The organism is Kitasatospora sp. NPDC090091 (genome assembly GCF_044747365.1).
In the GTDB taxonomy this organism is placed as follows: domain Bacteria; phylum Actinomycetota; class Actinomycetes; order Streptomycetales; family Streptomycetaceae; genus Kitasatospora.
The window spans coordinates 2,050-59,494 of the sequence record NZ_JBIVDY010000003.1; the positions used below are offsets into that span (position 1 = coordinate 2,050).

At 72.6% G+C, this 57,445-nt stretch carries 47 protein-coding genes, 2 tRNA genes and 2 rRNA genes (2 of these 51 running past the window's edge); 37 read left to right on the forward strand and 14 right to left on the reverse strand.

What is annotated here, in order from left to right:
* The 6 genes from ACIPSC_RS05715 to ACIPSC_RS05740 form a co-directional block, all read left to right on the forward strand.
* Positions 1-1,395: ribosomal RNA gene (locus ACIPSC_RS05715) — 23S ribosomal RNA — on the forward strand; it begins 1,686 nt to the left of the window's first position.
* Between the two features lie 79 nt (positions 1,396-1,474).
* Positions 1,475-1,591 (forward strand): 5S ribosomal RNA (rrf, locus tag ACIPSC_RS05720).
* A gap of 263 nt (positions 1,592-1,854) precedes the next feature.
* On the forward strand, positions 1,855-4,467 hold the full coding sequence (locus tag ACIPSC_RS05725; protein WP_400823371.1) for an ATP-binding protein: 2,613 nt from the start codon (positions 1,855-1,857) through the stop codon (positions 4,465-4,467).
* Positions 4,468-4,505: 38 nt separating this feature from the next.
* Entirely contained in the window at positions 4,506-5,186 is a 681-nt protein-coding gene (locus ACIPSC_RS05730) for a response regulator (RefSeq protein ID WP_387892709.1), read from the forward strand.
* A gap of 107 nt (positions 5,187-5,293) precedes the next feature.
* On the forward strand, positions 5,294-5,701 hold the full coding sequence (locus ACIPSC_RS05735) for an OB-fold nucleic acid binding domain-containing protein (RefSeq protein WP_400823374.1): 408 nt from the start codon (positions 5,294-5,296) through the stop codon (positions 5,699-5,701).
* Positions 5,698-6,462, forward strand: a complete 765-nt coding sequence (locus ACIPSC_RS05740) for a DUF3159 domain-containing protein (protein WP_400823376.1) — start codon at positions 5,698-5,700, stop codon at positions 6,460-6,462. The genes ACIPSC_RS05735 and ACIPSC_RS05740 overlap by 4 nt, the downstream gene beginning before the upstream one ends.
* Positions 6,463-6,575: 113 nt before the next feature.
* On the opposite strand, the gene ACIPSC_RS05745 is transcribed toward ACIPSC_RS05740, so the two are convergent.
* Complete coding sequence (locus tag ACIPSC_RS05745) at positions 6,576-7,247, reverse strand: potassium channel family protein (RefSeq protein ID WP_400823378.1); 672 nt, start codon at positions 7,245-7,247, stop codon at positions 6,576-6,578.
* A complete protein-coding gene (locus ACIPSC_RS05750; RefSeq protein WP_400823380.1) occupies positions 7,247-7,915 on the reverse strand; it encodes a potassium channel family protein in 669 nt (222 codons plus the stop codon). The genes ACIPSC_RS05745 and ACIPSC_RS05750 overlap by 1 nt, the downstream gene beginning before the upstream one ends.
* Before the next feature lie 235 nt (positions 7,916-8,150).
* Here ACIPSC_RS05750 and ACIPSC_RS05755 point away from each other — a divergent pair, with 235 nt between their 5' ends.
* From ACIPSC_RS05755 to rfbB, 3 genes are all read left to right on the forward strand, one after another.
* Positions 8,151-10,214, forward strand: coding sequence for an APC family permease (locus ACIPSC_RS05755; RefSeq protein WP_400823382.1), 2,064 nt, complete (start codon positions 8,151-8,153; stop codon positions 10,212-10,214).
* 452 nt (positions 10,215-10,666) lie between these two features.
* On the forward strand, positions 10,667-11,959 hold the full coding sequence (locus tag ACIPSC_RS05760) for a class I SAM-dependent RNA methyltransferase (RefSeq protein ID WP_400824089.1): 1,293 nt from the start codon (positions 10,667-10,669) through the stop codon (positions 11,957-11,959).
* Positions 11,960-12,161: 202 nt separating this feature from the next.
* A complete protein-coding gene (gene rfbB, locus ACIPSC_RS05765) occupies positions 12,162-13,148 on the forward strand; it encodes a dTDP-glucose 4,6-dehydratase (protein WP_400823384.1) in 987 nt (328 codons plus the stop codon).
* A 104-nt stretch (positions 13,149-13,252) separates the two neighbouring features.
* Here the strand turns inward: rfbB and ACIPSC_RS05770 are convergent, their stop codons facing one another.
* A complete protein-coding gene (locus ACIPSC_RS05770) occupies positions 13,253-13,450 on the reverse strand; it encodes a hypothetical protein (RefSeq protein WP_313763791.1) in 198 nt (65 codons plus the stop codon).
* 172 nt (positions 13,451-13,622) lie between these two features.
* On the opposite strand from ACIPSC_RS05770, the gene ACIPSC_RS05775 reads away from it, so the two are divergent.
* Together ACIPSC_RS05775 and ACIPSC_RS05780 are read left to right on the forward strand one after the other, a co-directional pair.
* Entirely contained in the window at positions 13,623-13,865 is a 243-nt protein-coding gene (locus tag ACIPSC_RS05775) for a toxin-antitoxin system HicB family antitoxin (RefSeq protein WP_400823387.1), read from the forward strand.
* Complete coding sequence (locus ACIPSC_RS05780) at positions 13,862-14,284, forward strand: fic family toxin-antitoxin system, toxin component (protein ID WP_400823389.1); 423 nt, start codon at positions 13,862-13,864, stop codon at positions 14,282-14,284. Before ACIPSC_RS05775 ends, ACIPSC_RS05780 begins: the two co-directional genes overlap by 4 nt.
* An 83-nt stretch (positions 14,285-14,367) precedes the next feature.
* Here ACIPSC_RS05780 and ACIPSC_RS05785 read toward each other — a convergent pair whose 3' ends face one another.
* Positions 14,368-15,306 (reverse strand): GNAT family N-acetyltransferase, encoded by a 939-nt coding sequence (locus ACIPSC_RS05785; protein ID WP_400823391.1) that lies wholly within the window; start codon positions 15,304-15,306, stop codon positions 14,368-14,370.
* Positions 15,307-15,674: 368 nt separating this feature from the next.
* On the opposite strand from ACIPSC_RS05785, the gene ACIPSC_RS05790 reads away from it, so the two are divergent.
* From ACIPSC_RS05790 to ACIPSC_RS05815, 6 genes are all read left to right on the forward strand, one after another.
* Entirely contained in the window at positions 15,675-16,736 is a 1,062-nt protein-coding gene (locus tag ACIPSC_RS05790) for a RimK family alpha-L-glutamate ligase (RefSeq protein WP_400823393.1), read from the forward strand.
* On the forward strand, positions 16,733-17,650 hold the full coding sequence (locus tag ACIPSC_RS05795; RefSeq protein WP_400823395.1) for a RimK family alpha-L-glutamate ligase: 918 nt from the start codon (positions 16,733-16,735) through the stop codon (positions 17,648-17,650). The genes ACIPSC_RS05790 and ACIPSC_RS05795 overlap by 4 nt, the downstream gene beginning before the upstream one ends.
* Before the next feature lie 52 nt (positions 17,651-17,702).
* The gene (locus tag ACIPSC_RS05800) at positions 17,703-18,533 is read left to right on the forward strand and encodes a putative RNA methyltransferase (protein WP_400823397.1); all 831 of its coding nucleotides are present in this window, start codon (positions 17,703-17,705) and stop codon (positions 18,531-18,533) included.
* Positions 18,534-18,662: 129 nt separating this feature from the next.
* Entirely contained in the window at positions 18,663-20,123 is a 1,461-nt protein-coding gene (locus tag ACIPSC_RS05805) for an AAA family ATPase (protein ID WP_400823399.1), read from the forward strand.
* Positions 20,120-20,521 carry a nucleotide pyrophosphohydrolase gene (locus ACIPSC_RS05810; RefSeq protein ID WP_400823402.1) on the forward strand — a complete coding sequence of 134 codons (402 nt, stop codon included), beginning with the start codon at positions 20,120-20,122 and terminating at the stop codon, positions 20,519-20,521. The genes ACIPSC_RS05805 and ACIPSC_RS05810 overlap by 4 nt, the downstream gene beginning before the upstream one ends.
* A 158-nt stretch (positions 20,522-20,679) precedes the next feature.
* Positions 20,680-21,477, forward strand: a complete 798-nt coding sequence (locus ACIPSC_RS05815) for a DUF6099 family protein (protein WP_400823404.1) — start codon at positions 20,680-20,682, stop codon at positions 21,475-21,477.
* Positions 21,478-22,070: 593 nt separating this feature from the next.
* Here the strand turns inward: ACIPSC_RS05815 and dapD are convergent.
* A complete protein-coding gene (gene dapD / locus ACIPSC_RS05820; RefSeq protein WP_400823406.1) occupies positions 22,071-23,060 on the reverse strand; it encodes a 2,3,4,5-tetrahydropyridine-2,6-dicarboxylate N-succinyltransferase in 990 nt (329 codons plus the stop codon).
* Positions 23,061-23,200: 140 nt separating this feature from the next.
* On the opposite strand from dapD, the gene ACIPSC_RS05825 reads away from it, so the two are divergent.
* From ACIPSC_RS05825 to argF, 3 genes are all read left to right on the forward strand, one after another.
* Entirely contained in the window at positions 23,201-24,880 is a 1,680-nt protein-coding gene (locus ACIPSC_RS05825) for a 3' terminal RNA ribose 2'-O-methyltransferase Hen1 (protein ID WP_400823408.1), read from the forward strand.
* Positions 24,877-27,594, forward strand: coding sequence for a polynucleotide kinase-phosphatase (locus ACIPSC_RS05830; RefSeq protein ID WP_400823410.1), 2,718 nt, complete (start codon positions 24,877-24,879; stop codon positions 27,592-27,594). The genes ACIPSC_RS05825 and ACIPSC_RS05830 overlap by 4 nt, the downstream gene beginning before the upstream one ends.
* 256 nt (positions 27,595-27,850) lie before the next feature.
* Positions 27,851-28,852, forward strand: a complete 1,002-nt coding sequence (gene argF, locus ACIPSC_RS05835; protein ID WP_400823412.1) for an ornithine carbamoyltransferase — start codon at positions 27,851-27,853, stop codon at positions 28,850-28,852.
* A gap of 105 nt (positions 28,853-28,957) precedes the next feature.
* Here the strand turns inward: argF and ACIPSC_RS05840 are convergent, their stop codons facing one another.
* From ACIPSC_RS05840 to ACIPSC_RS05850, 3 genes are all read right to left on the reverse strand, one after another.
* The gene (locus ACIPSC_RS05840; RefSeq protein ID WP_400823414.1) at positions 28,958-29,539 is read right to left on the reverse strand and encodes a superoxide dismutase family protein; all 582 of its coding nucleotides are present in this window, start codon (positions 29,537-29,539) and stop codon (positions 28,958-28,960) included.
* 180 nt (positions 29,540-29,719) lie between these two features.
* Complete coding sequence (locus ACIPSC_RS05845) at positions 29,720-30,127, reverse strand: type II toxin-antitoxin system VapC family toxin (protein WP_400823416.1); 408 nt, start codon at positions 30,125-30,127, stop codon at positions 29,720-29,722.
* Between the two features lie 112 nt (positions 30,128-30,239).
* Positions 30,240-30,605 carry a hypothetical protein gene (locus ACIPSC_RS05850; RefSeq protein ID WP_400823419.1) on the reverse strand — a complete coding sequence of 122 codons (366 nt, stop codon included), beginning with the start codon at positions 30,603-30,605 and terminating at the stop codon, positions 30,240-30,242.
* A gap of 30 nt (positions 30,606-30,635) precedes the next feature.
* Here ACIPSC_RS05850 and ACIPSC_RS05855 point away from each other — a divergent pair, with 30 nt between their 5' ends.
* The 4 genes from ACIPSC_RS05855 to ACIPSC_RS05870 all read left to right on the forward strand — a co-directional run bounded on the left by ACIPSC_RS05855 (position 30,636) and on the right by ACIPSC_RS05870 (position 36,434).
* The gene (locus ACIPSC_RS05855) at positions 30,636-31,877 is read left to right on the forward strand and encodes a hypothetical protein (RefSeq protein ID WP_400823421.1); all 1,242 of its coding nucleotides are present in this window, start codon (positions 30,636-30,638) and stop codon (positions 31,875-31,877) included.
* Complete coding sequence (locus ACIPSC_RS05860) at positions 31,874-32,059, forward strand: hypothetical protein (RefSeq protein ID WP_400823423.1); 186 nt, start codon at positions 31,874-31,876, stop codon at positions 32,057-32,059. Before ACIPSC_RS05855 ends, ACIPSC_RS05860 begins: the two co-directional genes overlap by 4 nt.
* A gap of 287 nt (positions 32,060-32,346) precedes the next feature.
* Positions 32,347-34,992, forward strand: a complete 2,646-nt coding sequence (acnA, locus tag ACIPSC_RS05865) for an aconitate hydratase AcnA (RefSeq protein WP_400823425.1) — start codon at positions 32,347-32,349, stop codon at positions 34,990-34,992.
* Positions 34,993-35,123: 131 nt separating this feature from the next.
* Positions 35,124-36,434, forward strand: a complete 1,311-nt coding sequence (locus ACIPSC_RS05870) for a glycoside hydrolase family 18 protein (RefSeq protein ID WP_400823426.1) — start codon at positions 35,124-35,126, stop codon at positions 36,432-36,434.
* Positions 36,435-36,552: 118 nt separating this feature from the next.
* Here the strand turns inward: ACIPSC_RS05870 and pepN are convergent, their stop codons facing one another.
* On the reverse strand, positions 36,553-39,126 hold the full coding sequence (gene pepN / locus ACIPSC_RS05875; RefSeq protein ID WP_400823428.1) for an aminopeptidase N: 2,574 nt from the start codon (positions 39,124-39,126) through the stop codon (positions 36,553-36,555).
* A gap of 244 nt (positions 39,127-39,370) precedes the next feature.
* Here pepN and ACIPSC_RS05880 point away from each other — a divergent pair, with 244 nt between their 5' ends.
* On the forward strand, positions 39,371-40,021 hold the full coding sequence (locus ACIPSC_RS05880) for a DsbA family protein (protein ID WP_400823431.1): 651 nt from the start codon (positions 39,371-39,373) through the stop codon (positions 40,019-40,021).
* Between the two features lie 68 nt (positions 40,022-40,089).
* Here ACIPSC_RS05880 and ACIPSC_RS05885 read toward each other — a convergent pair whose 3' ends face one another.
* Positions 40,090-41,520 carry an amino acid permease gene (locus ACIPSC_RS05885; RefSeq protein ID WP_400823433.1) on the reverse strand — a complete coding sequence of 477 codons (1,431 nt, stop codon included), beginning with the start codon at positions 41,518-41,520 and terminating at the stop codon, positions 40,090-40,092.
* Between the two features lie 269 nt (positions 41,521-41,789).
* Here ACIPSC_RS05885 and ACIPSC_RS05890 point away from each other — a divergent pair, with 269 nt between their 5' ends.
* From ACIPSC_RS05890 to ACIPSC_RS05905, 4 genes are all read left to right on the forward strand, one after another.
* Positions 41,790-42,389, forward strand: a complete 600-nt coding sequence (locus ACIPSC_RS05890; RefSeq protein WP_400823434.1) for a biotin transporter BioY — start codon at positions 41,790-41,792, stop codon at positions 42,387-42,389.
* 89 nt (positions 42,390-42,478) lie between these two features.
* Positions 42,479-42,967, forward strand: coding sequence for a ribose-5-phosphate isomerase (locus ACIPSC_RS05895; RefSeq protein ID WP_395296200.1), 489 nt, complete (start codon positions 42,479-42,481; stop codon positions 42,965-42,967).
* A 308-nt stretch (positions 42,968-43,275) separates the two neighbouring features.
* Positions 43,276-44,505 (forward strand): PP2C family protein-serine/threonine phosphatase, encoded by a 1,230-nt coding sequence (locus ACIPSC_RS05900; RefSeq protein ID WP_400823437.1) that lies wholly within the window; start codon positions 43,276-43,278, stop codon positions 44,503-44,505.
* Positions 44,506-45,027: 522 nt separating this feature from the next.
* On the forward strand, positions 45,028-45,222 hold the full coding sequence (locus tag ACIPSC_RS05905; protein ID WP_400823438.1) for a hypothetical protein: 195 nt from the start codon (positions 45,028-45,030) through the stop codon (positions 45,220-45,222).
* Positions 45,223-45,273: 51 nt separating this feature from the next.
* On the opposite strand, the gene ACIPSC_RS05910 is transcribed toward ACIPSC_RS05905, so the two are convergent.
* A complete protein-coding gene (locus ACIPSC_RS05910; RefSeq protein ID WP_400823440.1) occupies positions 45,274-46,062 on the reverse strand; it encodes a DUF6348 family protein in 789 nt (262 codons plus the stop codon).
* Between the two features lie 303 nt (positions 46,063-46,365).
* Here ACIPSC_RS05910 and ACIPSC_RS05915 point away from each other — a divergent pair, with 303 nt between their 5' ends.
* Positions 46,366-46,905 carry a hypothetical protein gene (locus ACIPSC_RS05915; RefSeq protein ID WP_400823442.1) on the forward strand — a complete coding sequence of 180 codons (540 nt, stop codon included), beginning with the start codon at positions 46,366-46,368 and terminating at the stop codon, positions 46,903-46,905.
* Positions 46,906-47,077: 172 nt separating this feature from the next.
* Here ACIPSC_RS05915 and ACIPSC_RS05920 read toward each other — a convergent pair.
* Positions 47,078-47,148, reverse strand: a tRNA-Gly gene (locus tag ACIPSC_RS05920).
* A 144-nt stretch (positions 47,149-47,292) separates the two neighbouring features.
* Here ACIPSC_RS05920 and ACIPSC_RS05925 point away from each other — a divergent pair.
* The 5 genes from ACIPSC_RS05925 (at position 47,293) to clpX (ending at position 52,275) form a co-directional block, all read left to right on the forward strand.
* Positions 47,293-47,366 (forward strand) — tRNA-Pro (locus tag ACIPSC_RS05925).
* Between the two features lie 323 nt (positions 47,367-47,689).
* On the forward strand, positions 47,690-49,081 hold the full coding sequence (gene tig / locus ACIPSC_RS05930; protein ID WP_400823444.1) for a trigger factor: 1,392 nt from the start codon (positions 47,690-47,692) through the stop codon (positions 49,079-49,081).
* Between the two features lie 287 nt (positions 49,082-49,368).
* The gene (locus ACIPSC_RS05935; protein ID WP_305067940.1) at positions 49,369-49,986 is read left to right on the forward strand and encodes an ATP-dependent Clp protease proteolytic subunit; all 618 of its coding nucleotides are present in this window, start codon (positions 49,369-49,371) and stop codon (positions 49,984-49,986) included.
* Between the two features lie 54 nt (positions 49,987-50,040).
* Positions 50,041-50,703 carry an ATP-dependent Clp protease proteolytic subunit gene (locus ACIPSC_RS05940; protein ID WP_148645159.1) on the forward strand — a complete coding sequence of 221 codons (663 nt, stop codon included), beginning with the start codon at positions 50,041-50,043 and terminating at the stop codon, positions 50,701-50,703.
* Between the two features lie 282 nt (positions 50,704-50,985).
* On the forward strand, positions 50,986-52,275 hold the full coding sequence (gene clpX, locus ACIPSC_RS05945) for an ATP-dependent Clp protease ATP-binding subunit ClpX (RefSeq protein ID WP_238741210.1): 1,290 nt from the start codon (positions 50,986-50,988) through the stop codon (positions 52,273-52,275).
* Between the two features lie 111 nt (positions 52,276-52,386).
* Here clpX and ACIPSC_RS05950 read toward each other — a convergent pair whose 3' ends face one another.
* Together ACIPSC_RS05950 and ACIPSC_RS05955 are read right to left on the reverse strand one after the other, a co-directional pair.
* Positions 52,387-53,151 (reverse strand): hypothetical protein, encoded by a 765-nt coding sequence (locus ACIPSC_RS05950; protein WP_400823447.1) that lies wholly within the window; start codon positions 53,149-53,151, stop codon positions 52,387-52,389.
* Positions 53,152-53,227: 76 nt separating this feature from the next.
* A complete protein-coding gene (locus ACIPSC_RS05955; protein ID WP_400823448.1) occupies positions 53,228-54,091 on the reverse strand; it encodes a hypothetical protein in 864 nt (287 codons plus the stop codon).
* Positions 54,092-54,282: 191 nt separating this feature from the next.
* Between ACIPSC_RS05955 and ACIPSC_RS05960 the strand changes: the two genes are divergently transcribed.
* Positions 54,283-56,922, forward strand: coding sequence for a valine--tRNA ligase (locus ACIPSC_RS05960; RefSeq protein ID WP_400823450.1), 2,640 nt, complete (start codon positions 54,283-54,285; stop codon positions 56,920-56,922).
* A gap of 233 nt (positions 56,923-57,155) precedes the next feature.
* On the forward strand, positions 57,156-57,445 hold the 5' portion of the coding sequence (locus ACIPSC_RS05965) for a hypothetical protein (protein WP_400823452.1). It continues 283 nt past the right edge of the window; 290 of the gene's 573 nt are visible here — the first part of the coding sequence; it begins with the start codon at positions 57,156-57,158; its stop codon lies off the right edge, out of view.

Sequence of the window (57,445 nt, forward strand, 5' to 3'; positions counted from 1 at the left end):
AGTCTGAGACCTGATGCCGAGCCGATTGTGGTGAAGTGGATGATCCTATGCTGTCGAGAAAAGCCTCTAGCGAGTTTCATGGCGGCCCGTACCCCAAACCGACTCAGGTGGTCAGGTAGAGAATACCGAGGCGTTCGGGTGAACTATGGTTAAGGAACTCGGCAAAATGCCCCCGTAACTTCGGGAGAAGGGGGGCCATTCCTGGTGACGAGTCTTGCACTCCGAGCTGGGGGTGGCCGCAGAGACCAGCGAGAAGCGACTGTTTACTAAAAACACAGGTCCGTGCGAAGCCGTAAGGCGATGTATACGGACTGACGCCTGCCCGGTGCTGGAACGTTAAGGGGACCGGTTAGCTCCATTTCGGTGGGGCGAAGCTGAGAACTTAAGCGCCAGTAAACGGCGGTGGTAACTATAACCATCCTAAGGTAGCGAAATTCCTTGTCGGGTAAGTTCCGACCTGCACGAATGGCGTAACGACTTCTCGACTGTCTCAACCATAGGCCCGGTGAAATTGCATTACGAGTAAAGATGCTCGTTTCGCGCAGCAGGACGGAAAGACCCCGGGACCTTTACTATAGCTTGATATTGGTGTTCGGTTCGGCTTGTGTAGGATAGGTGGGAGACTTTGAAGCAGCAACGCCAGTTGTTGTGGAGTCGTCGTTGAAATACCACTCTGGTCGTGCTGGATGTCTAACCTGGGTCCGTGATCCGGATCAGGGACAGTGTCTGGTGGGTAGTTTAACTGGGGCGGTTGCCTCCTAAAGGGTAACGGAGGCGCCCAAAGGTTCCCTCAGCCTGGTTGGCAATCAGGTGTTGAGTGTAAGTGCACAAGGGAGCTTGACTGTGAGACTGACGGGTCGAGCAGGTACGAAAGTAGGGACTAGTGATCCGGCGGTGGCTTGTGGAAGCGCCGTCGCTCAACGGATAAAAGGTACCCCGGGGATAACAGGCTGATCTTCCCCAAGAGTCCATATCGACGGGATGGTTTGGCACCTCGATGTCGGCTCGTCGCATCCTGGGGCTGGAGTAGGTCCCAAGGGTTGGGCTGTTCGCCCATTAAAGCGGTACGCGAGCTGGGTTTAGAACGTCGTGAGACAGTTCGGTCCCTATCCGCTGTGCGCGTAGGAGTGTTGAGAAGGGCTGTCCCTAGTACGAGAGGACCGGGACGGACGAACCTCTGGTGTGCCAGTTGTCCTGCCAAGGGCATGGCTGGTTGGCTACGTTCGGGAGGGATAACCGCTGAAAGCATCTAAGCGGGAAGCCTGCTTCGAGATGAGCACTCCCACCTCCTTGAGAGGGTAAGGCTCCCAGTAGACGACTGGGTTGATAGGCCGGATATGGAAGCCCTGTGAGGGGTGGAGTTGACCGGTACTAATAGGCCGAGGGCTTGTCCTCAGTTGCTCGCGTCCACTGTGTTGTTCTGAAACAACGACCCCCACCGTTATCGGGTGGGCGGTGCACAGTTTCATAGTGTTTCGGTGGTCATAGCGTGAGGGAAACGCCCGGTTACATTCCGAACCCGGAAGCTAAGCCTCACAGCGCCGATGGTACTGCAGGGGGGACCCTGTGGGAGAGTAGGACGCCGCCGAACAATCATTCCGAAGAACCCCCGATCCATTCCGGATCGGGGGTTCTTTGCATTTCCCGGCACATACCCCGCCATCCCGATGGCCCGCCTCCGAGCGGCCGTTGCCCGAGGTCCCCGACAGGCCCCTCCGCCGTCAATATGGCGCTAAAACTGCCTGATCAGCGCCCGGATCGCTGGAGAATCACCCGTTACGCCGTAGTCTCCAAGGTGAGGGGAACAGGTGTCCGGGGTGGTACCCCGGACGGGTCCGATCAAGAATGGTGCTCATGGGACGCGGCAGGCTGCGGATCTACCTCGGGGCGGCTCCCGGGGTCGGCAAGACGTACGCCATGCTCGCCGAGGCCCACCGTCGGCTGCAGCGCGGCACGGACGTCGTGGTGGCATTCGTGGAGGACCACGGGCGCCGGCACACCGCGGAGCTGGTGGCGGGTCTGGAAGTCGTGCCGCGCCGCGAGCTGACGCACCGGGGCGCCGCGTTCACCGAGATGGACCTGGACGCCGTGCTGGCCCGCCGGCCGCAGGTGGCGCTGGTGGACGAGCTCGCCCACACCAACGTGCCCGGCAGCCGCAGCGCCAAGCGCTGGCAGGACGTCGAGGAGCTGCTGGCGGCCGGGATCGACGTCATCTCGACCGTGAACATCCAGCACCTGGAGTCGCTCGGTGACGTGGTCGAGGGCATCACCGGGGTCCGGCAGCGGGAGACCGTGCCGGACGAGGTGGTTCGCCGGGCCGACCAGATCGAGCTGGTCGACATGTCCCCGCAGGCGCTGCGGCGGCGGCTCGCCCACGGCAACGTGTACGCGCCGGAGAAGATCGACGCCGCCCTCGCCAACTACTTCCGCCCGGGCAACCTCACCGCGCTGCGTGAGCTGGCGCTGCTCTGGACGGCCGACCGGGTCGACGAGTACCTGCAGAAGTACCGGGCCGAGCAGGGCATCAAGGGCACCTGGCAGGCCCGGGAGCGGATCGTGGTCGGCCTGACCGGCGGGCCCGAGGGCGCGACCCTGATCCGCCGGGCGGCCCGGATCGCGGCCCGCGGCTCCGGCGGCGAGCTGCTGGCCGTCCACATCTCCCGCTCGGACGGCCTGGCCGGCTCCGGCTCGGGCTCCTCCCGGGCGCTGATCGAGCAGCGCGCCCTGGTGGAAAACCTGGGCGGCAGCTTCCACGCCGTCCTCGGCGACGACCCCGCCGCCGGGCTGCTGGACTTCGCGCGGGGCGTCAACGCCACCCAGATCGTGCTCGGGACCAGCCGCCGGCCGGCCTGGCAGTACATCTACGGCCCGGGCGTGGGCACCACGGTGACCCGTGCCTCCGGCGACATCGACGTGCACATCGTCACCCACGAGCAGGCCGCCAAGGGCCTGGGCCGGCTGCCGATCCGCCGGGTGACCGACCTCGGCCGGACGCGGACGGTGGCCGGCTGGGCGATCGGCCTCGCCGGCCCGCCGCTGCTGGCCCTGCTGCTCACGCACGTCGAGGGCCTGGGCCTGACCACCGACATGCTGCTGTTCCTGTCGCTGACGGTCTGCGCGGCGCTGGTCGGCGGGCTCTTCCCGGCGATCGCCTCCGCGCTGGTCGGCTCCTCGGCGCTGAACTACTACTTCGCACCGCCGATCCACACCTTCACCATCGACGAGCCGCAGAACATCATGGCGGTGGCGATATTCACCGCCGTCGGCATCGCGGTCGCCTCGGTGGTGGACCTGGCGGCCCGGCGCACCCACGAGGCGGCCCGCAGCCAGACCGAGGCGCAGACCCTCAGCGCGCTGGCCGGGACCGTGCTGCGCGGCGCGCAGAGCGGGGACGGGGTGCTGACCGCCCTGCTGGAGCAGGTCCGGGAGACCTTCCAGCAGGATTCCGCGGCGCTGCTGGAGCGGCCGGACCCGCTGGGCCCGTGGCAGCGGGTGGCCGCGGCCGGCCCGCACCCGCCGGTGCGGCCCGAGGCCGCCGACGTGGACGTGCCGGTCGGCGACTCCCTCGCGCTGGCGCTGCGGGGGCGGGTGCTGCCGGCCGAGGACCGTCGCCTGCTGGGCGCCTTCGCCAGCCAGGCGGCCGTCCTGCTGGAGCACCGCCGCCTGGCCGAGGAGGCCGCCGCCGCACGCCGCGCGGCCGAGGGCAACCGGATCCGCACCGCGCTGCTTGCCGCCGTCTCGCACGACCTGCGCACGCCGCTGGCCGGGATCAAGGCCTCGGTCAGCTCGCTGCGCTCGGACGACGTCGAGTGGGACGAGGCCGACGAGGCCGAGCTGCTGGCCGGGATCGAGGCCGGCGCCGACCGGCTCGACCACCTGATCAACAACCTGCTGGACATGAGCCGCCTGCAGACCGGCACCGTCACCCCGCTGATCCAGGAGACCGATCTGGACGAGGTGGTGCCGCCGGCCCTCGGCGGCGTCCCGCCGGAGGCCGTCCGCACCGACGTCCCGGAGACGCTGCCGATGGTCCGGGTCGACGCCGGGCTGCTGGAGCGCTCGCTGGCCAACCTGGTCGAGAACGCCGTCAAGTACAGCCCGCCCGGCGTGAAGGTGCTGGTCAAGGCCGATGCGCTGGCGCCGGCGGGCGGCCCAGCCCGGGTCGAGCTGCGGATCGTCGACCGGGGCCCGGGCGTGCCCGAGGAGGCCAAGGAGCGGATCTTCGCGCCGTTCCAGCGCTACGGGGACGCGCCGCGGGGCGCCGGGGTGGGGCTGGGCCTCGCCGTGGCACGCGGCTTCGTCGAGGCGATGGACGGCACCGTGAGCGCCGAGGACACCCCGGGTGGCGGCCTCACCATGGTCGTCACCCTGCCCGCCGTCGACCGCCCGCCCGAGCGGGCGGCCCGCGCCGCGCCGGGCCCGCCCGCCGAACGGGCCGAGCCGGCCGGACGGCCGTTCCCCGCATGACCACCGATCTTCCGACTGCTGTGAAAGGCGGAGCCCGCATGACCCGGGTCCTCGTCGTGGACGACGAACCGCAGATCGTCCGCGCGCTGGTGATCAACCTCAAGGCCCGCAAGTACGAGGTGGACGCGGCCCACGACGGCGCGAGCGCGCTGGAGCTGGCCGCCGCCCGCCACCCGGACGTGGTCGTCCTCGACCTCGGTCTGCCCGACATGGACGGCGTCGAGGTGATCAAGGGGCTGCGCGGCTGGACGAGGGTCCCGATCATCGTGCTCTCCGCCCGGCACGCCTCCGACGAGAAGGTGGAGGCGCTCGACGCGGGCGCCGACGACTACGTGACCAAGCCGTTCGGCATGGACGAGCTGCTCGCCCGGATGCGCGCGGCCGTGCGCCGCGCCGAGCCGGTCGCCGGGGAGGACGACTCGCTGGTCGTCACCGACAGCTTCACCGTCGACCTCGCGGCGAAGAAGGTCAACCGGGACGGCACCGACGTCCGCCTCACCCCGACCGAGTGGCACCTGCTGGAAGTGCTGGTCCGCAACGCCGGCCGGCTGGTCAGCCAGACCCAGCTGCTCCAGGAGGTCTGGGGCCCCGCCTACCGCACCGAGACCAACTACCTGCGGGTCTACCTGGCCCAACTGCGCCGCAAGCTGGAGCGCGACCCCTCGCACCCGCGCCACTTCATCACCGAACCGGGCATGGGCTACCGCTTCGAGAGCTGAGCGGGACGGCCGGGCGGGCACCCGTTCGCCGCTCCTCCGCCCCCGTCCGGCCCCCGTCCGACCTCGCGACCTGCCGTCGGGAGCCCCGAAACCGGTACCCTTCCCGCATGAGTGGTGACAACAGCAGCGGCCAGCCGCAGGGGCGTTTCCGCCGCCTGCTCAGTCGGCTGACCTCCTCCGCGGAAGAGCTGGAGGCGGAGGAACTGCGCCAGGAGAGCGCGGCGGAGACGGGCTGCACTCCGATCGCCAGCTGCGGGGACCGGCAACTGGTCACCGTCGCCGGCACCCTGCGCACCGTGACCCTCCGACCGCGGGCCGGGGTGCCCGCACTGGAGGCGGAACTCTTCGACGGCACCGAGGCGCTGGACGTGGTCTGGCTCGGCCGCCGCTCCATCGCGGGTATAGAGCCGGGCCGCCGGCTGGTCGCCAGCGGCCGGATCAGTCATGCACGCGGGCGCCGCGTGCTGTTCAACCCCCGCTACGAGCTGCGTCCGGTCGGACACGGGAGCGAATGAGCGTGAGCAATCAGCCCGGCGGCGAGCCCGCCACCCAGCTCGGCGCGGTCCGGGTCGGCCCGGAGGACGACGCCGCGGCCGAGGCGGCGCGGCAGGCGGCGGCCTCCAAGGAGGCGGCCGACACCGTGATGCAGGCCTTCGGCGGCGTCCGCGGCATGGTCGACATGACCCTGCCCGGCCTGGTCTTCATCGTGACGTACAACATCACCCACCAGGTGTCCGCGGCGGCCTGGGCGGCGCTCGGGCTGAGCGGCCTGTTCGTGGTCGCGCGCCTGGCCAAGCGGGAGACCGTCCAGCACGCCTTCAGCGGCGTCTTCGGGGTGGCCATCGGCGCCTGGATCGCGATGAAGACCGGCAAGGCGGAGGACTTCTACCTGCCCGGCCTGCTCTGGAACGTCGGCTACTGCATCGCCTTCGCCGTCTCGGCGCTGGTCCGCTGGCCGCTGATCGGGGTGATGCTCGGCCCGGTCACCGGCGAGATGTTCACCTGGCGCCGGCAGAACCCGGGCCGGCTGGCCGCCTACGTCAAGGCCACCTGGGCCTGGGTGGTGATCATGGGCATCAAGCCGGTGATCCTGTTCCCGCTGTACTTCACCCACAACGTCAACCTGCTCGGCTGGCTCAAGGTCGCGCTCGGCATCCCGCCGATGCTGCTGGCGATGTACGTCACCTGGCAGATCCTGCTGAAGGCCCCGCCGCCGATCAAGGCGCAGCTGGACGAGGAGCCCGAGGAGCAGCCCGCCGGCGCCGACCGGCCCTGAGCCATCGGCGCGGACCGATCCTGAGCCGCCGGCCAGGGCCACGGGAGCAACGGGGGAGGGCCCGCACTCGTCGAGTGCGGGCCCTCCCCCGTCGTTCCGGCGGTGCGCGGCGGCTACTGGGCGCCCTCGGAGGCGGAGAGCAGGTTCTCCAGCTCCTCCTCGCGCTCCTGCGCGGCCACGAAGAGCAGCTCGTCGCCGCCCTCCAGGGTGTCGTCCTTGCCCGGGGTGAGCACCCGGCCCTCGCGGATGATGGTCACCAGCGCGGTGTCCACCGGCCACGGCACGTCGCCGACCCGGGTGCCGACCAGCTCGGTGTCGGCTGCCAGGGTGAGCTCGACCAGGTTGGCGTTGCCCTGGCTGAAGCGCATCAGCCGGACCAGGTCGCCGACGCTGACCGCCTCCTCGACCAGGGCGGACATCAGGCGCGGGGTGGAGACGGCGACGTCCACGCCCCAGGACTCGTTGAAGAGCCACTCGTTCTTCGGGTTGTTGACCCGGGCGACCACCCGCGGCACGCCGTACTCGGTCTTGGCGAGCAGCGAGACGACCAGGTTGACCTTGTCGTCGCCGGTGGCGGCGATCACCACGTGGCAGCGCTGCAGGGCGGCCTCGTCCAGCGAGGTGATCTCGCAGGCGTCCGCCAGCAGCCACTCCGCCATGGGCACCCGCTCCACCGAGATGGAGTTCGGGTTCTTGTCTATCAGCAGGACCTCGTGGCCGTTCTCCAGCAGCTCGCCCGCGATCGAGCGGCCGACGGCACCGGCCCCGGCAATGGCGACGCGCATCAGTGGCCCTCCCTCTCCGGCGCCTGCGCGAACGCGGCCTCGACGGCCGCCAGGTCGGCGCGGCGCAGCATCACGTGGATGAGGTCGCCCTCCTGGACCACCATGGCCGGAGCGGGCAGCACGCCCTCGCCCAGCCGAGTGACGAACGACACTCGGGCGCCGGAGGCCTCCTCCAGCTCGCTCAGCCGGCGGCCGACCCAGAGCGGGTCGTAGGCGACCTCGGCGAGCTGGACGGCGCCGCTCGGGTCCTGCCAGAGCGGCTCGGCGCCGCTCGGCAGCAGCCGGCGCAGCATCTGGTCGGCCGTCCAGCGGACGGTGGCGACCGTCGGGATGCCCAGGCGCTGGTAGACCTCGGCGCGCCGCGGGTCGTAGATGCGGGCCGCGACGTTCTCCACGCCGAAGTTCTCCCGGGCGACCCGGGCCGCGATGATGTTGGAGTTGTCACCGCTGGAGACGGCCGCGAACGCGCCGGCCTCCTCGATGCCCGCCTCCTTCAGGGTGTCCTGGTCGAAACCGACACCGGTCACCCGGCGGCCGTTGAATCCGGCACCCAGCCGACGGAACGACGTCGGGTCCTGGTCGACCACTGCCACCGAGTGGCCCTGTTTCTCCAGCGCTCTCGCGAGGGCGGAGCCCACGCGGCCGCAGCCCATGATGACGATGTGCACCGGCGCTACCTCACCCGTCCCGTTGGGTTCTTGACCTGCGCAAACACCGTTCATCATCCTTTCCCGCCCCGCTGTTCGGGGCGAGCGTCCTGGAGGGGGGCCGACGCGACAACTGGAGTGTTGCCCGCCTGCTCGTATCCGACACGCTAGCCGGTCCACCGAACACAGTCGCGACGAAGGGGGGCCGCAAGTCGGACCCCGGGGCAAACAGCCCCTACGATTCCTTACCGTGCCTATGCCGACTGACCTTCCGAAACGCATCCTGATCGGGCGCGCGCTGCGCAGCGACAAGCTCGGGGAGACGCTGCTCCCCAAGCGCATCGCGCTGCCCGTCTTCGCCTCGGACGCACTCTCCTCGGTCGCGTACGCGCCCGAGGAGATCCTGCTGACCCTCTCCGTGGCGGGTGCCTCGGCGATCCACTTCTCGTGGCAGATCGGCGTCGTCGTCGCCATCGTGATGCTCGCGGTGGTGGCCTCGTACCGGCAGAACGTGCACGCGTACCCGAGCGGCGGTGGCGACTACGAGGTCGCCACCGTGAACCACGGCCCCAATTCCGGGCTGGTGGTCGCGAGCGCGCTGATGGTGGACTACATCCTCACCGTGGCGGTCTCCACCACCTCCGGCGTCGCCAACGTGGTCTCCGCGGTGCCCTCGCTGCGCGGCCACGAGCTGACCCTCTCGGTGGTCGTGGTCATCGTGCTGATGGGCATGAACCTGCGCGGCGTCCGCGAGTCCGGCAGCGCCTTCGCCGTCCCGACGTACGCCTTCATGGTCGGCGTGATCGGCATGGTCGTGTACGGCTTCGTCCGCCACTTCGGCCTCGGGCAGGACATGCCCGCCGAGAGCGCCGGCTTCCACCTGGAGGCCACCGCCGGCAACGACTCGCTGGCCGGCTTCGCGATGGTGTTCCTGCTGCTCAAGGCGTTCTCCTCGGGCTGTGCCGCACTGACCGGCGTCGAGGCGATCTCCAACGGCGTGCCCGCCTTCCGCAAGCCGAAGAGCAAGAACGCCGCCACCACGCTGCTGATGATGGCGTCGATCGCCGTGGTGATGTTCATGGGCATCATCTGGCTGGCCCGCCTCACCGGTGTGCAGATGGCCGAGGAGCCCGCCGAGCAGCTGATCGGCGCGGGCAGCGACTACCACCAGAAGACCGCGCTCGCCCAGATCAGCGAGGCCGTCTTCTCGAACTTCACGCCCGGCTTCTACTTCGTCGCCGCCGTGACCGGCCTGATCCTGGTGCTGGCCGCCAACACCGCCTTCAACGGCTTCCCGGTGCTCGGCTCGATCCTGGCGCAGGACCGCTACCTGCCGCGCCAGCTGCACACCCGCGGCGACCGGCTGGCGTTCTCCAACGGCATCATCCTGCTGGCGCTGGCCGCGATCCTGTTCATCATCGCCTTCGACGCCGACCCGACCCGGCTGATCCAGCTCTACATCGTCGGCGTCTTCGTGTCGTTCAACATGAGCCAGTCCGGCATGATCCGGCACTGGACCAGGGAGCTGCGCACCGAGACCGACCCGGCCAAGCGCCGCCACATGCAGCGCAGCCGGGCGATCAACACCTTCGGCCTGGTGATGACCATGGCCGTGCTGATCGTCGTCCTCGCCACCAAGATCAGCCACGCCTGGATCGCGATCGCGGCGATGGTCGTGCTGTTCGTGATGATGAAGGCGATCCGCCGGCACTACGACCGGGTCTCCCACGAGCTGGTCGCCGCCGAGGAGCCGGACGACGTGGTGCTGCCCACCCGGGTGCACGCCATCGTGCTGGTCTCCAAGCTGCACAAGCCGGCCCTGCGGGCCCTGGCGTACGCGAAGCTGGCCCGCGCCCACACGCTGGAGGCGGTCACCGTCAACGTGGACCCGGCGGACACCGCGGCGCTGCGCGGGGAGTGGGACGAGCGCGGCATCGAGGTGCCGCTGAAGGTCCTGGACTCGCCGTACCGCGAGATCACCGGGCCGGTCCTGGACTACGTGAAGAACCTGCGCCGCAGCAGCCCGCGCGACGTCGTCTCCGTCTACATCCCCGAGTACGTGGTCGGCCACTGGTACGAGCACCTGCTGCACAACCAGAGCGCGCTGCGGCTCAAGGGGCGCCTGCTCTTCAAGCCCGGTGTGATGGTCACCTCGGTGCCGTGGCAGCTGGAGTCCTCGGAGCGGCGCAAGCCGCAGAAGGCCTGGTCGGCGCCGGGCGCCGTCCGTCGGGGTGAGCCCGCGGCGCCGAAGGCCGTAAAGTCGAATGTCTCGACCACGCCCGGCGACTCCGCCGGCAGCAGCAAGGACTCAGCCAAGTGACCCGCAACACCCCGCCCCGCTCCCACGGCTCGTCCGGCTCGTCCGGCAAGGGTGCCCGCAAGGGCGCCGGGAAGGGCGGCGCCAAGCCGGGCCAGGTCGCCCGGCCGCGCTGGGGCAAGCCGGTGCGCCCGGCCGCGACCGACCGTGAGGGCCTGACCGCGCAGACCGCGCCGCTCGCGCCGGGGGAGCGTGCCCCGGAGCAGCAGGCCGGTGAGCGTGGCGACCGCGGCGAGCGGTCCGAGCAGGGCGGGGCGAAGGGCGGCGCCGGGAAGGCCGGTGCTGCCAAGGGCTCCGCCGGCAAGGGCGCCGCCGGCAAGGGTGGCGCCGCGAAGACCGGTGGCGCGAAGGGCGGGGACCGGCCGCGCAAGCAGACCGTCCGCCCGCCGAAGCTGCTCCGCACCGCCCGCGCGCCGCGTACCGAGGCCGCTCCCAAGGGGCCCGGCGGCGACCCGCTGGTCGGCGAGCGGTACGAGGTCGAGGTCGGCCCGGTCGCGCACGGCGGCGGGCACTGCGTGGCCCGGCACGAGGGCCGGGTGCTGTTCGTCCGGCACGCGCTGCCCGGCGAGCGCGTCGTCGCCCTGGTCACCGAGGGCACCACCAAGTCGCGCTTCCTGCGCGCCGACGCGGTGGAGATCCTGGAGCCGGCCAAGGACCGCATCACCCCGCCCTGCCCGTTCTCCGGGCCGGGCAAGTGCGGCGGCTGCGACTGGCAGCACGTCTCCCCGGGCGGGCAGCGCAAGCTCAAGGTGCAGGTGCTCACCGAGCAGCTGGCCAAGCTGGCCGGCCTCACCCCGGCCGAGGCCGGCTGGGACGGCAGCATCGAGCCGGTCGGCGGCAAGCTCCCGGCCGGGCAGGTGCCGGCCTGGCGGACCCGGGTCCAGTACGCGGTCGAGCCGGAGACCGGCAAGGTCGGCCTCCGCAAGCACCGCTCGCACGAGGTCCAGCCGATCGACCGGTGCCTGATCGCCGCCGAGGGCGTCTCCGAGCTGGGCATCGAGGCGCGCGACTGGCCGGGCGTCGTCTCGGTCGAGGTGATCGCCGCCTCCGGCTCCTCGGACCGCCAGGTGGTGCTCACCCCGGCGCCCGGCGCCCAGCTGCCGCTGGTCGAGCTGGACAAGCCGGTCTCCATCACCCGGGTCGACGACCAGGGCAACACCCACCGGGTGCACGGCCGCTCCTTCGTGCGCGAGCGCGCCGCCGGCCGGACCTGGCGGATCAGCAACGGCGGCTTCTGGCAGATCCACCCCGAGGCCCCGGACACCCTGGTCGACGCCGTCCTGGACGGTCTGGACCCGCAGTGGGGCGAGAACGCGCTCGACCTGTACTGCGGCGTCGGCCTGTTCGCCGGCGCGCTGGCCGACCGGGTCGGCGACGACGGCGCGGTGCTCGGCATCGAGTCCGCCAAGCAGGCCGTGATCGACGCCCGGCACAACCTGGCCGCGCTGGACAACGTCCGGATCGAGTGCGACCGGGTGGAGACGCTGCTGCCGCGCACCGGCATCACCGCCACCGACCTGATCGTCCTGGACCCGCCGCGCGCGGGCGCCGGGCGGGAGACCGTGGAGCACCTGGTCGGCCTCTCGGCCCGCCGGATCGCCTACGTCGCCTGCGACCCGGCCGCGCTCGCCCGGGACCTCGCGTTCTTCCGCGAGGGCGGCTACCGGCCGGTCTCGCTGCGCGCGTTCGACCTGTTCCCGATGACGCACCACTTCGAGTGCGTGGCGATCCTGGAGCCGGTGGAGTAGTCCGCGCACTGCGTACTGCGTACTGCGCACTGCGCGCCGTGTTCCGTGTTCTGCGCGGGTGCGGCGGGTGGGCGCCGGGTGCGCGCTCGGTGCATGCGTCCGAGGCCCCTTCCGGGGCGGGGAGACCCGGCCCGGGAGGGGCCTCGTTCGGCTCGGTGACCGGGGGTGGCCGAGGGGGGAGAAGGCAGGAGGAGAGACAGGCGTGAACATCCTGGTGACCGGTGCGGCCGGGTTCATCGGCTCGCATTTCGTGCGGACGCTGCTCGGCGGCGGACACCCCGGTCACGAGGACGACCGAGTGACCGTGCTGGACCGGCTGACCTACGCCGGAACGCTCAACAACCTGCCCCGGCACCACCCCCGGCTGGACTTCGTGCACGGCGACATCTGCGACACTGCCCTGCTGGAGGAGGTCTTCCCCGGCCACGACGCCGTGGTGCACTTCGCGGCCGAGTCGCACGTCGACCGCTCGGTCGCGGGCGCCGAGACCTTCGTCCGCACCAATGTGCTCGGCACCCAGGCGCTGCTGGAGGCGGCCCTGCGGCACGGCGTCGGCGTCTTCGTCCTGGTCTCCACGGACGAGGTGTACGGGTCGATCGAGCAGGGGAGCTGGACGGAGGAGGAGCCGCTGCTGCCGAACTCCCCGTACGCGGCCTCCAAGGCGTCGGCCGACCTGATCGCCCGTGCGTACGCGCGCACCCACGGGCTGGACGTGCGGATCACCCGGTGCGCCAACAACTACGGCCCGGGCCAGCACCCCGAGAAGCTGATACCGCTCTTCACGACCCGTCTGCTCGACGGGTTGCCGGTGCCGCTGTACGGCGACGGCTCCAACGTCCGCGAGTGGCTGCACGTGGACGACCACTGCCGGGCCGTCCGGATGGTGCTCGACCACGGCCGGCCCGGCGAGATCTACAACGTCGGCGGCGGCACCCACCTGACCAACCGGGAGATGACCGGCCGCCTGCTGGACCTGTGCGGGCGTGACTGGGACCTGGTGGAGCGGGTGGCGGACCGCAAGGGCCACGACCTGCGGTACGCGGTGGACGACTCGAAGATCCGCCGTGAACTGGGCTGGGCGCCGCGCCGGTCGCTGGAGGAGGGCCTGCGCGAGACGGTGGCGTGGTACGCGGCCCACCGTGACCACTGGGCGGCGGTCCGGGAGGAGCCGGCGGCGCTGCTGCGCTGAGGAGCCGGGCGGCTCGGTCGAGGGTCCGGGGGTTTCCGGGTTCCGGGTTCCCGGGCTCGGGGCTTCGGGTTCCCGGGCTTCGGGTTCCGGGGGTGCCGTGCCGTTCAGTGCAGGTTCTGCTCCTCCTCGTCCGCGCTGTGCGGCAGGGTGATGCCGTGCTGGGCGGCGAGCCTGATCAGTCCGGCGATCCGGCCCTCGTAGGCCTGGACCCCGTCGGCGTCCCCCTCGGCCCGGGCGGCCGCGAGTTCCTTCCGGGCCCGGGCGAGCTGCTCGCGCAGCTCCTGGTCGAACATGGCTGTCATGGCCGGCCTCCGCACAGGTCGGTACTGCTCCAGGGAATGCTCGGGGCAGTTCAGAGTCCCCGAAGGTGAAGAAGTCTTCAAGTCCGAATCCCCGCTGCGGCGCGGCCGGGGGAGCGAAGCGGATGTGCACGCGCCCTTGTTGTGCTAGCACTTCAGCGCTAGCGTCGAATTCATGGGTAAGAAGCAGCTGAACGTCCGGGTGGACGCCACCACCGCGGAGATGGCCCGGGAGCGGGCGGAGCAGCAGGGGATCAGCATGAACCAGTACATCGAGCGCCTGGTCCAGCAGGACATGGGCGAGGCGGGTCGGGCGTTCGTGGACGCCGCGGCGCAGTTCATGAAGGAGTACGAGACGGCCTTCCTGGCCGAGTTCGGCGAGCGGGGCGAGGCCGACCTCCAGGACGTGCGCCGTTGAACCTGGAGGTCGACCTCTCGTGGCTGCTCATGACCGCCGAGCAGTACACGCCCGGTGACCCGCAGGTCACCGACTACGGATCGCTGCTCGCGGCGGTCGCCCGCCACCAGGCGGAGATCTTCGACATCGCCGTCTATCCCGAACCGCAGGACCGCGCCGCCGCCCTGATGCACCAGCTGATCCGGGTGCCGGCCCTGGAGAAGACCAACGAGCTGTTCGCCACCGCCGTCGCGTACGCCTACCTGGTGGCCAGCGGCTGCACGGTCGCGACCACCGCCCGCGAGGTGCGCAGCCTCGCCCGCGCCATCCGCGAGGGCCGGCTCGGCGTGTCCGGCGTGGCCGAGCGGCTGGCCGTGTGGGTGGTGGACGAGGCCGAGGGGGAGGGTGTCAGCGGCGAGGACGACGAGGACTCGGACTGAGCGGCCCGCCCGCCCGGCGGCCGGAGCCGGTTCGGCGGGCGGGCCGGTCGGACCCGCCGGCCCGGGCGGACTGGCCGGACCGGTCAGGCCCCGGTCGCCGGCTCGGCCGCGGGCTCGGCGATCAGCGCCGTCGCGAACGGGTGGAAGCCCGCCCGGCGGTAGATCCGGGCGACGTCCTCGTCGGCGGCGGACAGGAACACCGTCCGTACGCCGTTGGCGCGGGCGTGGGCGACCAGGGCCGCGGTGACCGCGAGGCCCAGGCCCTGCCGGCGGGCCGTCGGCAGGGTGCCGACGCCGGCCACCTCGGTGACCGCGCCCACCGGGTTGTGCTGGCCCGCGCAGAGCGCCACGCCGTCCCGGACGGCTGCGGCGAGCACGGTCTGCCCGGCGGTGATCCGCCCGGCGATCCGCTCGACCGTGCCGTCAGCCGCCGACTTCTCGGCGGCCGCGGCGAGCTCCTCCGGCCCCGCAGTGCCCCGGGCGGTGCCCGGCTCGCCGAAGGCCAGGTGCGGGACGGTCACCGCGCTCGCCAGGTCGGGGTCGTCGGCGGCGACGATCCGGACCGCCACGCCCTCGGCCGGCGTGCCCGCACCCGGGGCGCCGGCCGGCAGCTCGGGCTCGTCGTCGGGCCCGAGCACCAGCAACGGGTGCTCGTGGACCGTCAGCCCGGCCGCCTCGACCGCCGCGCGCAGCTCGGGGTTGTGCTCGGCCACCCACTCGAAGGCTTCCGGAATGCCCAGCTCGCGCTGGCGGGCCAGCACCCGGCGGACGTCCTCGGCGGTGGCCGCCGGGCCGGTGTGGCCGAGCGCCGGCCGGGCGTAGTACGGCCAGCCCCGGCCCTCGCGGACGAACAGGCTCAGCGGGCCGAAGTCCTCGACCCGGGCCGCGGAGCGCGGAACGGCGTCGTAGTACCGCTCGATGTCGTCGAGGATGTGACGGAGGGCCGGGTCGATTCCGGGGGCGGAGGCGACGGAGCCGCCCGGGGCGACTGGATCAAGATCATTAGAGGTCACGTCGTGCATCCTGACAGGGGTGTCGCGTTCCTGCCACCTGTTTGGCCATGTCGCAGCCGTCGGCGTGGCCGTGGCCGGAGCCGCGGTCGTGGCCGTCGCAGCCGTCCTCGACGGAGGCCGCGGAGGCGGGTGGGGCCGGTGGTGCCCGAGCGCGCTGCCGCGGCGCGGTGGAAGTGGTGGGAGTACGAGCGGCCCCGGTGGGCGCGGGCCACGGCGAGCGGCCGCGGATCCCGGGCAATTCGGACCGATTGTTGCCGAACGCTTACAGGCCGGGCGATCTTGCGTGCAGACCCCGTGGCATCCTGGGGCCTTTACAGCTCTGCCGGACGGGAACGGCGGACGTCCGTGCCGGCTGAGGCGAGGGGGATGACAGGCTCATGAGGCTCTGCTTTCTGGTCGAGGAACACTACCGGCACGACGGCATGCCGCTCGACGTCGTGCGCCAACTCACGGCATGGGGTCACCGGGTCGACGTGCTGCGCCCCGGCGACTCGCTGATGGCGATCTCCGAGGCGGTCCGGGCGGGCAGCCACGACGCCTGGGTGCTCAAGACCGTCTCCGGCGGCCCGGGGCTCACCCTCCTGGAGGCGGCCGCCTCCGTCGGCCTCACCACCGTCAACGACGTCCGCTCCATCCGCGGCGTCCGCGACAAGGCGCTCGCCGCGGTGATCGCGCGCACCCGCGGCCTGCCCGTCCCCGTCACCTACGCCGCCGCCCGCTGGGAACGGCTCGCGGAGATCCCCGCCGCCGAGTACCCGCTGGTGGTCAAGCCCGCCGACGGCAGCTCGGGCCGGGCCGTGCGCCTCGTCCCCACCCCCGACCACCTGGCCGCACTCGGCCCGCAGCTCGCCGGCGAAGGCCTGCTGATCGCCCAGCCCTACGTGCCCAACTCCGGTACCGACCTCAAGGTCTACTGCGTCGACGGCGAGTTCTACGCCACCGAGCGCTGCTCCCCGCTCCACCCCGGCCAGGGCGTGCGCGAGCGCCAGGTGCCGCTCGGCGCCGACATCGCACGGATCGCCGCACAGGTCGGCGAGGTCTTCGGCCTCGACCTCTACGGCGTGGACGTGCTGCTCGGCCCGGACGGGCCGGTCGTCGTCGACATCAACGACTTCCCCAGCTTCCGGCAGGTGCCGGACGCGGTGGCCAAGGTGGCCCGGGCCGTGCTGCGGCTGGCCCGTACGGGCACGGCGGTCTCCGCCCCGGCGCCCGCGCTGCTGTCCGAGCCGGCCGCGGCGGCGGACGCCGTGCGGCTGCCCGCGCCGAGCGGCACCGCGGTGGGCGTCGGCAGCTTCGGCGTGGCGGGCTTGGTGGGCGAGCCGGACCTGGTCGGCGGCCCGGGGCTGGTCGCCGGCGGGCTCGGCGGCGGGCTCGGCGGCGCCGGGCTGGTCAACGGTGGCGCCGGGCTGGTCAACGGTGGTGTGGGCGGCGGGATATGAGGATCTGCCTGCTCACCCCCGACCCCGGCCACCCGCTGCTGGCCGCCACCGCGGCCCTGCTGGCCGCCGACCACCGGGTCGAGGCGCTCGACCCCACCACCGGCGACGCCCCGCCCGCCGAGCTCCTCGGCCCCGGCCCGCTCGCCGACGTCTACCTGCTCAAGGCCCGCACCCCGCGGGCCCTCGCGCTCGCCCGGTACCTGGAGGAACGCGGCGCCCCGGTCGTCAACTCCGCCGCGGCGACCGCGTTCTGCCAGGACCGCACCGCCATGGCCGAGCTCGCCCACCGCGCCGGCCTGCCGTTCGCGGCCACCCGCACCGCCGCCACGCTCGCCGACCTGCCCGACCCCGACGGGCCGATCGTGGTCAAGAGCCGCCACAGCAGGCGCCACGACCTCGTCGCCCGGGTCGACGACGCGGCCGCCCTGCGGGCGCTCGCCGCCGAGTGGCCCGACGAACCCGTGATCACCCAGCCGTTCCTGGCGAACTCGGGCTGGGACCAGAAGCTCTGGGTCGTCGACGGGCAGGTCTTCTGTGCCCGGCGCCGCTCCGAACTCGCCGATCCGGTCGATGCGGCCGGCCAGGTCGGCCCGTCGGGAGCGTCCGGATGGGCCGGACCGGTCGTCGACGGCGGCGGGCGGGGCTTCGGCCCCGCGGACCTGCCGGCCGACCGCGCCCGGCTGGCCCTGCGGGTCGGCGAGGTCTTCGCCCTCGACGTCTACGGAGTCGACCTGCTGGACGGTCCCGCCGAACCGGTCATCGTCGACGTCAACGCCTTCCCCGGCATCCGCGGCCAGGCCGGCGCCCCCGAGGCGCTCGCCGCGCTCGCCCTGCGCACCGCCCGCCGCGGCACCCCCGCCCCGCCCCGCCTGCCAGGGCAGCGCGAGGCACGCCCGCGCGCCGCAGATCGCTAGGCTTGCTCTCTCCGGCCGGACCGCACGACCGGATGGCGAGAGAAGACGGACGTTGCTGCAGGACATCGAGCGCTACCTGGCCTGCCCGCACTGCGCGCAGGCGCTCACCCTCGACGGGCGCACCCTGCGCTGCCCCGCCGGACACAGCTTCGACGTCGCCAAGCAGGGCTACGTCAGCCTGCTCGCCGGCGACGCGCACACCGGCACCGGTGACACCGCCGACATGGTCGCCGCCCGCAGCGGCTTCCTCGACGCCGGCCACTACCGGCCGATCGCCGACGCCCTCACCGCCGCAGCCGTCGCGGCCGCCCCCGAAGGCCTGGTCGCCGACCTCGGCGCCGGCACCGGCCACTACCTCGCCCACGTCCTCGACGCCCTGCCCGACCGGCCCGGCGCCGCCCTCGACATCTCCAAGTACGCGCTGCGCCGCGCCGCCAAGGCCCACCCCCGGATCGGCGCCGTGGTCTGCGACGCCTGGCGCCCGCTGCCGCTGCAGGACGCCTCCGCCGGTCTCGTGCTCAACGTCTTCGCCCCGCGCAACGGCCCCGAGATCCGCCGCGTGCTGCGCCCCGGCGCCACCCTGCTGCTGGTCTCCCCGACCCCGCGCCACCTGCGCGAACTCGTCACCGCACTCGGCCTGCTCTCGGTCGACGAGGAGAAGCAGCGCCGGATCGACGAGAAGCTCGGCCCCCATCTCACCCCCGTCGGACGGCAGGAGGTCGAGTTCACGCTGCGGCTCTCCGCCGCCGACGTCCGCACGGTGGTCGGCATGGGGCCGAGCGCCTGGCACACCGACCCGGCGCAGCTGGCCGCCCGGCTCGCCGCACTGCCCGACCCGGTCGAGGTCACCGCCTCCGTGACGGTCGCCGCCTACCGCCGCTGAGGCCGCTCCGGGCCCTCGGCGAGCCGTTCGGGAAGCTGCCCGAGGCCCTGCGGCCGGGCCCACCCCGTTGGGATGAATCTGCCGGGCAGGCACGTTTCTGCCGACCCGGCGGCGGCTAACGTCCGACGGGTGAACCGCGACGCCACCCGGCCCGCCGTGCCGGCCCACCCCCTCCAGCGGACCGCGGACGCCGGTCGGCCACCCGTGCAGCGCCCCACCGTCGAGGAGCTCCGGCTCACCTCGTTCAAGTCCTACCGGCGCGCGGCCCTGCCGCTCGCACCGCTCACCGTGCTGCACGGTCCGTCCGGCGTCGGCAAGTCCAACGCCCTCGACGCGCTCGCCGTCCTCTCCCGCCTCGCCCTCGGCGAGCAGATCACCGACTCCCTCGACGGCCTGCCCGGCCGGGCGGGCCCGCTCGCCACACCGGTCCGCGGCGGCCTGGCCGGCTGCGTCCCGCACGGCCGCAACGCGATCATCCTCGGCTGCACCGTCCGCTCCGCCGACGGACCGGTCCGCCTGGAGGTCGTCGTCCGCACCGACGGACCGGTCCGGATCGCCCGCGAGCAGCTCACCCTGGACGGCCGGATCCTCGTCGAGACCGGCGAACAGGACCTCCGCAACCACCGCGTCAATGTCAGCTGGCACAACGACACCCGGCAGGGCGACATCCGCGCGCCCTTCCCCAACGGCGTCCTCGTCACCGCGCAGATCCCGCTGCGGGTCGCCGGATCGTCCCCCGGCGAACGCAAGGTGCTGGCCGCCGCCGAACACGTCCTCACCGCCCTGCGCGAGGTCTTCCCGGTCCACCCCGTACCGGCGCTCATGCGCGGCTGGGCCCGCCCCGACCCGCAGGCCCGGCTGGTCGGCACCGCCGCCAACATCTCCGCCGTCATCGCCCGGCTGAGCAGCGAATGCGCGCGCCGCTACGGTCAGCTGCTGCGGGTCGTCCAGACCGCCGCCCCGCACCCGCTGCTCGGACTCGACCTCGCCCGCCGCGGCACCGGGGCCGCAGAGCGCGTCCGCACCGTCTTCGACGAGGGCGTCCTCGGCCGCACCGGCGCCGACCAGGCCTCCGACGGCATGCTGCGCCTCCTCGCCTTCGCCGCGGTGCTGCTCACCGGCGCCGCGGTCCTCGACCTCGACCCGGCCGCCGAGGTGCCCTGGGCCCACCGGCAGCTCACCGTGCTCGCCGAGGACCTCGGCGCCGGGCTCGGCACCGAGCAGACCGCCGCGCTCGTACGGCTCGCCCGCGAGATGACCGCGCGCAACCAGCTGCGGGTGCTGGCCGCGCTGCAGGAGCCGGTGGCCGCCCGGGAGGCGCTCGGCGGGGACGCGCGCGCGGGGGACGGCGAGCTGCCGCCGGGTGTCGCGCTGGTCGAGTGCCGGCGCGACCCGGACTCCGGGCACACCGTGCTGCGCACCGAGACGGCCAGGGTGCCGGCCCAGGCGTCGCGGAGCGCGGCGGGGGAGTCCGGGGTCGTGGGGCCGGGGCTGCCGGGCGGCGGGGCCGGGCCGGGGGTGCCGGTGATGCCGGCGGGGGAGGCGGGGGAGGCGGGCGCGGCGGCGGATGCGGTAGACCTGGACGGGTGAGCGAACGAGTGACGGAACCCGCCGACCCGACCCTGGAGAGCCTGCGCCGACGGCTGACGGAGTTCGCCGCGGCGCGCAGCTGGGAGCCCTTCCACACGCCCAAGAACCTCGCCGCGGCGCTGTCGGTGGAGGCCGGCGAGCTGCTGGAGATCTTCCAGTGGCTGACGCCCGAACAGGCCGCCTCGGTGATGTCCGACCGGGAGAGCGCGCACCGGGTCCGCGACGAGGTGGCCGACGTCCTCGCCTACCTGCTGCAGTTCTGCACGGTGCTGGAGGTCGACCCGCTGGAGGCCCTCGCCGCCAAGATCGAGCGGAACGAACTGCGCTTCCCCGCCCCCGGGGCGAAGCCCGCGCCGCAGCCCGACGTCAACCCGGACGTGGGCGACCAACCCTTGTGAGGGACGAAAGTTGTCCACAGCCCCCGGGTTTTCCACAGGTTCCGGGAAGGGGGCGGCGCCGCCTCGCCCCTCGGCGCACGCTGTCGCCGTGACCACGTGACCGCCCCGCGGCGGCCGTGGTCCGACGGCGACAGCGAGCGGGAAAGGGGTGGCGGCCGATGGAGGCGCTGCGACTGATCAAGACGGCCCGGCACGCCCTGGCCGAGGCCAGGAACGTGGCGGACGTGCTGGCGGAAGCACGGCAGGCCGTGCTGCTCACCGAGGCGGTCGGGGCCCGGCTGGCCGAGCTGGAGGGCCCGGACGGCGACGAACTGGTCGGCCTGGGGCAGCAGTTGGCTGAGGCGGGATCCCATGCGGCGGGCTGCCTGGACCAGCCCCTGGGGGAGTCCTCGGCCCTGTCGGCGCTGGGTGCCGGCGGACGGGCGGCGCGGCTCACCGAGCTGGGGGCGCTGGCGCCCATGCTGGCCGAGCTCGACGGGCTGCTGCGGGACGCGGGGGAGACGCTGGTGGTACTGGCCTGCGGTGCGGAGACGGAGAGCCTGTACTGGACGTGCATCGACGGTGTCGACGCGGCGGCCGAGTGCAAGGACTTGGTCGGCCGGCTGGGAAGGGCGGTGCGGCGGGCGGCGGAGGACGGCGGCCGGGAGGCCGCGGGGACCACGGCGGCCGACCCGCCGCCGAGGCCGCCTCAGAGACCGGCGGAGGGGGTGCCGCTGGTCGTGGTCACACTCGGGCCGCCGACCGGCCCGTCGGCGGCCAGGGCACCGGACGACCGCAGATCGGCGAGGTCGGCGGTGACCGAGGCGAGCAGCTCCTGCAGCTGCTCCAACAGGCTCTTCGGGGTGGCCGGTGCCGTCGACGGGTCGGTGGGCGACTGCTGCTGCGACGGCAGGGCGGATGCCTCGGACCGGGGTTCGGACATGAGCGGACCTCTTCGGATCGGTAGTGCGGTGTGAAGCGGGTGGAACGGCCGGCGGTGGCTCGGCGCACGCACCGCGCCGCCGGGCGGAGCCCCGCCGCTGCAACCAACGAACCGCTTCCGGCCGGGTCACCTGCCACCACCCGATGTGGTCCAACTCCCGTTCCGGATAAGCCTCCCGGGTGATCTCGGCTTGCCGCGGCCGAGCGGCCCGGGCTAGGCGGGGGCGTCCGGGACCGGACTGCCCGCGGTGCGGGTGTGGGCGAGCGCTCGCCCACACCCGCACCGGTGGAGGGCGTGTGGCGTGGCAGAGACGACAGGGGCTTCGCGGCCGGGCTGCACAGCAGTGGCCGCCCGAGAGGGCCGCACAGCAGCGGCGACACGGAAAGGGCCCGCACAGCGGGGGCCACACGCAAGGGGCCACATGACACGGGATACGGGGAGGTGGGTGGGAGGGGGAGGGGGGTGGGCCCCCGGGGAACGCGACAGCAGAAACGAACAGCGAACAGCAAGGGCCTCGGCGCCGATACGGCGCCGAGGCCCTTCCCATGTGGGGCCCTCCCGTACGAGAGGGCCCCGTGTGAAGCCCTCCCGCACGGAGGCCCTTCCTGCGCGGAGCTACCGGCAGGATCAGTTGTGCGCGTGCAGCTCGGCGTTCAGGCCGCCCCAGGAGCCGGAGCGGGCGATGACCTCGACGGCGCCGGTCTGGGAGTTGCGGCGGAAGAGCAGGTTGTCCTGGCCGGACAGCTCGACGGCCTTCGCCACCTTGCCGTCCGGGGTGGTCACCCGGGTGCCGGCCGTGACGTACAGGCCGGCCTCGACGACGCAGTCGTTGCCGAGCGAGATGCCGATGCCGGCGTTGGCGCCGAGCAGGCAGCGCTCGCCGACCGACACAACCTGCTTGCCGCCGCCGGAGAGGGTGCCCATGATCGAGGCGCCGCCGCCGATGTCGCTGTGGTCACCGACCACGACGCCCGCGCTGATCCGGCCCTCGACCATGGAGGTGCCCAGGGTGCCGGCGTTGAAGTTGACGAAGCCCTCGTGCATCACGGTGGTCCCGGGCGCCAGGTGGGCGCCGAGCCGGACACGGTCCGCGTGGGCGATGCGCACGCCCGACGGGGCGACGTAGTCGGTCATCCGCGGGAACTTGTCGATCCCGTACACGGCGAGCTGGCCGCCCTGGGCGCGGACGGCCAGGCGGGCCTGCTCGACCTTGTCCACCGGCACCGGGCCGATGCTGGTCCAGGCGACGTTGGCGAGCAGGCCGAAGACGCCGTCCAGGTTCTGGCCGTGCGGCTTCACCAGGCGGTGGCTGAGCAGGTGCAGCCGCAGGTACGCGTCGTGCGCGTCGATCGGCTTCTCGTCCAGCGAGGCGATGGTGGTGCGCACGGCGACCACCTCGACACCGCGGCGGGCGTCGGCGCGCAGCGTCTCGGTGGCGCCGGCGCCCAGCTCGGCCTCGGCCTGCTCGGCGGTCAGGCGGACGGTGCCGGCCGGGCCCGGCTCGGCGGCCAGTGCGGGGGCGGGGAACCAGGTGTCGAGGACGGTGCCGTCGGCGGCGATGGTGGCCAGACCTGCGGCGACGGCGCCGCTTGCGAGGGAGGTGGATTCTGCAGTCACATCGTGCACGTTAACGAATGCGGGCCGCCGCTGCCGAACACGCTCACCGAGCGGACAGGGCGCCCGCGGGTGACGCGGCGGTTCCGGGGCCGGACAAAACCTGGTGCCCACCGGGCCGCCGCTCGGCGATACTCGGGCAGGTGTTCATGTCGATCTCCACCACCGGCACCGCCGAGAGCCCGGCCTCCGACCTCGGCTTCCTGCTGCACAAGCACCCGGGCAAGGTCCAGCGCTTCTCGACGTCGCACGGCGAGGCGCACGTCTTCTACCCGGAGGCGGGCGACGAGCTCTGCACGGCTGCGCTCCTGCTCGACATCGACCCGATCGCGCTGGTCCGCAAGGGGCGGGGCAAGGGTCGGGGCGGCTCGCCGGACTTCGCCCTCGCCCAGTACGTCAACGACCGCCCCTACGCCGCGTCCTCGCTGCTCGCGGTCGCTCTGCGGACGGTGTTCCGCACGGCGATGAAGGGCGTCTGCGAGGCTCGCCCGGGGCTCGCCGAGGTTCCGCGGCCGCTGCGGATCTCGCTGCCCGCCGTGCCCGCCAACGGTGCCGGCGAGAGCGGCGGCCCGGCGATGGCGGCCCGGCTGTTCGAGCCGCTGGGCTGGCAGGTCGAGGCGTCGGCGATCCCGTTGGACGAGGCGTTCCCGGAGTGGGGCGAGTCGCGCTACGTCCGGCTGGAGCTGGCCGGGACGGAGGTCCGGCTCGCCGACGCGCTCCAGCAGCTGTATGTGCTGCTGCCGGTGCTCGACGGCGCAAAGCACTACTGGGTCGCCCCGGACGAGGTCGACAAGCTGCTCGCCGCGGGCGCGGGCTGGCTCGCCGACCACCCCGAGCAGGCGCTGATCGCGCGCCGCTACCTGTCGCGCCGCTGGGCGCTCACCCGGCGGGCGATGGAGCGCCTGGAGCTGGCCCGGCTGGCGGAGGCCGACGACCGCGAGGTCGAGGAGATCGACAACGCGGTCGACGACTCCGCGGACGACTCCGTCGACGAAGCCGTGGACGCCGCCGCCTCGGGCACGGCCGCCGCGGCCGCCGTGGGCGACGGCCGGCCGGAGCAGCCGGAGCCGGCCGCCGAGCGGAAGGCCTCGCTGGCCGACCAGCGCCGGGCGGCGATCCTGGCCGCCCTGGGCGAGGTCGGCGCGGCACGGGTGGCCGACCTGGGCTGCGGGCAGGGCGAACTGGTCGGCGCGCTCCTCAAGGACGCCCGGTTCACCGAGGTGCTCGGTGTGGACGTGTCCGCGCGGGCGCTGTCCGCGGCCGCGCGCAAGCTGCGGCTGGAGCGGATGTCGGAGCGCCAGGCGGCCCGGGTGCGGCTGGTCCAGGGTGCGCTGACGTACACGGACGCGCGGCTGAAGGGCTTCGACGCGGCGGTGCTCTGCGAGGTGATCGAGCACCTGGACCTGCCCAGGCTGCCGGCGCTGGAGTACGCCGTGTTCGGGGCGGCCCGGCCGTCGGCGGTGGTCGTGACCACGCCGAACGTCGAGTACAACGTCCGCTGGGAGAGCCTGCCGGCCGGGCACGTCCGGCACGCCGACCACCGGTTCGAGTGGGACCGCGCGCAGTTCCGGTCCTGGGCCGAGCGGGTGGCGGCGACGTACGGCTACACCGCGGTGATCCGCCCGGTCGGGCCGGAGGACGCCGAGGTGGGCGCGCCGACCCAGCTCGCCCTGTTCCGGATCGGCACCGCACCGGAACCGGCGCCGACACCCACCGCCGACCCCACACCCACCCACGACAGCACGGCCACCGACGACCGCACGTTCACCGATCGCACGTCCACCGACACCACCACGACGCCCGAAGGGGGCGAGACCCGATGACCGACGACGCACTGCCCCCGGACGCCACCGACGCCCCGGACGCCGACGCACCCACCGCCGACGCACCAACCGACGCGACGCCCACCGCCGCTCCGCCCACCGAAGCGCCCGCCGAGCCGACAGCCGAAGCGACCCCCGCCCGGCCCCGCCGCCTCCCGGTGACCGACGTCTCCCTCGTCGTCCTGATCGGCACCAGCGGCGCCGGCAAGTCCACCTTCGCCCGCCGCCACTTCCTGCCCACCCAGGTGGTCTCCTCCGACTTCTGCCGCGGCCTGGTGGCCGACGACGAGAACGACCAGTCCGCCTCCGCCGAGGCCTTCGACGTGCTGCACTACATCGTCGGCAAGCGCCTCGCCGCCGGCCGGCTCACCGTCGTGGACGCCACCAACGTCCAGCCGGAGGCCCGGAAGCAGCTGGTCCGGATCGCCCGCGAGCACGACGTGCTGCCGATCGCGATCGTGCTGGACGTCCCGCCGGGCGTCTGCGCCGAGCGCAACCGCACCCGTCCGGACCGCCAGCTGCCCGCCCACGTGATCCCGCGCCAGAACCGCGAGCTGCGCCGTTCGCTGCGCGGCCTGGAGCGCGAGGGCTTCCGCAAGGTGCACATCCTGCGCGGCGAGGCCGAGGTCGCGGCCGCCGAGGTCGTGCCGGAGAAGCGCTTCAACGACCTGCGCCACCTCACCGGCCCGTTCGACATCGTCGGCGACATCCACGGCTGCCGCTCCGAGCTGGAGACCCTGCTCACCCGGCTCGGCTACGTGCTCACCCGGGACGACGCGGGCCGCGCGGTGGACGCCGCGCACCCCGCGGGCCGGACGGCCGTCTTCGTCGGCGACCTGGTCGACCGCGGCCCGGACACGCCGGGCGTGCTGCGCCTGGTGATGGGCATGGTCGCCGCCGGGCACGCGCTCTGCGTGCCGGGCAACCACGAGAACAAGCTCGGCCGGTCGATGGACGGCAAGAAGGTCACCGTCTCGCACGGCCTGCAGGAGTCGCTGGACCAGCTGGCGGGGGAGTCGGAGGAGTTCCGCGCCGAGGTTCGGGCGTTCATGCGCGGCCTGGTCAGCCACTACCTGCTGGACGGCGGCGCGCTGGTGGTCTGCCACGCCGGTCTGCCGGAGAAGTACCACGGCCGGGCCTCCGGCCGGGTCCGTTCGCACGCGCTGTACGGGGACACCACCGGCGAGACCGACGAGTACGGCCTGCCGGTGCGCTACCCGTGGGCGGAGGAGTACCGGGGCAAGGCGATGGTGGTCTACGGACACACGCCGGTGCCGGTGGCGAGCTTCCTCAACAACACCATCTGCCTGGACACCGGCTGCGTCTTCGGCGGCAGCCTCACCGCGCTGCGCTACCCGGAGCGGGAGCTGGTGTCGGTGGAGGCCGAACAGGAGTGGTACGCGCCGGTCCGGCCGCTGAAGGCGGACGCGCCGGGCGCGCGCGAGGGCCGTCCGCTGGACCTCGCCGACGTGGCGGGCCGCCGGGTGGTGGAGACCGCGCTGCACGGCCGGATCGCCGTGCGGGAGGAGAACGCGGCGGCGGCGCTGGAGGTGATGAGCCGGTTCGCGATCGATCCGCGGCTGCTCGCCTACCTGCCGCCGACCATGGCGCCGAGCGCGACCTCCCGCCGACCGGGCTACCTCGAACACCCCGAGGAGGCCTTCGCCGCCTACCGCGAGGACGGCGTGCGCGAGGTGGTCTGCGAGGAGAAGCACATGGGCTCCCGCGCGGTGGTGCTGGTCGCCCGGGACGCCGGAGCGCTGGAGAAGCGGTTCGGCCTGGCCGGGCCGGGTGCGATCTGGACCCGGACCGGCCGTGCGTTCCTCGGCGACGACAGCCTCACGGCCGCCGTCCTGGACCGGGTGCGGGCCGCGGCCGAGCGCTCCGGCCTGTTCGACGAGCTGGCCACCGGCTGGCTGCTGCTGGACGCGGAGCTGATGCCGTGGTCGCTCAAGGCCACGGACCTGCTGCGCCGTCAGTACGCGGCGGTCGGCGCGGCGGCCGGTGCGGCGCTGCCGCAGGTGATCGCGGCGCTGGACCGGGCGGCCGGGCGCGGGCTCGACCTGGGCGAGCTGACGGCCCGCCAGCGGCAGCGCGCGGCGGACGCGCAGGCGTTCACCGAGGCGTACCGGCGCTACTGCTGGCCGACCGAGGGGCTCGCCGGGATCCGGCTGGCGCCGTTCCAGCTGCTGGCGGCCGAGGGGGCGAACCTGGCGGTGCGCCCGCACGACGAGCACCTGGCCCGGATCGACCGGCTGGTCGACGCCGACCACGCGGCCGAGCCGCAGGCCCCGGTGCTGCACCGGACCGGCCGGCTGGTGGTGGACACCGCCGACCAGGCGTCGGTCGCCGCGGGTGTCGCCTGGTGGGAGGAGCTCACCGGGGCCGGCGGCGAGGGCATGGTGGTCAAGCCGCTGGCGTCGCTGGTCCGTGTCGGGGCGGGGCCGGGCCGTCCGGGCGGGCTGGTTCAGCCCGGGGTGAAGGTGCGCGGCCGCGAGTACCTGCGGATCATCTACGGCCCGGACTACACCGAGTACCTGGACCAGCTGCGGCAGCGGTTCCTCGGGCACAAGCGCTCGCTGGCGCTGCGTGAGTACGCGCTGGGGCTGGAGGCGCTCGACCGGCTGGCGGCGGGCGAGCCGCTCTGGCGGGTGCACGAGCCGGTGTTCGCCGTGCTCGCCCTGGAGTCGGAGCCGGTGGACCCCCGCCTCTGACCGGCCCGACGCGCCACTGTCCCGATGCGGAACTGTCCCGCCGGTCGGCGACGCCGCCGACCGGGGGCGGGCCCTGCGGTGACCACCGCAGGGCCCGCCCCGTTTCCGGCACCTCGCTAGGTGCTGCCCTGCTCGTAGGGGAAGTACCCGTCGGCGTCGGGGTAGGACGTCCGACAGCGGCTCTCTGCATACAAATTCCGAGTATCGTATACAATTGCCGCTTCGCGGTCCGTCCACGTCACCCCAGGAGCCCGGCATGGCGTTCAACCTCCGGAACAGGCACTTCCTCAAGGAGCTCGATTTCACGGCCCAGGAGTTCCGCTTCCTGGTGGACCTCGCCGCCCAGCTCAAGGCGGCGAAGTACGCGGGTGCCGAGCAGCCCCGGCTGCGGGGCAAGAACATCGCGCTGATCTTCGAGAAGACCTCCACCCGGACGCGCTGCGCGTTCGAGGTGGCCGCCCACGACCAGGGCGCCACCACCACCTACCTGGACCCGTCCGGCTCGCAGATCGGCCACAAGGAGTCGATCAAGGACACCGCGCGGGTGCTGGGCCGGATGTTCGACGGTATCGAGTACCGGGGCCACGGGCAGGAGATCGTCGAGGAGCTGGCCGCGTACGCCGGCGTCCCGGTCTGGAACGGCCTCACCGACGAGTGGCACCCGACCCAGATGCTCGCCGACGTGCTGACCGTCCGGGAGCACACCGCCAAGCCGCTCACCGAGGTGGCCCTCGCCTACCTCGGCGACGCCCGCTCCAACATGGGCAACTCACTGCTGGTCACCGGCGCCCTGCTCGGCATGGACATCCGGATCGTCGCGCCCCGGGCGCTCTGGCCCGCCGAGGAGGTGCTGAAGGCCGCGGAGGGGCTCGCCGCGACCAGCGGCGCCCGGATCACCCTCACCGAGGACGTCGACGCGGGCGTGGCCGGCGCCGACTTCCTCTACACCGACGTCTGGGTCTCGATGGGCGAGCCCAAGGAGGTCTGGGCGGAGCGGATCGAGCTGCTCAAGCCGTACCAGGTGTCGATGGACACCGTCCGGGCCACCGGCAACCCGGCCGTGAAGTTCCTGCACTGCCTGCCGGCCTTCCACGACCTCGGCACGGTGCTCGGCCGGCAGATGTACGAGGCGACCGGGATGACCGAGCTGGAGTGCACCGACGAGCTGTTCGAGTCGGCGCACTCCGTCGTGTTCGACCAGGCGGAGAACCGGCTGCACACCATCAAGGCCGTGCTGGTCGCGACCCTCGGAGCCTGACCTCCCCGGCCGCCCGGCCCCGGTGTCACGGCCTCCCGAGCCTCCCGCACCTCCCAGAGTTCCCAGAGTTCCCAGAGCTCCCAGGCCTCCCCGATCTCCCGGAGCTCACGGCTCCAGCTTCACGCAGGCGGCCCGGTCGCCCGCGCCGTGCGGGCCGGCCGGGGTGCCGGCGTGCAGGACCAGCGAGCGGGCCTCGCCCGGCCGCGGCTGCCAGGCCGCCGCCGTGGCCGCCGTGCCGCCGCCCCGTGAGTCGGTGCGCAGCGTCAGCCGCATTTCGTTGCGGTCGTTGGCGTAGGCCGGGTCGGTGGAGGGCCGCACCGGGTCCACCGCGTCCTGGTAGTGCGGGCCGGAGGCGGCCGGGTCGGCCCCGCAGGAGCCGGTGTGCAGGTGGGCCGGGAACGCGTGGTCCGCGGCGACCCCGGCCACGGTGACGGTCAGCACCGTCCGCCCGGGGAACGAACGGTCGACGACCACCCGGACGTGCGAGCCGTACGGGACGAGGTCCGGCGCGTGGCTGATCGCGGTCGGGGGGACGAAAGCCGTCGCCGGATCGAAGTCGGCCTCCACGACGGAGACCGGCGAGGCCGGTGAGACCCGGCCCGGCGGGTCGGCCGGGCGCGAGGGGCCGGTCGCGGTGGGGGCCAGCAGGGCGAGCGGGAGCAGGGCGGCGGCGAGCGGCGCGGACATCGGCGGACCTTCCGGAGGCGGTACGGCGGGACGCCCTGCTCAACGCCGTCCGGCCCCGGCGGACACCCTTCCCGAGGCCGGTCTCCAGGCCGGTCTTCCGAGGCCGGTCCCCCGAAGCGGACAACCGAAGCGGAGCCCCTTGGCCCCGTGCCTCGCGGGCACCCCGGGCCCGCGCCCGGCTCAGCCGGTCGAGCGGTGGATTCCCCGGATCTCGCAGCGCGGCCCGCTGGCCCGCATCAGGCGCAGGTCCGCGGTGACCAGCGGCGCGCCGAACTGCTCGGCGACCGCGACGTAGGCGGCGTCATCGGGCGTGAGGTTGTCCTTCAGCTCCCAGATCCGGCCGAGCAGGGGTGCGACCTCGACCTTGCGGATGGCCAACCCCGGCAGTTGCGCGGCGAGTTCGCCAACCCGCTCGGCGGTCAGCTCCTTGGCGAGGTAGAGGCCGCGCAGCGACTGCATCACCTCGATGACGATGTGCTCGGGGGCCACCCACTCGCCGCCGGCGGCGAGTTCGGCCCGGGCCGCCTCCCCGCGCTCGCCCTCGTCGGCCAGCGCGAGCACCAGCGCGGACGCATCCACCACGATCATCAGTAGGCCCCCGTCCTGTCCCGGCCCGTCCGGCACGTCAAGTCACCGGCCACGGTACCCGGGCGGTCCACCGGAGGCTCCGCCGGCGGTGACCCGGGCGGCGGGTGCCGGGTCACCACCGCGCCGCGCCCAGCAGGCCGGCGAGCAGCCCCGCCAGCATCGAGGCGGCGTTGGCCGTCCCGGCGAGGGCCCAGGGCAGCGGCCCGCGCAGGCGCAGCCCGGCGAGCGGGCGCAGCAGTGCCGCCTCGGTCGCGCAGACGGCGGCCTCGCCGACCGCGAAGGCGGTCCAGTACGCTGCGGCGGTCCCGCCGGTGCGGTGGCTCACGGACCACCAGAGCAGCGGGTGCGTGGCCAGGTTGACCAGGACGGCGGCCGTCGCGGCGCGGGCCGGGCGGACCCCGCCGGCCCGGACGAGGGCCACGGTGTACAGCGGTGCCTCGACCAGCAGGGTGAGGGTGAGGGCCGACGGATAGGGCACGGCGGAGATCGTGCCACGGGGAGGGGGAGCGTGGCCATCGCGATCGCGGACGGCCCGAGCCAGGGCCCGCCGGCGCGCCCGTCCAGCACGGCGCGCACCGGCCCGGACGACGCCGGACCCACCGCCCCCGACGGCACCGCCGCCCCGGGGAGCGACGGATCCACCGCCCCCGGCGGCGTACGGCTCGGCGCGGCCCCGCAGGCCGGGTTCGTCCTGGCGGCGGCCGCGGCGCTGGTCCTGGCGCTGCGCGCCCCGGCCGGCCTGGCGGTGCTGGGCCTGGCGCTGTTCGGGGTGCTGCACAACGTGCTGGAGCTGCGCTACGTGGCCGGCCGGTTCGCCGCGGTGCTGGCCGGTCCGCTGCTGCGGCTGCTGCTGGTGCTGGTGACCGGCATCGTCTTCTGCCGGCTGGTGCCGCCCTCGCTGGTGCCGCGTCCGGCGGCCCAGGCGGCCGAGATCCTGCTGGCCTACGGACTGCTCGCGGCCGCATGCCGGTCGGGGCTGCGCGGGCGTCCGCTGCTGCTGGCCGGGAGCGGGGCGGTGCTGGTGGGGGCGGCGGCCGGGTCGCTGGCGTTCCCGGCGTACCACTTCGTGGTGCTGGCGCACCTGCACAACGTGGTGCCGCTGCTGTTCCTGTGGGAGTGGTCGCGCCGCCTGGTGCGGGGCCGGGCGCTGTTCCTGGCCCTGCAGTGCGGCTGGGTGCTGGTGGTGCCGGCGGTGCTGCTGTCCGGGGCGCTGGACGGCGGGCTGGACGGCGGGCCGGCGCCGGGGACGGGCTGGACCGCGCGGCTCGCGGTCGCGTACACGCCGCCGGCCTGGCTGACGCCGGGCGTGGGTCTGCGCTTCCTGGCGGTGTTCGCCTTCCTCCAGACGATGCACTACGTGGTCTGGGTCTGGTTCCTGCCGCGGTACGCGCCGGATGCGACCGGGGCGTTCGAGCGGCGGGTACCGGCGCTGCGGGGCGGGCGGGCCTGGTTGCTGGGCGTGGCCGTGGGCGGACTGCTCGCGGTGCTGTTCGCGGCCGACTACGCGCAGGGCCGGACGGTGTACGCGGCGCTGGCCAGCTACCACGCCTATCTGGAGTTCCCCGTCCTGTTGATGCTCGTCCTCGGCCTGGGGGAGCCCCGGGCCGCCGTGCCGGACCCCGCCCCGGCGCCGCCCGCCGCTGTGCTCTCGACACCCCCGGCGCCACCAACACCCCCGGCACCCCCGGCACCCCCGACGACGCCGACGTTCCCGACACCCGTTCCCGCATCCACCGAGGAGTCCCCGTGACGACCGTCCCCCCGACCGCCGCCCTGCTCGCCGACATCGCCCCCGCTCCGGGTGGCTCGGACGGCAGCCTGGTGGCCGTCCTGCTGCTGGCCGCGGCCGTGGTGGCCGGGGCCGTCTGGCTGATCCGGCTGGAGCGCAAGCGCCGCGACTCCGACCCCGGGAGCGGCCCGGACGCCCGCTGATCGCGCCCCGGACACCCACTGATCGGGCCCCGGACCCGCCCCCGACGCGCGCCGGACCCTCCCCACGCGGTAGGACAGTTTCAGGGGCATGCCTGAGGTGGTGCCGGCGGCGCCATGCACTATGGTTTATCTCGACATCGAGATAACTGCCCCTTACGATATATCTCGACATCAAGATACTTGCCGAGAGGCGCTCACCGGCGGTGCGGGCAAGGTAAGCCTAAGTAAGGCTGACCTTACCACCGTGGCGGCCGGATACCGCACGAAGCACCTAGAAGGAGTCAGTCGTGTCCGCGAACAGCTTCGACGCCCGCAGCTCGCTGCAGGTGGGCGACGAGTCGTACGAGATCTTCAAGCTCTCCGCCGTCGAGGGTTCCGGGCGGCTGCCCTACAGCCTCAAGGTGCTGCTGGAGAACCTGCTCCGCACGGAGGACGGCGCCAACATCACCGCCGACCACATCCGTGCCCTCGGCAACTGGGACGCCGACGCCCAGCCGAGCCAGGAGATCCAGTTCACCCCGGCCCGCGTGATCATGCAGGACTTCACCGGTGTGCCGTGCGTGGTCGACCTCGCCACCATGCGTGAGGCCGTCAAGGAGCTGGGCGGCGACCCGGCCAAGATCAACCCGCTGGCCCCGGCCGAGCTGGTCATCGACCACTCCGTCATCGCCGACAAGTTCGGCACCCCGGACGCCTTCGTCCAGAACGTCGAGATCGAGTACGGCCGCAACAAGGAGCGCTACCAGTTCCTGCGCTGGGGCCAGACCGCGTTCGACGAGTTCAAGGTCGTCCCGCCGGGCACCGGCATCGTCCACCAGGTGAACATCGAGCACCTGGCCCGCACGATCATGGTCCGCGGCGGCCAGGCCTACCCGGACACCTGCGTCGGCACCGACTCGCACACCACCATGGTCAACGGCCTGGGCGTGCTGGGCTGGGGCGTCGGCGGCATCGAGGCCGAGGCCGCGATGCTCGGCCAGCCGGTCTCCATGCTGATCCCGCGCGTCGTCGGCTTCAAGCTGACCGGCCAGCTGCCGTCCGGCACCACCGCCACCGACCTGGTGCTCACCATCACCGAGATGCTGCGCAAGCACGGTGTGGTCGGCAAGTTCGTCGAGTTCTACGGCGACGGCATCGGCGCCATCCCGCTGGCCAACCGCGCCACCATCGGCAACATGTCGCCGGAGTTCGGCTCGACCTGCGCGATCTTCCCGATCGACGCCGAGACCATCAACTACCTGAAGCTCACCGGCCGCGACGCGCAGCAGCTCGCCCTGGTCGAGGCGTACGCCAAGGAGCAGGGCCTCTGGCACGACCCGTCGGTCGAGCCGGTCTACTCCGAGTACCTGGAGCTGGACGTCTCCACCGTCGTCCCGTCGATCTCCGGCCCGAAGCGTCCGCAGGACCGCGTGATCCTGGCCGAGGCCGCGTCGAAGTTCGCCGAGGCGCTGCCGACCTACTCGGCGGAGGCCTCGAAGCCGACCGCCGTCACCGCCCCCGACGGCTCGTCGTACACCATCGACAACGGCGCGGTCGTGATCGCCTCGATCACCTCCTGCACCAACACCTCCAACCCCTCCGTCATGCTGGGCGCCGCCCTGCTGGCGAAGAAGGCCGTGGAGAAGGGCCTGACGGTCAAGCCCTGGGTCAAGACCACCCTGGCGCCCGGCTCCAAGGTCGTCATGGACTACTACGAGAAGGCCGGCCTGCTCCCGTACATGGAGAAGCTGGGCTTCAACCTGGTCGGCTACGGCTGCGTCACCTGCATCGGCAACTCGGGCCCGCTGCCCGAGGAGGTCTCGGCCGCGGTCAACGAGTCCGACCTGGCCGTCGTCTCGGTGCTCTCCGGCAACCGCAACTTCGAGGGCCGGATCAACCCCGACGTCAAGATGAACTACCTGGCCTCCCCGCCGCTGGTGGTCGCCTACGCCCTCGCCGGCAACATGAACGTCGACATCACCAAGGACGCCCTGGGCCAGGACGCCGACGGCAACGACGTCTTCCTCGCCGACATCTGGCCGTCCGAGCAGGAGGTCGCCGACGTCGTCGCCGGCTCCATCGACCAGGACATGTTCGACAAGGGCTACCAGGACGTCTTCGCCGGCGACCACCGCTGGCAGTCGCTCCCGGTCCCGACCGGCAACACCTTCGAGTGGGACGCCGAGTCCACCTACGTCCGCAAGCCCCCGTACTTCGAGGGCATGGCCAAGACCCCGAGCCCGGTGACCGACATCGCCGGTGCCCGCGTCCTGGCCAAGCTGGGCGACTCGGTCACCACCGACCACATCTCCCCGGCCGGCAACATCAAGCCGGGCACCCCGGCGGCGCAGTACCTCACCGAGCACGGTGTGGAGAAGCGTGACTTCAACTCCTACGGCTCGCGCCGTGGCAACCACGAGGTCATGATCCGCGGCACCTTCGCCAACATCCGCCTGCGCAACCAGATCGCGCCGGGCACCGAGGGCGGCTACACCCGCGACTTCACCCAGGCCGACGGCCCGGTGTCGTTCATCTACGACGCCTCGCAGAACTACCAGGCCGCCGGCACCCCGCTGGTCGTCCTGGCCGGCAAGGAGTACGGCTCCGGCTCGTCCCGCGACTGGGCCGCCAAGGGCACCGCGCTGCTCGGCGTCAAGGCCGTCATCGCCGAGTCCTACGAGCGCATCCACCGCTCGAACCTGATCGGCATGGGCGTCCTGCCGCTGCAGTTCCCGGAGGGCGAGAACGCCGACTCCCTCGGCCTGACCGGCGAGGAGACCTTCTCCATCACCGGCGTGACCGAGCTCAACGAGGGCCGCACCCCCAAGACCGTCAAGGTCAAGGCCGGTGACAAGGAGTTCGACGCGGTCGTGCGCATCGACACCCCCGGTGAGGCGGACTACTACCGCAACGGCGGCATCCTGCAGTACGTGCTGCGCAGCCTGATCGGCTGAACCGAGCAGTAGCGCCGAGAGGCCGGACCGCGCACGCGGTCCGGCCTCTTGTGCGTTCCGGCGCAATGGACTAAACCTCATTGTCAGTCTGGTCCAGACCATTTGACGATGCCTCAGAGGACAGGTCCGGTATGCCCACACGCGCCTCCGCCATGCTCGCCGCCGCCACCGTCGCCGCACTGCTGGCCACCACCACCGCCACCGCGACCGCCGCCGAGGCCCACCACGGCCCGAAGCTGAAGGGGCAGCGGGTCGGCTACTTCACCCAGTGGGGCGCCGACAGCTCCGCCAAGCGGGTCCAGGAGTCCGGCCAGGCCGGGAAGCTCACCGTCGTCAACTACGCCTTCGGCAACGTCTCCGCCGACGGCACCTGCTTCGAGAGCAACGAGGCCGGCCAGGGCGACGCCCGCAACGACTACCAGCGGGCGTTCCCGGCCGCCGAGTCGGTGGACGGCCGGGCCGACGCCGCCGACCAGCCGCTGAAGGGCCACTTCAACCAGCTGCGCAAGCTCAAGGCGAAGAACCCGCAGCTCAGGACCGTGATCTCACTGGGCGGTTGGAGCTGGTCCAAGTACTTCTCGGACGCCGCCGCCACCGAGGAGTCCCGGCGCAGGTTCGTCTCCTCCTGCATCGACCTGTACATCAAGGGCAACCTGCCCGTGCTCGCCGGCTCCGCGGAGGGCGGCTACGGTGCGGCCGCCGGGGTCTTCGACGGCATCGACCTCGACTGGGAGTACCCGGGCGGCGGCGGTGACGCCGGCAACGTGGTCCGTCCCGAGGACGGCCGCAACTTCACGCTGCTGGTGCAGGAGTTCCGCCGCCAGCTGGACCGGCTCTCCGGCCGCAAGGGCCCGCACTACCTGCTCACCGCGGCCGTCGCCGCCAACGAGACCGTCGCCGCCCGGCTGGAGCTGCCCGAGCTGGCGCGCTCGATGGACTGGCTCAACCTGATGACCTACGACCTGCACGGCCCCTGGGAGGGGAAGGGGCCGGCCAACCACCACGCCAACCTCTACTCCGACCCCACCGACCCGGAGCCGCGCCGGCGCAGCGCGGACGAGGCGGTCGAGTACTACACCGGGCACGGCCTGCCGGCCGCCAAGACCGTGCTGGGCGTGCCGTTCTACGCCCACGGCTGGACCGGTGTCCCGGCCGGCGACCGCGGCGGGCTGTACCAGCCGGCCACCGGCACCACCGCCGACCGCAGCTACAAGGAGGTCGACGCGCTGCCCGGGAAGGTCTACGTCGACCGGGACCACGGCGCGTCCTGGAAGTACGACGGCACCGACTTCTACAGCTACGACACCGCCGAGGTGCTCACCCAGAAGGCCCGCTACACCCGGTGGAACGACCTGGGCGGGGTGATGGTCTGGTCGCTGGACGGCGACGACGCCCGGGGCAGTGCGATCGCCGCCCTCGACCGCGGTCTCCAGCGGGGCTGAACGCCGACCGCCCGGCCGGCCACCGGCCCGAGGACGGCCGGGTACCGACCGCGCGGTGCACCGTGACGCGCCGGGGCCCGGCGCGCAGACGCGCGCCGGGCCCCGGGTCCGGTGCGGCTCAGACCCGGTCGCAGGCCTGCGCGCGCAGTGCCCGGGCCAGGTCGTCCCGGCACTCCAGCACCAGCCGGCGCAGCGCGGGCGCCGCGCCCGGGTGGCCGTCCAGCCAGGCGTCGGCCTCGGCCAGCGTCTGCTCGTCGATCTGCGCCCGCGGGAAGAAGCCGCCGACGATCCGCATCGCGATCTCGATGGTCCGCTCGGACCAGACCCGCTCCAGCAGCTTGAAGTACGGCGCCGCGTACAGGGCGGTGAGGTCGCGGTGCGAGGGCAGCGCGAAGCCGGCGATGTTCGCCTCGACCAGCGCGTTGGGCAGCTCGTCCGAGTCGACCACGGCCGACCAGGCGGCGGCCTTGGCCTCGGGGGTCGGCCGGGCGGCCAGGCACTGGGTGTACTGGCGGTTGCCGCTGGCAGTGTGGTCGGCCTTCAGCTCCTCGGCGAGCTCCTCGTCGGCGGCCTGGCCGGCGGCGGCCAGCGCCAGCCAGAGCGACCAGCGCAGCTCCTGGTCGACGTCCAGGCCGTCGATCCGGGCGGTGCCGGCGAGCAGGCCGCGGACCAGGCCGAGGTGCTCGGAGCCGTTGGCGGTCTGGGCCAGGAAGCGCGCCCAGGCGAGCTGGTGGTCGCTGCCGGGTGCGGCCGCGCGCAGCTCGCGCAGCGCGCCGTCGGCCAGCAGCCGGCCGCCCTCGCCGCGCCAGGCCGGGTCGGCGTAGAGGTCGACGGCGCCCTTGGCCTGGGTGTGCAGCGACTGCAGCACGCCGATGTTGGCTTCCTGCCCGGCGAAGCGCAGCACCAGGGCGATGTAGTCGCGGGCCGGCATCAGGCCGTCCCGGGTGAGGTTCCAGACGGCGGACCAGGCGAGCGCCCGGGCCAGGTCGTCCTGGACGTCGCCGAGGCCGGCGCGCAGGGTCTCCAGCGACTCGGCGTCGAAGCGGATCTTGCAGTAGGTCAGGTCGTCGTCGTTGAGCAGCACCAGGGCGGGGCGGGGGCGGCCGACCGCCCCGGCGACGACGGTGCGGGCGCCGGTGACGTCCAGCTCGATCCGGTCGGTGCGCACCAGCGCGCCGTCGGCGTCCCGGTCGTAGAGGCCGACCGCGATCCGGTGCGGGCGCACCGTGTCGCCGTTGCCGGCGTCCTGGAGGACGGCGAGCTCGGTGATCCGGCCCTCGGCGTCGACGGTCACCTGCGGGGTGAGCGCGTTGACGCCGGCGGTCTGCAGCCAGGCGGCGGCCCAGGCGGTGAGGTCGCGGCCGCTGGTCTCCTCCAGGATGTCCAGCAGGTCGGCGAGCTCGGTGTTGCCGAAGGCGTGCCGCTTGAAGTAGCGGCGGGCGCCCTCGAAGAAGGCCTCCGAACCGACGTACGCCACCAGCTGCTTGAGCACCGAGGCGCCCTTGGCGTAGGTGATGCCGTCGAAGTTGAGCTTGGCGTCCTCCAGGTCCCGGATGTCCGCGGTGATCGGGTGGGTGGTGGGGAACTGGTCCTGCCGGTAGGCCCAGGCCTTGCGCTGGTTGGCGAAGGTGACCCAGGCCGAGGAGAAGCGGGTGCGGGCGCCGATGAGCCCGTAGGAGCCCATGAAGTCGGCGAAGGACTCCTTCAGCCACAGGTCGTCCCACCAGCGCATGGTGACCAGGTCGCCGAACCACATGTGGGCCATCTCGTGCAGGACGACGTTGGCCCGGCCCTCGTAGGCGGCGTCGGTGACCTTCGAGCGGAAGACGAACTCCTCGCGGAAGGTCACGCAGCCCGGGTTCTCCATCGCGCCGATGTTGTACTCGGGCACGAAGGCCTGGTCGTACTTGCCGAACGGGTACGGGTAGTCGAACTGCTCGTGGAAGAAGTCGAGCCCGAGCTTGGTGGTGCCGAGGATCTCGTCGGCGTCGAAGTGCGGCGCGAGCGACTTGCGGCACATCGCGGAGAGCGGGATCTCCAGGGCGGTGCCGTCGGCGAGGGTGCGGCTGTAGTGGTCGCGCGCCACGTGGTACGGGCCGGCGACGACGGCCGTGAGGTAGGTGGAGATCGGCTTGGTGGGCGCGAACCGCCAGGTCCGGGCGTCGCCCTCGGCGGTGACCTCCTCGTGCACGGCGTTGGACCAGACGTCCCAGGCGGCCGGCGCGGTGACGGTGAAGGAGAACGGCGCCTTCAGGTCGGGCTGCTCGAAGTCGGCGAAGACCCGGCGGGCGTCGGCCGGTTCGTAGTGGGTGTAGAGGTAGGTCTCGCCGTCCACCGGGTCGGTGAAACGGTGCAGGCCCTCGCCGGTGCGGCTGTATGCGCAGTCGGCGTCCACCACGAGGACGTTCTCCGCGGCGAGGCCGTCGACGTGCACCCGGGCGCCGTCGAAGGCGGTGGCCGGGTCCAGCTCGCGGCCGTTCAGGGTGACCGAGCGGACGGCGGGCGCCAGCAGGTCGACGAAGGCGGCGGCGCCCGGCTCGGTGCAGCGGAAGGCGATGGTGGTGGTGGAGCGGAAGGTGGCGGCGGCCGGGTCGGGCGCCGAGGTCACGTCCAGCCGGACCTGGTAGCCGTCCACGGCCAGGATGCTGGCCCGCTGCTGGGCTTCGTCGCGGCTCAGGTTCTTGCCCGGCACGGCGGTACTCCTTTGTCCGGCTCGCACGGTGGTGCGGTCATCGCTGGTGCGGCCGGGACGCCGCACCGTGGTCGGGGGCGCCGCACGGTGGTCGGCGCGGCACGGTGGTGCTGCGGGCATCCTTTCACGCCGCCCGCGGCAGTACCATTGCACAACGTGCCGGCGCCGTCGCGGAATCAGCGGCGCGGCGCGGGTGTTGGGCCCGGGGGAGCCCCGACGCGGGGGCCCGATCCACCCTCCGACGATGGACCTAAGGACAGCCGTGACGACTGCCGCCGACCGCAAGACCGCCGACTTCTGGTTCGACCCGGCCTGCCCGTGGGCCTGGATGACGTCCCGCTGGCTGATCGAGGTCCAGCAGCTGCGCCCGGTGGACGTGAACTGGCACGTGATGAGCCTGTCCGTGCTGAACGAGCACCGCGATCTGCCGCAGGAGTACCGCACGCTGCTGGACAACGCCTGGGGCGCGGTCCGGGTCTGCATCGCCGCCGCCCAGCAGCACGGCGACGAGGTGCTCGGCCGCCTCTACACCGAGCTGGGCACCCGCTTCCACAACCAGGGCCTGCCGCAGAACCGTGAGACCGTCGAGGCGGCGCTGGTCGCGGCGGGCCTGCCGGCCGAGCTGGCCGACGCGGCCGACACCGACGCCCACGACGAGGCCCTGCGCGCCTCGCACAAGGAGGGCATCACCCTGGTCGGCGAGGACGTGGGCACCCCGGTGATCGCGGTCGAGGGCGCGGACGGCGAGCGGGTCGCGTTCTTCGGCCCGGTGGTCACCCCGGCGCCGCGCGGCGAGGCCGCCGCCCGCCTCTGGGACGGCACGCTGCTGGTCGCCTCCACCCCGGGCTTCTACGAGATCAAGCGCACCCGCACCGCCGGCCCGTCCTTCGAGTGACACCCGGCGCGCATGCGAAGGGGCCCGGTACCGCCACTGCGGTACCGGGCCTCTTGCGCGTCCGCCCGCTACCGGACGGCCGCGGCGTCCTTGCGCTGCTTGAGCAGGCCCGCCGTGATGAGCAGGGCGACCAGCACGCCGGCCGCGTACAGCTGCTCCCGGTTGCCCTCGGTGGTGGTCATCAGGGCGAGGATGGCGGCCACGGCGGCCATCGCGACCCAGGTCAGGTACGGGTAGCCCCACATCCGGACGGTGAGCAGCTCGGGCGCCTCGCGCTCCAGCCGGCGGCGCATCCGCAGCTGCACGACGCAGATGAAGAACCAGACCACCAGGATCGCGACGCCGGTGGTGTTCATCAGCCAGGTGAAGACGGTGTCCGGCCAGAACTTCGAGGCCAGGACGGCGCCGAAGCCGAACAGGCAGGAGGCGAGGACGGCGGCCCGCGGCACGCCGCCGCTCACCTTGGCCAGCGCCTTCGGGCCCTGGCCGCGGGCGACCAGCGAGTACGCCATCCGGGAGGAGCCGTAGATGTTGGCGTTCATCGCCGAGAGCAGGGCGACCAGGACCACGGCCTCCATGATGGTGCCGGCGCCGGGCACGCCCAGGTGCTGCAGGACGGTCACGTACGGGCCGTTCTCGACGACCGACGGGTCCTTCCAGGAGACCAGGGTGACCACCAGGGCCATCGAGCCGATGTAGAAGACCGCGATCCGCCAGACCGCGGTGCGCACCGCGTTGGCGACGTTGCGCTTGGGGTCGTCGGACTCGGCGGCGGCGATGGTGACGGTCTCCAGGCCGCCGTAGGCGAAGACCGAGGCGAGCAGGCCGACGATGAGTCCGCTGACGCCGTTGGGCAGGAAGCCGCCCTGGCCGGTGAGGTTGGTGGTGCCGGGGGAGCCGTGGCCGAGCACCCCGGCCACGCCGAGCGCGCCGAGGACGAGGAAGGCGACGATCGCGGCGACCTTGATCGCGGCGAACCAGAACTCGAACTCGCCGAAGTTCTTCACCGCGGTGAGGTTGCTGGCGCAGAAGAAGACCATGAAGAGGCCGACCCACACCCAGGCGGAGACGCCGGGGACCCAGCCGTTGACGATCTTGCCGGCGGCGGTGGCCTCGGCGGCGACGCCGCAGCAGAGCATCACCCAGTACATCCAGCCGGCGGTGATCCCGGCCCAGGGGCCGATCTCCTTCTCGGCGTGGACCGAGAACGAGCCGGAGGCCGGCCGGGCGGCCGACATCTCGCCGAGCATCCGCATGATCAGCATGACCAGCAGGCCGGAGAGGGTGAAGGCCAGGATGATGGCCGGGCCGGCCGCCGCGATGCCCGCGCCGGAGCCGACGAAGAGGCCGGCGCCGATGACCCCGCCGAGCGCGATCATCGAGAGGTGGCGCTGCTTGAGACCGTGGGACAGCTGCCGGCCGCCGACCTCGGTGCCGCCGGCGGCACCGGTGGCGGAGGTCGTCGTCCCGGGCGCCGGGGGCGCGGAGGTACGGGCCATGGGTGGGATCCAGACTGTTCGGATTGCGGTGCGAGTTGCCCAATATCCGGGGACGCGGGCGCCAACGCCAAGGAGGAGGGCGCCCGGATCACGATGCGGACCGGATCGTGACGGAGGTTGGCCTGAACCGTCACGTTCGGTGGCGATCACTGCGCCGGACCCCACAAGGACGGCCTCCGGGGCTTTGTCCGAATCCCTGACGGTGCCCGTGGCGATCACCGCGTAGGTTCACAGGTGTTCACTCACCTGATCACCAGAGGAAGCCACCGATGGCCACTGCCAGCACCCCGATACCCAGCCGCGCCGTCCTGGCGGACCTGCTGCCCGCCGCCTCCAGCCGGTTCGGCGCGCAGGCCCGCGACCTCGCCCTGGTGGCCGGCGGTGCCGCCCTCACCGGTCTGGCCGCCCAGTTCTCGGTGAACGTCCCCGGCTCCCCGGTGCCGGTGACCGGCCAGACCTTCGCCGCCCTGCTGGTCGGCACCGCGCTCGGCACCCGCCGCGGCGTCGCCTCGCTCGGCCTCTACCTGCTGGCCGGCATGGCCGGCCTGCCCTGGTTCGCCGAGGGCACCTCCGGCTGGTCGATGCCCTCGCTCGGCTACGTGCTCGGGTTCGTCCTGGCGGCCGCCCTGACCGGCGCGCTGGCCCGCCGCGGCGCCGACCGCAGCCCGGTCCGCACCGCCGCCGCGATGGTGCTCGGCAGCCTCGCGATCTACGCCGTCGGCGTCCCCTACCTCGCCTTCGCGCTGGACGTCCCGCTCGCCCGCGCCGCCGAGCTCGGCCTCTACCCCTACCTGGTCGGCGACGCGCTGAAGGCCGCCCTCGCGGCCGGCGCGCTGCCGCTGGCCTGGAAGCTCCTCGGCCGCCGCTGAGCACCGCGCCCGGGGCCGCGGTGCCGGCCCCGGCACGCGCCCTCGGCCCCCTGCGCAGCCCGGGCGGGCGCGCATGCCACACTCGTGCCATGCGCGTCTACCTGGGCTCCGACCATGCCGGATACGAACTGAAGAACCACCTCGTGGAGTGGCTGAAGGAGGCCGGCCACGAGCCGGTCGACTGCGGGCCGCACATCTACGACGCCCTCGACGACTACCCGCCGTTCTGCCTGCGGGCCGCCGAGCGCACCGCGGCCGACCCGGAGGCGCTGGGCGTCGTCATCGGCGGCTCGGGCAACGGCGAGGCGATCGCCGCCAACAAGGTCAAGGGCGTGCGGGCCGCGCTGGCCTGGAGCGAGCAGACCGCCTCGCTCGGCCGCGAGCACAACAACGCCAACGTGATCTCCATCGGTGGCCGGATGCACACCCAGGAGGAGGCCACCAAGTTCGTCGAGATCTTCCTCAACACCCCGTACAGCGGCGACGAGCGGCACACCCGCCGGATCGCCATGCTGAGCGAGTACGAGACCACCGGCGAGCTCCCGCCGATCCCGGCGCACCACCCGCAGCAGGGCTGACCGCCCCCACCCGCACACCGGCCGGCCGCGCTCCCGCAGCGCGGCCGGCCGGCGCGTTCCCGGAGCGCGCACGACCCTGTGGCATCGGCCACAGCGCCCGGGGCGCCGCCACGGCGCACGAACCTCCCCGCGCGCGGGCGCATGCGCCGCCCGTGTGGTTCGTACGCCCAGCCCCCGCACGCTTCCTGACGCCACGGCTGCCGCCCGCCGCAATCGGCCGAAACCCGCTGACGCGCCCGCGCCACCCCGGAGTCGCCCGGGCCCGGGCCGTCGACGCCGGGCCGCAGCGGTGGATATGGTCGGTCCCCATGGCTGGCAGAGCGCCGGGCACACCGCCCCAGACGACTGCGACGAGGCCCGGCGCCGCCACGGTGCCCGACCCCGTGACGGCCCGGCTGGCCAAGGGGCTCCGCCGGGTCCGCCGAAAGCTGCGCACCGCCGGTGTCGACTACTTCCGCGGCGGCGCCGCCGACTGGCCGGTGCTGATCGTCCTGGCCCTGACCGTCCCGGTGCTGATCCTGCTCAACATCTGGATCCCCGCCTGGGCCCCGCCCACCTCCCTGGTGCTGCCGATCCTGGCCGCGGCGCTGCTGCTGCGCCCCGGGAGCCTGGTGGTGCTCTACGCACTGGCCGCACTCGGCCTCTCCGCCGAGTCCGTGATCCACACCGGCGAGCGGGTAGCCAGCGCCGACCCGGACGCCTACACCTACGGCGTCACCCCCGGCGCCGCCCTGGTGGTCGGCGCGGCCGGGGTCGGCGGCCTGCTGCTGGCCCAGTTCCGCAGCCGGGTCGGCGTCCCCTGGTGGGGCGGCTCCACCATGCTCTTCGACCTGCGCGAGCGGCTGCGGGTGCAGAGCCGCGTCCCGGCCCTGCCGGACGGCTGGCACGCCGACATGGCGCTGCGCCCGGCCGGCGGGCAGTCCTTCTCCGGCGACTTCGTGGTCGCCGCCCGGACCGGCCCCGGCCGGCGGGTGCTGGAGGTGGTCCTCGCGGACGTCTCCGGCAAGGGCATGGACGCCGGCTCGCGGGCCCTGCTGCTCTCCGGCGCCTTCGGCGGCCTGCTCGGCTCGCTGCCCGCGCACGACTTCCTGCCCGCCGCCAACGGCTACCTGCTCCGGCAGGACTGGGAGGAGGGCTTCGCCACCGCCGTCCACCTGGTGCTGGACCTCGACACCGGCGAGTACGAGCTGCTCTCGGCCGGGCACCTGCCCGGGATGCAGCGGCTGGGCGGCGCCGGCCGCTGGGAGATGAAGGAGGCCGCGGACGGCCCGCTGCTCGGGATCTACGACGGCGCCAAGTTCGAGGGCGTGCGCGGGCGGCTGAACCGGGGCGACGTCCTGATGCTCTGCACCGACGGCATGGTCGAGGCGCCCGGCCGGGACCTCTCCGAGGGGATGGACCGGCTGATGGGCGAGGCCGACCGGCTCGTCCCCGGCGGGGGCCCCGGCGGCGGCAGCGGCGCGGCCTCCCGGCTGATCGAGACGGTCGCCCGCGACATCAACGACGACCGCGCCGTCCTCCTGGTCTGGCGCGACTGACACTCGCCCGCTCGCCCGCTCGCCCCGGAGAATCGGCTCGGGGCGGGACCGGCCCGGGCAATTGCCGGGGGCAGCTGCTGTCAAGCCTGGGAGCTGATCTTCAGCCAATTCCGAAAGGCCGCCACCGTTGCGGACCTGCCCGTTCCGTTCCCGCCCGCCAGGCGCTTCACGGCCGCTCAGCGGCGCCCCGTGGACGATCCGTCAGAACGTCTCGGCTATCGTCTCGGTCGGCGGAAACTCGTCCCGCACCGCAGGATATCGGGGCCCGGCTGTCGGTCAGACCTTTACGCAATCGGCACGGTCGACCACACTGAGTCTGGGCGGGACTGGTCAGGATTCGGGGGATAGGGGGCGTCACGTGCGGCAGGACGGACAGCGTGCGGTCGTACCGGCTCCCATTCCGGCCGCGACGGGTCGGACGAGCCGCAGTTCCGCCTCGGGACCGTCGGACAGGCCGGGGTCCGGCTTCGCAGGGGATGCCAGGTGACGGCACCCCGCTATGAAACGAGGAAGTGAGTCCGGGTGGCACTCTCCGTCTCCGCACTGGTCCTGTTCGGCATCATCTGCTTCATCTTCATCCGCAACAAGCAGCTGAAGACCGGCCACTTCATCCTGGCCGCGCTGTTCGGCTTCATGCTCAACCAGAGCACGGCCGCCAAGCCGATCCAGGACTTCCTGAGCCAGATCGCCAAGAGCATCTCCAACATCGCCAGCTGACCTCCGGGGCCCCGTCCGGGGCCCACCGGGGGAGGAGGCCGGCCGCCCGGTTCACCGGCCGGCCCGTCCGGCCTGCCGCCAGCGCGCGAAGAGTCCCCGGGGCCGAGCCGCCGGGGCCGGGGGGCGGACCGGCGCAGGCGCTGCCGGGCCCGTCGGCACGGCCGGCGGCAGCGCCGTCTCCCGGGCCGTCAGCAGGACGAACAGCCGCGCCCAGCACAGCCGTTCGCCACGCGGCCAGTCCAGCGCGCGCAGCGCCGCCGAGGCGGCCTCCGACACCTCGCCGTTGATCCGCACCTCGGCCACGTCGTCCCCCGCCTTGCCGCCGAGGAACAGCTTCACCCCGTTCGGCCGCCCGGCGGCCAGCTCCGGCAGCAGCGCGGGCGCCAGTGCGGGCAGGACCCGGTGCTCCGCCAGCCAGCCGGCCAGCCGCTCGTTCCCGAAGCCGAACACCGCCGCCGGCCCCTGCACGGCGTGCCAGTGCGGCAGTTCCGGGTAGTCCGCGTGGTCGCCGTGCTCGCCCCGGCCCTCCGTCAGCTCCACCAGCGCCGAGGCGGTGGTGGTCGCCCACATCCGCACCGCGTTGGCGAGCTTCTCCTCCTCGGTCTTGCCGAGACCGGCCGCGCAGTCCCAGACCACCGGTGCGTCCGCGCGGCCCAACCGGAGGACGTAGCCGAGGTCGACGTGGCCGGCGCCGTCGTCGCCGGGGTGCTCCCGGACGGCCACCGCGGTCGTCCCCGGACCGCGCACCACCTCGCCCTCGATCCTGAACTCCTGCCCGAATCGCGCCATTTCCCGGACCACGCAGCGCTGGATGACGGCCAGTCGGTCCTGGGGACGCACGGGTACTCCTCCGTTAGGGCTCGCAGTGTCCTCGAACTGCGCTCGAACGCCGCCGAGGCTATCGGCCCGGGCCCCCGCCGGGAAACCGCGCGACCGGCGCAACCGGCGCCGGGCCGGTCCCGACGCCCCGGCGCGGCGCCGGCGCGTACGCCCGCGCCGCTCCTGCCCGCGCGCCCGCCGCCTCGGGCGCCGGGCGCCGGCCGCAGAACCGGAACCGGCGCGTCGCGGCCCCTCCGGTCGCGGAAATGCCCCTTGTGCCCCAGTTTGGGTAGCGGTAACCGTAGGCCACCGCCTGGAGAACCGATGCCCCGCACCGACCTGACGCCGTTTCCGCCGCTGCTCACCGCCCCGGACGGCTCCGGCCTGGTGGCCGAGATCGAGGCGTACCTCGCCTCACTGCCCGCCCCGGCGCGGATCGCGGCCCCCTATGTCTGCCCGCTCGGTTCCACCCTCCGGCCCTGGTGCGCCGGCCACCCCCTCCCGAAGGCCACCCTGCTCGACCGGGCGCTGCGCCGCCCGGCGCGCCCCGTCCCGGTGAGCGCCGCCGAGCACCTGCGGCTCGCCTCCCGCTACATCGCCGCCGCCGGCTGGCTGCAGGGCGCGATGTGGGACGCGGCCGGCCGGGTCTGCCTGCTCGGCGCCCAGGCCGCCGTCCTCGCCCACGGCTACGGCACCGCGCCCACCGTCCGCACCGCCCGGGTCCAGCTGATGGAGGTGCTGCACGCCACCGGCCGCCCGGTGAGCTCCCCGGACGTCTACAACGACCGGCCGACCACCCGGCAGGCCGACATCCACCGGCTGCTCGACCGCGCCGCCGCCCGCGCCGCGCGGCTCGGCCTCTGACCCGGGCCGGCCGGACGGCCGGGCGGCCGGAAGCCCTGACCGGTGGTCGGGAAGGCCGAGATGGGGAAGCGCGGCCGGAGAACACGGCCGGGAAGGTCGGCCGGGAAGATCGGCCGGGAAATGCGAACGGCCCCGGGAGACGGTGGACGTCTCTCCGGGGCCGGACGGTCGGAGCGGGCGACGAGAATCGAACTCGCGTGACTAGTTTGGAAGACTAGGGCTCTACCATTGAGCTACGCCCGCATGATCCTCCGGCCGTCGCCGGACGGAAGGTCGGGAACAGCGTACCCGGTCCGGTCGGCTGCGCGCACACCACATTCATTTCGGGGGCCTCGGATATGTCGGAGAACCCATAGGGCCCGGCGTGTACGCTTCCTCTCGGCACCACGGGGTGTGGCGCAGTTTGGTAGCGCGTCCGCTTTGGGAGCGGAAGGCCGTCGGTTCGAATCCGGTCACCCCGACAGTGCGGCAGGGTCTCGCCCTCGGCGGGGCCCTGTTCTGCGTCTCCGGCCACCCTCGGAGGACGCTCCTGCGCATGCGGACGGCGGCGTCCTGGCGTCGGCCTTTCGTGGTACCGGTAGGATGGGGCGCTGGCGGTAGTCCCTGTGGCGTACACCCAGGTCAACCGCACGAGGGCGAGGAGTCACGCTCACCGTCCACCCCCCACGGGAGATGCAGCTCCAACCGCCCATCGCCCGTCTCGCCCGATCCGATCCGCCAGGCCCCGGCCGGCGGCAGGGGAGGGCGGAGGCAACCTGACCGCAAGCCCATAGGAGACCCAACCGTGAAGAGCGCCGTCGAGACTCTGAACCCGACCCGGGTTCGACTCACCGTCGAGGTGCCCTTCGAGGAGCTCAAGCCCAGCCTCGACGCGGCGTACAAGAAGATCAACCAGCAGGTCACGGTTCCGGGCTTCCGCAAGGGCAAGATCCCGAACCGGGTCATCGACCAGCGCTTCGGTCGTGGCGCCGTGCTGGAGGAGGCCGTCAACGACGCCCTCCCGCGCTTCTACACGCAGGCCGTCGACGAGGGCAAGATCGAGGTCCTCGGCCAGCCCGACATCACCAACATCGAGGGCGTCGAGAAGATCGCCGACGGTGGCGACCTCAAGTTCACCGCCGAGGTGGACGTCCGCCCCGAGATCACCCTCCCGGACTTCTCGTCCATCGAGGTCACCGTCGACCCGATCGTGGTCACCGACGAGGACATCGACAAGTCACTGGAGCAGCTGCGCGAGCGCTTCTCCTCCGTCAAGGACGTCGAGCGCGCCGCGGCCGCCGGCGACATCGTGGTCGTCGACCTCGAGGCCAAGGTCGACGGCGAGGTGCCGGAGGACGGCACCGCCGCCGGCGTCAGCTACGAGATCGGCTCGGGCCGCCTGATCGACGGCATCGACGACGCCGTCGTCGGCCTGGAGGCCGGTGGCACCGCCACCTTCACCACCGAGCTCAAGGGCGGCACCCAGGCGGGCAAGACCTCCGAGGTCACCGTCACCGTCACCGCCGTCCAGGAGAAGGAGCTCCCCGAGCTGGACGACGAGTTCGCCCAGCTGGCGAGCGAGTTCGACACCCTGGAGGACCTGAAGGCCGACTCCCGCAAGCGCCTGGAGCGCATGAAGGAGTACGACCAGGCCACCCAGGCCCAGGAGAAGGTCCTCGACGCGCTGCTCGGCCTGGTCGAGATCGAGTTCCCGGAGAAGCTCCTCAAGGACGAGATCGAGACCCGCAAGCACAACCTGGAGCACCACCAGCTGGAGCCGATGGGCCTCGACCTCGCGACCTACCTGGAGACCCAGGGCAAGTCGGAGGAGGAGTACCTGGCCGAGCTCGAGGAGCAGGCGAAGAAGGGCATCAAGACCCAGTTCGTCCTGGACCAGATCGTCGCCGACGAGGAGCTGGGTGTTAACCAGGAGGAGCTCACCGAGCACCTCATCCGCCGCGCCGCCGGCTCGGGCCTCACCCCGGACCAGTTCGCGCAGCAGGTCGTCCAGGGTGGCCAGGTGCCGCTGCTGGTCGGCGAGGTCGCCCGCGGCAAGGCGCTGGCCACCGTGGTCGAGGCCGCCAAGGTCGTCGACACCGAGGGCAACGAGATCAACTTCGACGACGACGAGGCCGACGAGTCGGCCGAGACCGTCGAGGCCCCGGCCGCCGAGGCCGAGGAGACCACCGAGGCCTGATCGCCCCGGTCGCCCTGATGCAGCAGCGGGCCCGGACGCCGTACGGTGTCCGGGCCCGTCGCTTTCCCCGGCCGGCGGGCCCGGTCCTGCCCGGGGAGGGTGGTGAACCCTGCGCTCACAGCGAACAGTTCTGCGTGAGGGATTCTGCGGCCCGGCCTGCGCGTTAGGGTCCTTGGACAGCAACAATCACGACGTGATACCCGGAAGCTGTGCGACACCGTGACGGCCGTGGAGCGACCGTCCAAATCGACTGAGCAGGTGGCTAAGTGACGTTCCCGCAGATGCAGATGCCTGGCCCGATGGCGCCGCACGCCGCCTCTGGTGACGTGCTCGGCGGCCTGGGCGACCAGGTCTACAACCGGCTGCTCAACGAGCGGATCATCTTCCTCGGCCAGCAGGTCGACGACGACATCGCCAACAAGATCACCGCGCAGCTGCTGCTGCTGGCTGCGGACCCGGACAAGGACATCTTCCTTTACATCAACTCCCCGGGCGGCTCGATCTCGGCCGGCATGGCGATCTACGACACCATGCAGTACATCAAGAACGACGTCGTCACGATCGCGATGGGCATGGCGGCCTCGATGGGCCAGTTCCTGCTGACCGCCGGCGCCAAGGGCAAGCGCTTCTCGCTGCCGAACGCCAACATCCTCATGCACCAGCCGTCCGCCGGTCTCGGCGGCTCGGCCACCGACATCCGCATTCAGGCCGAGCAGCTGCTCCGCACCAAGAAGCGGATGTCCGAGCTGATCGCCTTCCACAGCGGCCAGTCCTTCGAGCAGATCACCGCGGACTCCGACCGCGACCGCTGGTTCACGCCGGAGGAGGCCCTGGAGTACGGCCTCATCGACGCGATCATGCACAGCGCCGCGGACGTCCCCGGCGGCGGCGGCACCGGCGCCTGAGCCCGGCCCGGCCACGAGACCACAGCCACAACGCTCCGGAGGACCAGAAACCCCATGAACATCCCCAGCCTGTCCAGCGCCAAGGCACGCGTCGAGGACATGCGCGCCGAGGGCCGCTACATCGTCCCGCGCTTCGTCGAGCGCACCTCGCAGGGCATCCGCGAGTACGACCCGTACGCCAAGCTGTTCGAGGAGCGCATCATCTTCCTCGGCTCGCAGGTGGACGACGTCTCCGCGAACGACATCATGGCCCAGCTGCTCTGCCTGGAGTCCATGGACCCGGACCGCGAGATCCAGATGTACATCAACTCGCCCGGCGGCTCGTTCACGGCGCTGACGGCCATCTACGACACCATGCAGTACGTGAAGCCGGACATCACCACCGTCTGCATGGGCCAGGCGGCCTCCGCGGCGGCCGTGCTGCTCGCGGCCGGCACCCCCGGCAAGCGGATGGCGCTGCCGAACGCCCGTATCCTGATCCACCAGCCGTACACCGAGACCGGCCGCGGTCAGGTGTCCGACCTGGAGATCCAGGCCAAGGAGATCTTCCGGATGCGCGAGCAGCTGGAGGAGATGCTCTCCAAGCACTCGAACAAGAGCGTCGAGCAGGTGCGCGACGACATCGAGCGCGACAAGATCCTCACGGCCGAGGAGGCCGTCGAGTACGGTCTCGTCGACCTGGTCATCTCCACCCGCAAGGCCTCGCTGACCTCCTGAGGTCGGCACCCCCTCCGCCTCCCGGACCTCGGGCGGCGGAGGGCCCGTGGGCGGGGTGCGCACGCCGTTGCGCGCCCCGCCTCCGGCACCTCGGCGGCGCCGGCGACGGCATCTGTTCGGTATCAATTCGCCCAGGGCGTAGGGCAGACCTGGCGAAGAGGACGGAATCAGGAGCCCGGCAGAGTACCGTCGGATAGCGAGACCGATCGCCGTCGGCGTTGACGGTCCACAGCACCAGGCCCCGGAACCCCCGCGGGGCCCCTGGCGAAGGGGAAGCACCTCGTGGCACGCATCGGAGACGGTGGCGACCTGCTCAAGTGCTCGTTCTGCGGCAAGTCGCAGAAGCAGGTGAAGAAGCTGATCGCCGGCCCAGGCGTGTACATCTGCGACGAGTGCATCGACCTGTGCAACGAGATCATCGAGGAGGAGCTCGCCGAGACCTCCGAGGTGCGCTTCGAGGAGCTCCCGAAGCCGCGCGAGATCTACGAGTTCCTGGACCAGTACGTGGTCGGCCAGGACCTCGCCAAGAAGGCGCTGTCGGTGGCCGTCTACAACCACTACAAGCGCGTGCAGGCCGGCGAGGCGGGCCGCAGCGGCGGCAACGGCCGTGAGGACGCCATCGAGCTGGCGAAGTCCAACATCCTGCTGCTGGGCCCCACCGGCTCCGGCAAGACGCTGCTGGCGCAGACGCTGGCCCGGATGCTGAACGTGCCGTTCGCGATCGCCGACGCCACCGCGCTGACCGAGGCCGGCTACGTCGGCGAGGACGTCGAGAACATCCTGCTGAAGCTGATCCAGGCGGCCGACTACGACGTCAAGAAGGCCGAGACCGGGATCATCTACATCGACGAGATCGACAAGGTCGCCCGTAAGAGCGAGAACCCGTCGATCACCCGGGACGTCTCCGGCGAGGGCGTGCAGCAGGCGCTGCTGAAGATCCTGGAGGGCACCACCGCCTCGGTGCCGCCGCAGGGCGGGCGCAAGCACCCGCACCAGGAGTTCATCCAGATCGACACCACCAACGTGCTCTTCATCGTGGGCGGCGCCTTCGCCGGCCTGGAGCGGATCATCGAGGGCCGCGCGGGTGCCAAGGGCATCGGCTTCGGCGCCAACATCCGCTCCAAGCGCGAGCTGGACGCCAGCGACCACTTCCGCCAGGTGATGCCGGAGGACCTCGTCAAGTTCGGCATGATCCCCGAGTTCATCGGCCGTCTCCCGGTGATCACCAGCGTGCACAACCTCGACCGCGAGGCGCTGCTGCAGATCCTCACCGAGCCGAAGAACGCACTGGTCAAGCAGTACCGAAAGCTCTTCGAACTGGACGGCGTGGAGCTGGAGTTCACCCGGGACGCGCTGGAGGCCATCGCCGACCAGGCGATCCTGCGGGGCACCGGCGCGCGTGGTCTGCGGGCCATCATGGAGGAGGTGCTGATGTCCGTGATGTACGAGGTGCCCTCGCGCCAGGATGTCGCCCGCGTGGTGGTCACCGGGGACGTCGTCTCCAAGCACGCCATCCCGACCCTCGTCCCGCGGGACATGATCAAGCGGGAGCGGCGCGAGAAGAGCGCCTGACCCCGCGGACGCGGAAAGGGCCCCTGGTGACCGGCCGGTCACCAGGGGCCCTTCGTCGTTCGAGCGGTGCCGCAGCCGGCTCGGCACCCCGGACTGCTCAGGCCGGTCGGCCTACTTCGGAACCTCGGCGATCGCGCGCAGGTCGCGGGCCTCGGCGGCGAGCTTCTCCAGGTCCGGCGCCTTGCCGTCCTCGGGGGCCCGCATCAGCATGACCAGGCTGCTGTTGTCGGCCCAGGCACAGATGCCCAGGTCGGTGCCGGACTGGGTGGCCTTGGCGCACTCCATGGTGCCGCCCTTGGGGCCGGCGTCCACCGCGTGCCGGCCACTGACCGTCGGGCCGCCCTGCTCGAAGCCCTTGAACATGGCGTCCATCTCCTGCTTGGGCAGCAGGACCTTGCCGTAGCCGCCGACCACGATGAGCTGCGGCGTGTCGTCGCTGTCCTGGTAGACCGCGCTCACCCCGGTCGGGTTCCAGGCGCCGTCGCCCTTGCCGAACTCGGAGGTGATCTCCTTCTCCATCTCCCGGGAGATCTCGTTGTCGTCGTCCTTGCGGAGGTCCTTGAAGGTCGCCGGCAGGACGACCTTCTGGGTGCCGGCGTTGGACGTCACGTCGAGGACGAAGTAGGCGACGGCGCCGCCGATCAGCGCCAGCACGACGGCGAAGACGCCGAGCAGCACCCAGAGGGTCTTGCGGGACTTGCGCTGCGGCGGCACCGGGGCGTACGCGCCGTACCCGGGGTAGCCGGCCGGGGCGCCCGGCGGCGGAGCCTGCGGAGGCACCGCGCCGTAGCCGGGCTGCTGGGGCGGGACCGGCGGGGCGCCGTAGGGCTGGCCGGCGGGCGGCGGCGGGGCGCCGTAGGGGTTCTGCTCGGTCACGGTGGCCCTTTCTGGGACGGACGGGGCACGCGCTGCCCGGGGCCCGGGCAGCGCGGTCGTGCACTGCGCCGGGCTGCTACTTGGCGGTGACCATGGCGTCGCGGATCGCCCGGGTCTTCTCGGCGGCCTGGGCGGGGGTGAGGTTGCTGCCGCCCACCTTGATGAAGGACACCCGCGCGGTGGTGGAGCTGTCGGCCCAGACGCAGACGGTGGTCGAGCTCTTCGGGGCGCCGCCGCCGATCGAGATGCCGTAGGTGCCGCAGGAGAGCTTGGCCGCGGAGTCGTGGCTGTACTGCGCCGGGAAGTCCGTCATCGGGCTGGTCCAGGTGGCACCGCCGTTGGTGTCCTTCTTGGAGTCCTCGATGATCGCGTTCGGGTCCTTGATCTTCCCGTAGACGCCGAGCACGCTGATGGTGCCGTCGGTGGGGTCCGCGCCCTTGGCGTAGCTGGCCAGCAGGACGTGCAGGTCGGTGCCGATCTTCTCCGACTCGCTGGCCTTGGCCGGGTCGGCGGCCTGCTCCTTGGCCGACTTCTGGGTGTAGCCGTCCGGCAGCGTCTGCGGCGCGGTGATCTTGTAGTCGCCGCCGGAGGAGCCCCCGAGCAGCTTGAATGCGGCGAAGCCGCCGCCGCCCAGCACCAGCGCGCCGATCAGCAGGCCGACCACCAGGCCGCCCTTGCCCTTCTTCGGCGGCGGCGCGACCGGGTAGCCCGGCTGCCCGTACGGGGCCTGCTGCGGCACGCCGTACGGCGGCTGCGGCGCGCCGTACTGCGGGGCCGGTGCGCCCGGCTGCTGCTGCGGGTACCCGTACGGCTGCTGCGGCGCGCCGTAGGGCGGCTGGGCCCCGTACGGCGGCTGCGGCTGCTGCGGAGCGCCGTACTGCGGCGGCGCCCCGTAGGGCTGCGGCTGACCCTGCGGATACTGCTGACCCTGGCCGTACATCTGCGTCTGTGCTCCCCCGCCGCACCCGCGGCCTGTATGCGTGTCCGTCGCCGTCCGGGTCCTACCCTGAATCGGACGAGTGTCGGGGCACGGTACCGCACCGGGCCGACGCCCGTCCGGGCCGGACGCGCCGAGCCCGCGGACCGAAAGCGGTTCGTAACCCACGTCCGCGGTTACGTAAACTGTGCGTCGTGACCGACACCACGAACCAGCGCCCCGCGAGCACGCACCCCGGGGACGACGCAGCCACCCTCCCGACGACCTACGCTCCGGCGGACGTAGAGGGCGAGCTGTACGAGCGCTGGGTAGAGCGCGGTTACTTCACGGCCGACGCCAAGAGCGAGAAGCCGCCGTACACCATCGTCATCCCGCCGCCGAACGTCACCGGTGCGCTGCACCTGGGCCACGCCTTCCAGCACACGCTGATGGACGCGCTGACCCGCCGCAAGCGCATGCAGGGCTTCGAGACGCTCTGGCTGCCCGGCATGGACCACGCCGGCATCGCCACCCAGAACAAGGTGGAGCAGCAGCTCGCCGAGGCCGGCCTCTCCCGCCACGACCTGGGCCGCGAGGCCTTCGTCGAGAAGGTCTGGGAGTGGAAGGAGAACTACGGCGGCCGGATCCTCGGCCAGATGCGCCGCCTCGGCGACGGCGTGGACTGGTCGCGCGAGCGCTTCACCATGGACGAGGGCCTCTCCCAGGCCGTCCAGACCATCTTCAAGCGCCTCTTCGACGACGGTCTGATCTACCGCGCCGAGCGCATCATCAACTGGTGCCCGCGCTGCCTGACTGCGCTCTCCGACATCGAGGTGGAGCACGACGAGGTCCCGGGCGAGCTGGTCTCGATCCGCTACGGCGAGGGCGAGGACTCGATCGTCGTCGCCACCACCCGGGCCGAGACGATGCTGGGTGACACGGCCGTCGCCGTCCACCCGGAGGACGAGCGGTACAAGCACCTGGTCGGCCGGACCATCAAGCTGCCGCTGACCGACCGGGAGATCCCGGTCGTCGCCGACGAGCACGTCGACCCGGAGTTCGGCACCGGCGCCGTCAAGGTGACTCCGGCGCACGACCCGAACGACTTCGCCATCGGCCAGCGCCACGGCCTGCCGAACCTGAGCGTCATGGACGAGCGCGGTGTCATCACCGTGCACGGCCCGTTCCTCGGCCTGGACCGGATGGAGGCGCGCTCGGCCGTGGTCGGCGCGCTGCGCGAGCAGGGCCGGATCGTCGCCGAGAAGCGCCCGTACATGCACGCCGTCGGCCACTGCTCGCGCTGCCACACGGTGGTCGAGCCGCGGCTGTCGCTGCAGTGGTGGGTCAAGGTCGCCCCGCTGGCCCAGGCGGCCGGCGACGCGGTCCGCGACGGCCGGGTGGAGATCCACCCGAAGGAGCTGGAGCGCCGCTACTTCGACTGGGTCGACAACATGTACGACTGGTGCATCTCGCGCCAGCTCTGGTGGGGCCACCGGATCCCGGTCTGGTACGGCCCGGACGGCGAGGTCGTCTGCGTCGGACCGGACGAGCAGCCGCCGACCGGCGAGGGCTGGCACCAGGACCCGGACGTTCTGGACACCTGGTTCTCCTCCGGCCTGTGGCCGTTCTCGACCCTCGGCTGGCCGGAGCAGACCCCGGACCTGGAGAAGTTCTACCCGACCGACGTCCTGCTTACCGGCCACGACATCATCTTCTTCTGGGTCGCCCGGATGATGATGTTCGGCCTGTACGCGATGGACGGCCAGGCACCGTTCAAGACCGTCGCCCTGACCGGCCTCGTCCGCGACGAGTTCGGCAAGAAGATGTCGAAGTCCTCCGGCACCGCCGTGGACCCGCTGGACTGGATGGACGCCTACGGCGCCGACGCCGTCCGCTTCACCCTGGCCCGCGGCGCCAACCCGGGCGCCGACGTGCCGATCGGCGAGGACTGGGTCAAGGGCTCGCGCAACTTCTGCAACAAGATCTGGAACGCGACCCGGTTCGCGCTGATGAACGGCGCCACCGTCGAGGGCCCGCTGCCCGCGCCGGAGAGCCTGACCGCCGCCGACCGCTGGATCCTGTCCCGGCTGAACAGCACCGTGGCCGAGGTCGACGCGCTGTACGAGGACTACGAGTTCGCCAAGGTCTCCGACGCGCTGTTCCACTTCGCGTGGGACGAGGTCTTCGACTGGTACGTCGAGCTCTCCAAGACCACCCTGGCCAAGGGCGGCGAGCAGGCCGACGCGGCGCGCCGGGTCCTCGGCGAGGTGCTGGACGTCACGCTGCGCCTGCTGCACCCGGTGGTCCCGTTCGTCACCGACGCGCTGTGGACGGCGCTGACCGGCGGCGAGTCGCTGGTCGTCGCCGAGTGGCCGAAGGACACCGGCTTCCGGGACTCCGGCGCCGAGTCGGAGATCGCGCTGCTGCAGCAGGTGGTCACCGAGGTCCGCCGGTTCCGCAACGACCAGGGCCTGCGGGACACCCAGAAGGTCCCGGCCCGGCTGGAGCTGGACGGCACCCGGCTGGCGGCGCACGAGGCGGCGATCCGTTCACTGCTGCGGCTGACCGTCCCGGAGGAGGGCTTCACCGCCACCGCCTCGCTCCCGGTCGCCGGCGCCACGGTGGCGCTGGACCTCTCCGGCACCATCGACGTCGCGGCCGAGCGCAAGCGCCTGGCGAAGGACCTCGCGGCGGCCGAGAAGGAGAAGACCCAGACCACCGCCAAGCTCGGCAACGAGGCCTTCCTGGCCAAGGCGCCGGACGACGTGGTCGCCAAGATCCGCGCACGTCAGGAGGCCGCCGAGGCGGACATCGCCCGGATCACCGCCCAGCTCGCGGCGCTGCCGCAGGCCTGACGCACCGGCTCCCCGAGGGGCCGCATCCCGCCGACGCGGGGTGCGGCCCCTCGGCCTTTTCCGCGCTACCCCGCATTCCCGCTCCCAAGCCTTTTCTGCTCCCAATAGCGCAATGGCGTTGCTCCCTTCCGGCGAATATTCATCCTGGACCGGGTGAGGTCTTATTCCGCCCGAATTCATTCCGGTCTTGCCCGCGCGGGTTCGCCGAAGTTTGCAGGTCGGATGTGTACGGTGTGCAGGACGTTCTGCTGAGCCGACGGGTGACGGGAGGGTTAGGCGTGGTGGTGACGGTGGAGTTGGCCGACGAACTTCCCGCTGAAGCGGTCGATGAGGCCAAAGCCAGGGCGGCGACGCTGCTGCTCGCGTTCCGGCACGGAAACCAGCTGGCGTTCGACGACGCGCTGGACCGGATCCTGGAGGAGCACGCGCACCGCGAGGTGACCACCCTGCTCGCCTGGATCGCCGCCGAGGCCGTCCGCAAGGCGTACGCGCCGGCGGTGGGCGACCGGGTGCTGCGGGCGAT

Coding starts and splice junctions, on each gene's coding strand:
- ACIPSC_RS05725 (WP_400823371.1), top strand. CDS start 1,855: ATGGGACGCGGCAGGCTGCGGATCTACCTCGGGGCGGCTCCCGGGGTC.
- ACIPSC_RS05730 (WP_387892709.1), top strand. CDS start 4,506: ATGACCCGGGTCCTCGTCGTGGACGACGAACCGCAGATCGTCCGCGCG.
- ACIPSC_RS05735 (WP_400823374.1), top strand. CDS start 5,294: ATGAGTGGTGACAACAGCAGCGGCCAGCCGCAGGGGCGTTTCCGCCGC.
- ACIPSC_RS05740 (WP_400823376.1), top strand. CDS start 5,698: ATGAGCGTGAGCAATCAGCCCGGCGGCGAGCCCGCCACCCAGCTCGGC.
- ACIPSC_RS05745 (WP_400823378.1), bottom strand. CDS start 7,247: ATGCGCGTCGCCATTGCCGGGGCCGGTGCCGTCGGCCGCTCGATCGCG.
- ACIPSC_RS05755 (WP_400823382.1), top strand. CDS start 8,151: ATGCCGACTGACCTTCCGAAACGCATCCTGATCGGGCGCGCGCTGCGC.
- ACIPSC_RS05770 (WP_313763791.1), bottom strand. CDS start 13,450: ATGACAGCCATGTTCGACCAGGAGCTGCGCGAGCAGCTCGCCCGGGCC.
- ACIPSC_RS05775 (WP_400823387.1), top strand. CDS start 13,623: ATGGGTAAGAAGCAGCTGAACGTCCGGGTGGACGCCACCACCGCGGAG.
- ACIPSC_RS05785 (WP_400823391.1), bottom strand. CDS start 15,306: ATGCACGACGTGACCTCTAATGATCTTGATCCAGTCGCCCCGGGCGGC.
- ACIPSC_RS05790 (WP_400823393.1), top strand. CDS start 15,675: ATGAGGCTCTGCTTTCTGGTCGAGGAACACTACCGGCACGACGGCATG.
- ACIPSC_RS05795 (WP_400823395.1), top strand. CDS start 16,733: ATGAGGATCTGCCTGCTCACCCCCGACCCCGGCCACCCGCTGCTGGCC.
- ACIPSC_RS05815 (WP_400823404.1), top strand. CDS start 20,680: ATGGAGGCGCTGCGACTGATCAAGACGGCCCGGCACGCCCTGGCCGAG.
- ACIPSC_RS05830 (WP_400823410.1), top strand. CDS start 24,877: ATGACCGACGACGCACTGCCCCCGGACGCCACCGACGCCCCGGACGCC.
- argF (WP_400823412.1), top strand. CDS start 27,851: ATGGCGTTCAACCTCCGGAACAGGCACTTCCTCAAGGAGCTCGATTTC.
- ACIPSC_RS05840 (WP_400823414.1), bottom strand. CDS start 29,539: ATGTCCGCGCCGCTCGCCGCCGCCCTGCTCCCGCTCGCCCTGCTGGCC.
- ACIPSC_RS05845 (WP_400823416.1), bottom strand. CDS start 30,127: ATGATCGTGGTGGATGCGTCCGCGCTGGTGCTCGCGCTGGCCGACGAG.
- ACIPSC_RS05870 (WP_400823426.1), top strand. CDS start 35,124: ATGCCCACACGCGCCTCCGCCATGCTCGCCGCCGCCACCGTCGCCGCA.
- ACIPSC_RS05880 (WP_400823431.1), top strand. CDS start 39,371: ATGGACCTAAGGACAGCCGTGACGACTGCCGCCGACCGCAAGACCGCC.
- ACIPSC_RS05885 (WP_400823433.1), bottom strand. CDS start 41,520: ATGGCCCGTACCTCCGCGCCCCCGGCGCCCGGGACGACGACCTCCGCC.
- ACIPSC_RS05890 (WP_400823434.1), top strand. CDS start 41,790: ATGGCCACTGCCAGCACCCCGATACCCAGCCGCGCCGTCCTGGCGGAC.
- ACIPSC_RS05895 (WP_395296200.1), top strand. CDS start 42,479: ATGCGCGTCTACCTGGGCTCCGACCATGCCGGATACGAACTGAAGAAC.
- ACIPSC_RS05900 (WP_400823437.1), top strand. CDS start 43,276: ATGGCTGGCAGAGCGCCGGGCACACCGCCCCAGACGACTGCGACGAGG.
- ACIPSC_RS05915 (WP_400823442.1), top strand. CDS start 46,366: ATGCCCCGCACCGACCTGACGCCGTTTCCGCCGCTGCTCACCGCCCCG.
- ACIPSC_RS05935 (WP_305067940.1), top strand. CDS start 49,369: ATGCCTGGCCCGATGGCGCCGCACGCCGCCTCTGGTGACGTGCTCGGC.
- ACIPSC_RS05940 (WP_148645159.1), top strand. CDS start 50,041: ATGAACATCCCCAGCCTGTCCAGCGCCAAGGCACGCGTCGAGGACATG.
- ACIPSC_RS05955 (WP_400823448.1), bottom strand. CDS start 54,091: ATGTACGGCCAGGGTCAGCAGTATCCGCAGGGTCAGCCGCAGCCCTAC.